General features: G+C 61.5%; 65 protein-coding genes and 2 tRNA genes (1 of these 67 running past the window's edge). 45 read left to right on the forward strand and 22 right to left on the reverse strand.

Going from position 1 to position 53,822, the window contains the following annotated elements; translation table 11 throughout:
• Positions 1–124: 124 nt before the first annotated feature.
• The 4 genes from G7Y52_RS06310 to G7Y52_RS06325 form a co-directional block, all read right to left on the reverse strand.
• Positions 125–883 carry an amino acid ABC transporter ATP-binding protein gene (locus G7Y52_RS06310; RefSeq protein WP_165068167.1) on the reverse strand — a complete coding sequence of 253 codons (759 nt, stop codon included), beginning with the start codon at positions 881–883 and terminating at the stop codon, positions 125–127.
• A 3-nt stretch (positions 884–886) separates the two neighbouring features.
• Entirely contained in the window at positions 887–1,579 is a 693-nt protein-coding gene (locus tag G7Y52_RS06315) for an amino acid ABC transporter permease (RefSeq protein WP_165068170.1), read from the reverse strand.
• Positions 1,580–1,822: 243 nt separating this feature from the next.
• Entirely contained in the window at positions 1,823–1,990 is a 168-nt protein-coding gene (locus G7Y52_RS06320; RefSeq protein WP_165068173.1) for a hypothetical protein, read from the reverse strand.
• 189 nt (positions 1,991–2,179) lie between these two features.
• Positions 2,180–2,923 carry an ABC transporter substrate-binding protein gene (locus tag G7Y52_RS06325; protein WP_165068176.1) on the reverse strand — a complete coding sequence of 248 codons (744 nt, stop codon included), beginning with the start codon at positions 2,921–2,923 and terminating at the stop codon, positions 2,180–2,182.
• 374 nt (positions 2,924–3,297) lie between these two features.
• Here G7Y52_RS06325 and wbaP point away from each other — a divergent pair, with 374 nt between their 5' ends.
• Positions 3,298–4,728 (forward strand): undecaprenyl-phosphate galactose phosphotransferase WbaP, encoded by a 1,431-nt coding sequence (wbaP, locus tag G7Y52_RS06330; protein ID WP_277424293.1) that lies wholly within the window; start codon positions 3,298–3,300, stop codon positions 4,726–4,728.
• Between the two features lie 56 nt (positions 4,729–4,784).
• Here the strand turns inward: wbaP and G7Y52_RS06335 are convergent, their stop codons facing one another.
• The 8 genes from G7Y52_RS06335 to lysS all read right to left on the reverse strand — a co-directional run bounded on the left by G7Y52_RS06335 (position 4,785) and on the right by lysS (position 16,527).
• Positions 4,785–5,888 (reverse strand): glycosyltransferase, encoded by a 1,104-nt coding sequence (locus G7Y52_RS06335; protein WP_165068182.1) that lies wholly within the window; start codon positions 5,886–5,888, stop codon positions 4,785–4,787.
• Between the two features lie 2 nt (positions 5,889–5,890).
• On the reverse strand, positions 5,891–6,361 hold the full coding sequence (gene fabZ, locus G7Y52_RS06340) for a 3-hydroxyacyl-ACP dehydratase FabZ (RefSeq protein WP_165068188.1): 471 nt from the start codon (positions 6,359–6,361) through the stop codon (positions 5,891–5,893).
• 113 nt (positions 6,362–6,474) lie between these two features.
• Positions 6,475–7,011 (reverse strand): OmpH family outer membrane protein, encoded by a 537-nt coding sequence (locus tag G7Y52_RS06345; RefSeq protein WP_165068192.1) that lies wholly within the window; start codon positions 7,009–7,011, stop codon positions 6,475–6,477.
• Positions 7,012–7,240: 229 nt separating this feature from the next.
• On the reverse strand, positions 7,241–9,640 hold the full coding sequence (locus G7Y52_RS06350; RefSeq protein WP_241159621.1) for an N-acetylmuramoyl-L-alanine amidase: 2,400 nt from the start codon (positions 9,638–9,640) through the stop codon (positions 7,241–7,243).
• Between the two features lie 412 nt (positions 9,641–10,052).
• Positions 10,053–12,812 (reverse strand): outer membrane protein assembly factor BamA, encoded by a 2,760-nt coding sequence (gene bamA / locus G7Y52_RS06355; RefSeq protein WP_165068199.1) that lies wholly within the window; start codon positions 12,810–12,812, stop codon positions 10,053–10,055.
• Positions 12,813–12,868: 56 nt separating this feature from the next.
• Positions 12,869–13,567, reverse strand: coding sequence for an ABC transporter ATP-binding protein (locus G7Y52_RS06360; protein ID WP_165068202.1), 699 nt, complete (start codon positions 13,565–13,567; stop codon positions 12,869–12,871).
• A 3-nt stretch (positions 13,568–13,570) separates the two neighbouring features.
• A complete protein-coding gene (locus G7Y52_RS06365) occupies positions 13,571–14,797 on the reverse strand; it encodes a lipoprotein-releasing ABC transporter permease subunit (RefSeq protein WP_165068205.1) in 1,227 nt (408 codons plus the stop codon).
• 224 nt (positions 14,798–15,021) lie between these two features.
• On the reverse strand, positions 15,022–16,527 hold the full coding sequence (lysS, locus tag G7Y52_RS06370; protein WP_165068462.1) for a lysine--tRNA ligase: 1,506 nt from the start codon (positions 16,525–16,527) through the stop codon (positions 15,022–15,024).
• Positions 16,528–16,924: 397 nt separating this feature from the next.
• Here lysS and G7Y52_RS06375 point away from each other — a divergent pair, with 397 nt between their 5' ends.
• The 3 genes from G7Y52_RS06375 to G7Y52_RS06385 all read left to right on the forward strand — a co-directional run bounded on the left by G7Y52_RS06375 (position 16,925) and on the right by G7Y52_RS06385 (position 19,942).
• Positions 16,925–17,488, forward strand: a complete 564-nt coding sequence (locus G7Y52_RS06375; protein ID WP_165068209.1) for an ACT domain-containing protein — start codon at positions 16,925–16,927, stop codon at positions 17,486–17,488.
• Positions 17,489–17,714: 226 nt separating this feature from the next.
• Positions 17,715–19,100 (forward strand): PFL family protein, encoded by a 1,386-nt coding sequence (locus tag G7Y52_RS06380; RefSeq protein WP_165068213.1) that lies wholly within the window; start codon positions 17,715–17,717, stop codon positions 19,098–19,100.
• Positions 19,101–19,300: 200 nt separating this feature from the next.
• Entirely contained in the window at positions 19,301–19,942 is a 642-nt protein-coding gene (locus G7Y52_RS06385; protein ID WP_165068216.1) for a DNA-3-methyladenine glycosylase 2 family protein, read from the forward strand.
• A 24-nt stretch (positions 19,943–19,966) separates the two neighbouring features.
• On the opposite strand, the gene G7Y52_RS06390 is transcribed toward G7Y52_RS06385, so the two are convergent.
• From G7Y52_RS06390 to G7Y52_RS06420, 7 genes are all read right to left on the reverse strand, one after another.
• Positions 19,967–20,749 carry a TSUP family transporter gene (locus G7Y52_RS06390; RefSeq protein ID WP_165068219.1) on the reverse strand — a complete coding sequence of 261 codons (783 nt, stop codon included), beginning with the start codon at positions 20,747–20,749 and terminating at the stop codon, positions 19,967–19,969.
• Between the two features lie 10 nt (positions 20,750–20,759).
• Entirely contained in the window at positions 20,760–21,107 is a 348-nt protein-coding gene (locus G7Y52_RS06395; RefSeq protein WP_165068223.1) for a DMT family protein, read from the reverse strand.
• Between the two features lie 66 nt (positions 21,108–21,173).
• Positions 21,174–21,249: transfer RNA gene (locus tag G7Y52_RS06400), tRNA-Thr, on the reverse strand.
• A 27-nt stretch (positions 21,250–21,276) separates the two neighbouring features.
• On the reverse strand, positions 21,277–21,606 hold the full coding sequence (locus G7Y52_RS06405; protein ID WP_165068227.1) for a hypothetical protein: 330 nt from the start codon (positions 21,604–21,606) through the stop codon (positions 21,277–21,279).
• Complete coding sequence (gene yjgA / locus G7Y52_RS06410) at positions 21,593–22,210, reverse strand: ribosome biogenesis factor YjgA (RefSeq protein WP_165068230.1); 618 nt, start codon at positions 22,208–22,210, stop codon at positions 21,593–21,595. Before yjgA ends, G7Y52_RS06405 begins: the two co-directional genes overlap by 14 nt.
• 165 nt (positions 22,211–22,375) lie before the next feature.
• Positions 22,376–23,245, reverse strand: a complete 870-nt coding sequence (locus G7Y52_RS06415; RefSeq protein WP_165068233.1) for a 4-hydroxybenzoate octaprenyltransferase — start codon at positions 23,243–23,245, stop codon at positions 22,376–22,378.
• 60 nt (positions 23,246–23,305) lie between these two features.
• Positions 23,306–24,142: a MogA/MoaB family molybdenum cofactor biosynthesis protein gene (locus tag G7Y52_RS06420; RefSeq protein ID WP_165068236.1), complete on the reverse strand. Its 837-nt coding sequence runs from the start codon at positions 24,140–24,142 to the stop codon at positions 23,306–23,308.
• A 384-nt stretch (positions 24,143–24,526) separates the two neighbouring features.
• Here G7Y52_RS06420 and queF point away from each other — a divergent pair, with 384 nt between their 5' ends.
• The 4 genes from queF to ftsY all read left to right on the forward strand — a co-directional run bounded on the left by queF (position 24,527) and on the right by ftsY (position 29,479).
• The gene (gene queF, locus G7Y52_RS06425) at positions 24,527–25,027 is read left to right on the forward strand and encodes a preQ(1) synthase (protein ID WP_165068240.1); all 501 of its coding nucleotides are present in this window, start codon (positions 24,527–24,529) and stop codon (positions 25,025–25,027) included.
• 162 nt (positions 25,028–25,189) lie between these two features.
• Complete coding sequence (locus tag G7Y52_RS06430; protein ID WP_165068243.1) at positions 25,190–27,031, forward strand: lipid II flippase MurJ; 1,842 nt, start codon at positions 25,190–25,192, stop codon at positions 27,029–27,031.
• Entirely contained in the window at positions 27,024–28,076 is a 1,053-nt protein-coding gene (locus tag G7Y52_RS06435) for a hypothetical protein (protein WP_241159622.1), read from the forward strand. Before G7Y52_RS06430 ends, G7Y52_RS06435 begins: the two co-directional genes overlap by 8 nt.
• 35 nt (positions 28,077–28,111) lie before the next feature.
• Entirely contained in the window at positions 28,112–29,479 is a 1,368-nt protein-coding gene (gene ftsY / locus G7Y52_RS06440; protein WP_165068247.1) for a signal recognition particle-docking protein FtsY, read from the forward strand.
• 100 nt (positions 29,480–29,579) lie between these two features.
• On the opposite strand, the gene G7Y52_RS06445 is transcribed toward ftsY, so the two are convergent.
• The gene (locus G7Y52_RS06445; RefSeq protein WP_165068255.1) at positions 29,580–30,941 is read right to left on the reverse strand and encodes a response regulator; all 1,362 of its coding nucleotides are present in this window, start codon (positions 30,939–30,941) and stop codon (positions 29,580–29,582) included.
• 298 nt (positions 30,942–31,239) lie between these two features.
• Between G7Y52_RS06445 and G7Y52_RS14915 the strand changes: the two genes are divergently transcribed.
• From G7Y52_RS14915 to rpsK, 27 genes are all read left to right on the forward strand, one after another.
• Complete coding sequence (locus G7Y52_RS14915) at positions 31,240–31,647, forward strand: hypothetical protein (RefSeq protein ID WP_206215219.1); 408 nt, start codon at positions 31,240–31,242, stop codon at positions 31,645–31,647.
• A 323-nt stretch (positions 31,648–31,970) separates the two neighbouring features.
• Positions 31,971–32,288, forward strand: a complete 318-nt coding sequence (gene rpsJ / locus G7Y52_RS06450) for a 30S ribosomal protein S10 (protein WP_022658146.1) — start codon at positions 31,971–31,973, stop codon at positions 32,286–32,288.
• A 12-nt stretch (positions 32,289–32,300) separates the two neighbouring features.
• Positions 32,301–32,930 carry a 50S ribosomal protein L3 gene (gene rplC, locus G7Y52_RS06455; RefSeq protein WP_165068262.1) on the forward strand — a complete coding sequence of 210 codons (630 nt, stop codon included), beginning with the start codon at positions 32,301–32,303 and terminating at the stop codon, positions 32,928–32,930.
• Positions 32,931–32,940: 10 nt separating this feature from the next.
• On the forward strand, positions 32,941–33,573 hold the full coding sequence (rplD, locus tag G7Y52_RS06460) for a 50S ribosomal protein L4 (RefSeq protein WP_165068267.1): 633 nt from the start codon (positions 32,941–32,943) through the stop codon (positions 33,571–33,573).
• A 1-nt stretch (position 33,574) separates the two neighbouring features.
• Positions 33,575–33,865: a 50S ribosomal protein L23 gene (gene rplW / locus G7Y52_RS06465; protein ID WP_165068270.1), complete on the forward strand. Its 291-nt coding sequence runs from the start codon at positions 33,575–33,577 to the stop codon at positions 33,863–33,865.
• Positions 33,866–33,867: 2 nt separating this feature from the next.
• Complete coding sequence (rplB, locus tag G7Y52_RS06470; protein ID WP_165068277.1) at positions 33,868–34,716, forward strand: 50S ribosomal protein L2; 849 nt, start codon at positions 33,868–33,870, stop codon at positions 34,714–34,716.
• Between the two features lie 9 nt (positions 34,717–34,725).
• Positions 34,726–35,010 (forward strand): 30S ribosomal protein S19, encoded by a 285-nt coding sequence (gene rpsS, locus G7Y52_RS06475; protein ID WP_165068282.1) that lies wholly within the window; start codon positions 34,726–34,728, stop codon positions 35,008–35,010.
• A 9-nt stretch (positions 35,011–35,019) separates the two neighbouring features.
• Entirely contained in the window at positions 35,020–35,358 is a 339-nt protein-coding gene (gene rplV / locus G7Y52_RS06480; protein WP_165068300.1) for a 50S ribosomal protein L22, read from the forward strand.
• Positions 35,359–35,361: 3 nt separating this feature from the next.
• A complete protein-coding gene (rpsC, locus tag G7Y52_RS06485) occupies positions 35,362–36,003 on the forward strand; it encodes a 30S ribosomal protein S3 (RefSeq protein WP_165068305.1) in 642 nt (213 codons plus the stop codon).
• Positions 36,003–36,416: a 50S ribosomal protein L16 gene (rplP, locus tag G7Y52_RS06490; RefSeq protein WP_165068309.1), complete on the forward strand. Its 414-nt coding sequence runs from the start codon at positions 36,003–36,005 to the stop codon at positions 36,414–36,416. The genes rpsC and rplP overlap by 1 nt, the downstream gene beginning before the upstream one ends.
• 1 nt (position 36,417) lies before the next feature.
• Positions 36,418–36,648, forward strand: a complete 231-nt coding sequence (gene rpmC / locus G7Y52_RS06495; protein WP_165068313.1) for a 50S ribosomal protein L29 — start codon at positions 36,418–36,420, stop codon at positions 36,646–36,648.
• A gap of 2 nt (positions 36,649–36,650) precedes the next feature.
• The gene (gene rpsQ / locus G7Y52_RS06500; RefSeq protein ID WP_165068317.1) at positions 36,651–36,914 is read left to right on the forward strand and encodes a 30S ribosomal protein S17; all 264 of its coding nucleotides are present in this window, start codon (positions 36,651–36,653) and stop codon (positions 36,912–36,914) included.
• Between the two features lie 9 nt (positions 36,915–36,923).
• On the forward strand, positions 36,924–37,292 hold the full coding sequence (gene rplN / locus G7Y52_RS06505) for a 50S ribosomal protein L14 (protein ID WP_022658157.1): 369 nt from the start codon (positions 36,924–36,926) through the stop codon (positions 37,290–37,292).
• Positions 37,293–37,301: 9 nt separating this feature from the next.
• Entirely contained in the window at positions 37,302–37,634 is a 333-nt protein-coding gene (gene rplX, locus G7Y52_RS06510) for a 50S ribosomal protein L24 (RefSeq protein ID WP_165068320.1), read from the forward strand.
• A 9-nt stretch (positions 37,635–37,643) separates the two neighbouring features.
• Positions 37,644–38,183 carry a 50S ribosomal protein L5 gene (gene rplE, locus G7Y52_RS06515; protein ID WP_165068323.1) on the forward strand — a complete coding sequence of 180 codons (540 nt, stop codon included), beginning with the start codon at positions 37,644–37,646 and terminating at the stop codon, positions 38,181–38,183.
• A 151-nt stretch (positions 38,184–38,334) separates the two neighbouring features.
• On the forward strand, positions 38,335–38,520 hold the full coding sequence (locus G7Y52_RS06520; RefSeq protein WP_165068326.1) for a type Z 30S ribosomal protein S14: 186 nt from the start codon (positions 38,335–38,337) through the stop codon (positions 38,518–38,520).
• Positions 38,521–38,624: 104 nt separating this feature from the next.
• Positions 38,625–39,005 carry a 30S ribosomal protein S8 gene (gene rpsH / locus G7Y52_RS06525; protein WP_165068329.1) on the forward strand — a complete coding sequence of 127 codons (381 nt, stop codon included), beginning with the start codon at positions 38,625–38,627 and terminating at the stop codon, positions 39,003–39,005.
• A 10-nt stretch (positions 39,006–39,015) separates the two neighbouring features.
• Positions 39,016–39,555, forward strand: a complete 540-nt coding sequence (gene rplF / locus G7Y52_RS06530) for a 50S ribosomal protein L6 (RefSeq protein WP_165068333.1) — start codon at positions 39,016–39,018, stop codon at positions 39,553–39,555.
• A gap of 10 nt (positions 39,556–39,565) precedes the next feature.
• A complete protein-coding gene (rplR, locus tag G7Y52_RS06535; RefSeq protein WP_165068337.1) occupies positions 39,566–39,925 on the forward strand; it encodes a 50S ribosomal protein L18 in 360 nt (119 codons plus the stop codon).
• A gap of 1 nt (position 39,926) precedes the next feature.
• Positions 39,927–40,439 carry a 30S ribosomal protein S5 gene (rpsE, locus tag G7Y52_RS06540; RefSeq protein WP_165068341.1) on the forward strand — a complete coding sequence of 171 codons (513 nt, stop codon included), beginning with the start codon at positions 39,927–39,929 and terminating at the stop codon, positions 40,437–40,439.
• Between the two features lie 2 nt (positions 40,440–40,441).
• Positions 40,442–40,618: a 50S ribosomal protein L30 gene (gene rpmD / locus G7Y52_RS06545; protein WP_165068345.1), complete on the forward strand. Its 177-nt coding sequence runs from the start codon at positions 40,442–40,444 to the stop codon at positions 40,616–40,618.
• A gap of 287 nt (positions 40,619–40,905) precedes the next feature.
• Positions 40,906–41,370 (forward strand): 50S ribosomal protein L15, encoded by a 465-nt coding sequence (gene rplO / locus G7Y52_RS06550; protein ID WP_165068349.1) that lies wholly within the window; start codon positions 40,906–40,908, stop codon positions 41,368–41,370.
• Between the two features lie 144 nt (positions 41,371–41,514).
• Positions 41,515–42,828, forward strand: coding sequence for a preprotein translocase subunit SecY (gene secY, locus G7Y52_RS06555; protein WP_165068353.1), 1,314 nt, complete (start codon positions 41,515–41,517; stop codon positions 42,826–42,828).
• 16 nt (positions 42,829–42,844) lie between these two features.
• On the forward strand, positions 42,845–43,639 hold the full coding sequence (gene map / locus G7Y52_RS06560) for a type I methionyl aminopeptidase (protein WP_165068361.1): 795 nt from the start codon (positions 42,845–42,847) through the stop codon (positions 43,637–43,639).
• A 194-nt stretch (positions 43,640–43,833) separates the two neighbouring features.
• Positions 43,834–43,947, forward strand: coding sequence for a 50S ribosomal protein L36 (gene rpmJ, locus G7Y52_RS06565; RefSeq protein WP_165068383.1), 114 nt, complete (start codon positions 43,834–43,836; stop codon positions 43,945–43,947).
• 15 nt (positions 43,948–43,962) lie between these two features.
• Entirely contained in the window at positions 43,963–44,331 is a 369-nt protein-coding gene (gene rpsM, locus G7Y52_RS06570) for a 30S ribosomal protein S13 (RefSeq protein ID WP_165068405.1), read from the forward strand.
• A 352-nt stretch (positions 44,332–44,683) separates the two neighbouring features.
• Complete coding sequence (gene rpsK / locus G7Y52_RS06575; protein ID WP_008685806.1) at positions 44,684–45,073, forward strand: 30S ribosomal protein S11; 390 nt, start codon at positions 44,684–44,686, stop codon at positions 45,071–45,073.
• A 43-nt stretch (positions 45,074–45,116) separates the two neighbouring features.
• On the opposite strand, the gene G7Y52_RS14920 is transcribed toward rpsK, so the two are convergent.
• A complete protein-coding gene (locus G7Y52_RS14920; RefSeq protein ID WP_206215220.1) occupies positions 45,117–45,269 on the reverse strand; it encodes a hypothetical protein in 153 nt (50 codons plus the stop codon).
• Here G7Y52_RS14920 and rpsD point away from each other — a divergent pair.
• From rpsD to rplQ, 3 genes are read left to right on the forward strand one after another with little or no spacing between them, the layout of a single operon-like run.
• On the forward strand, positions 45,268–45,894 hold the full coding sequence (gene rpsD, locus G7Y52_RS06580; protein WP_165068426.1) for a 30S ribosomal protein S4: 627 nt from the start codon (positions 45,268–45,270) through the stop codon (positions 45,892–45,894). The genes G7Y52_RS14920 and rpsD overlap by 2 nt on opposite strands.
• Positions 45,895–45,905: 11 nt before the next feature.
• Positions 45,906–46,949: a DNA-directed RNA polymerase subunit alpha gene (locus tag G7Y52_RS06585; RefSeq protein WP_165068429.1), complete on the forward strand. Its 1,044-nt coding sequence runs from the start codon at positions 45,906–45,908 to the stop codon at positions 46,947–46,949.
• Positions 46,939–47,490, forward strand: a complete 552-nt coding sequence (gene rplQ, locus G7Y52_RS06590) for a 50S ribosomal protein L17 (protein WP_165068432.1) — start codon at positions 46,939–46,941, stop codon at positions 47,488–47,490. Before G7Y52_RS06585 ends, rplQ begins: the two co-directional genes overlap by 11 nt.
• Positions 47,491–47,728: 238 nt before the next feature.
• On the opposite strand, the gene G7Y52_RS06595 is transcribed toward rplQ, so the two are convergent.
• Positions 47,729–47,887: a hypothetical protein gene (locus G7Y52_RS06595; protein ID WP_165068435.1), complete on the reverse strand. Its 159-nt coding sequence runs from the start codon at positions 47,885–47,887 to the stop codon at positions 47,729–47,731.
• A gap of 84 nt (positions 47,888–47,971) precedes the next feature.
• Between G7Y52_RS06595 and selD the strand changes: the two genes are divergently transcribed.
• The 7 genes from selD to lon form a co-directional block, all read left to right on the forward strand.
• Positions 47,972–49,030, forward strand: coding sequence for a selenide, water dikinase SelD (gene selD / locus G7Y52_RS06600; protein WP_165068438.1), 1,059 nt, complete (start codon positions 47,972–47,974; stop codon positions 49,028–49,030).
• Positions 49,031–49,479: 449 nt separating this feature from the next.
• Positions 49,480–49,563, forward strand: a tRNA-Leu gene (locus G7Y52_RS06605).
• A 27-nt stretch (positions 49,564–49,590) separates the two neighbouring features.
• Positions 49,591–50,961 (forward strand): trigger factor, encoded by a 1,371-nt coding sequence (gene tig, locus G7Y52_RS06610; protein WP_165068442.1) that lies wholly within the window; start codon positions 49,591–49,593, stop codon positions 50,959–50,961.
• Between the two features lie 399 nt (positions 50,962–51,360).
• A complete protein-coding gene (locus G7Y52_RS06615) occupies positions 51,361–52,020 on the forward strand; it encodes an ATP-dependent Clp protease proteolytic subunit (protein ID WP_241159623.1) in 660 nt (219 codons plus the stop codon).
• Positions 52,021–52,023: 3 nt separating this feature from the next.
• Entirely contained in the window at positions 52,024–53,316 is a 1,293-nt protein-coding gene (gene clpX / locus G7Y52_RS06620; protein WP_165068445.1) for an ATP-dependent Clp protease ATP-binding subunit ClpX, read from the forward strand.
• A gap of 6 nt (positions 53,317–53,322) precedes the next feature.
• On the forward strand, positions 53,323–53,724 hold the full coding sequence (locus G7Y52_RS06625; protein ID WP_165068449.1) for a hypothetical protein: 402 nt from the start codon (positions 53,323–53,325) through the stop codon (positions 53,722–53,724).
• Positions 53,717–53,822: the 5' end (the start) of an endopeptidase La gene (gene lon / locus G7Y52_RS06630; protein WP_165068452.1), read on the forward strand. It continues 2,330 nt past the right edge of the window; only the first 106 of its 2,436 coding nucleotides appear in the window; the start codon lies at positions 53,717–53,719; the stop codon falls past the right edge of the window. The genes G7Y52_RS06625 and lon overlap by 8 nt, the downstream gene beginning before the upstream one ends.

Below are 53,822 nucleotides of genomic sequence, written 5' to 3' on the forward strand. Positions count from 1 at the left end.
TTTGACTTTTTATGAAAGTCAAAGGTGGCATTCAGGCGAAAAACGCGGTTTTCGCCTGAATGTACGCCGCGTTGCGGCGGCTGCCGCTTTCGCGTCAGCAGAGCATTTTCAAAGTGAAAATGCTCTAAGCCCCCATCTCCAGAAGACGGGCGCAAAAATCGCGGGTGCGGGTGGCAGAGCCCTCGGCCAGCAGAACTTCCGGCGCGCCCTGCTCAATGAGCCTGCCGTGCTCCATGAACAGAATCTCCGTGGCCAGGGCACGCGCAAAATCCATCTGGTGCGTGGCCATGAGCATGGTCATGCCGCCGCTCGCCAGATCGCGGATCACGGCAAGCACCTCGCCCACCAGTTCGGGGTCAAGAGCCGAGGTGGGCTCATCCAGCAAAATCACCTTGGGGTCCATAGCCAGGGCCCTGGCAATGGCCACGCGCTGTTTCTGCCCGCCCGAGAGCTGCGCCGGGTAGAGCGGGGCGCGCCGCGCCAGGCCCACGCGGCCCAGTTCCTCCAGGGCGCGGGTTTTGGCTTCCCTGCGGGACATGCCGCGCACCTTGCGCAAGGCAATGGCCACGTTCTCTTCGGCGGTCAGATGATCGAAGAGATTGAAATCCTGGAAGATCATGCCTACATGGGCGCGAAACTCGCAGAGTTTTCTCCTGTCGCCGCTCTCCAGGAGTTCGCCGTCCAGCCAGATTTGCCCGCTGTCCGGGGGGATCAGGCAGTCGATGCACTGCAAAAGCGTGCTCTTGCCCGCGCCTGAGGGGCCGATCAGCACCTTGAGCTCGCCGCGCCGCACGCTGAGCGAGCAATTATCCAGGATGGGCTTGCCGCCCAGGGTCTTGGAAATGCCTTGGACCTGCAATACCACTTTGTCTTCCGCTCTCATGGCTTATCCCGCGCCCATGCCTTCCATGCCCATTCCCGTGGAATAGCCCGGCACATGCAGCTTTTTTTCCAGACGGCGCAGCAAATGGAGCACCGCCAGGGTCAGCACGAAATAGATCAGGCCCGCCGCGGCAAAGAACGCCAGATGCTCGTGCGTGCGCGCGGCCGCAAAATTGGCGCGGGCCATGATGTCCTGGGTGCCCAGCACATAGCAGATGGCCGAGTCCTTGAGCAAAATGGAAAATTCGTTGGCCCAGCCCGGAATCGAAAGGCGCAGGGCCTGCGGCAGAATAATGCAGCGGATGGCCGTAACGTCCCGCATGCCCAGGGCGCGCGCCGCCTTAAGCTGGCCCTGGGGCAGACTTTCAATGGCCCCCCGGAAAATCTGGGACTGGTACGCCGTGCTGGTTGCGCCCAGCACAAGGCAGCAGATCGCAAAGGGGTTCACGCTCAGGCCCAGGCTGATGCACAGGCCGTAACAGAGAAAGAGCAGCACCAGGATGGGCACGCCGCGGAAAAACCAGACGTAGGTCGCGGCCAGCCGCCGCAGCCAGGGGCCGCCATAGACCTGGCCCACGGCCAGGGGCACGCCCAGAACAAGCCCCATAGCCAATGAGATGCCCACATTCCCGATGGTCACAAAGCTCCCGGCCAGGATGGAGGGCAGAGCAAGAAGAACATCGTTCAGTGCGTGCATAGGCAGATACTTTGCAAAGGCTTATGCCGCGCGACCGGAAAGCGGGGCAGCGCCCGCCGGGCGTGCGGCACAAGGGACGCGCGGCTGCTCCCACGCCAGGGCCTGGGCCGGCCGTGCCGCCGGGATGTGAAAAAGCGCATACGGCATTTGCCGCTCCCGATCACAAGCGGCCTGTCGCCAGGCCGGTGAACCCGGCCCGGGCCGCTGCGCGTCTGATGCCGTCAGCTTCCGGGGCCGGGTTCATCAACGCGGCGGAACAGACTTAGAGCAGATTACCTTTGACTTTTTATGAAAGTCAAAGGTGGCATTCAGGCGAAAAACGCGGTTTTCGCCTGAATGTACGCCGCGTTGCGGCGGCTGCCGCTTTCGCGTCAGCAGAGCATTTTCAAAGTGAAAATGCTCTATTTGCAAGCCGCTCTGAGCACTGCGGGCGCATGTACCGCCTGTATCTGCGTCGCGCTCAGGCTGCGGCGCGCAAGGCGACCGCCCGTCGGTCAGGCGCGAGCGCAATATGCTTGCGCCTTGCCGCCTGAAAAGGCGCGGGCGTACTTCCCGCTGCGCTCTCCTGCGGTGCGGGCCAGCTGCGCCTGCGACGCCGGGCTACTTGTGCAGATACTTCTTTTGCAGCTCCTGCCAGTACGGATCGGCCATGAGCTTGCGATAGCCTTCATCCAGAATGGCGCGCAATTCCTTGTCGCCCTTGCGGATGGCCACCCCGAACTGATCCGGCGCGCCGTGAACGCCGGCCTTTTTCACGGCCGCGCCCTTGGAAATGGCGTCGTCAGCGGGCAGCTCATCCATCAGCGCGGCCTGGATGCGGCCATTGAGCAGGTCTTCCACGGCCAGCGGAGCCGACTCGTAGAAACGCAGCTCGAATCCGTAGCCTTTCTTCGCCTGTTCCTGCTTGATGGCATTGGCCTCCGAGGTGCCGCGCTGCACGCCCAGTTTGATTTTCTGGCTCAGAATGTCCCTGGGCGTCAGTTTGGAGTCGACCGGCACCAGGAAAACGCGCGAAACAGTCCAGTAAGGATTGGAAAAATCCACCATTTTGGCGCGCTCCGGCGTGATGCTCATGCCCGAGCATACCATGTCGATCTGTTTGCCCATCAGGGCCGGGATGATGCCGTCCCAGGCCATGGGCTTGTGGCTGATCTGCACGTTCATGGTTTTGGCGATCCAGTTCAGGGCGTCCACATCGAAGCCTGCGGGCTGGCCGGTTTTTTCGTCAACATAGGCAAAGGGCGGATAGTTGGGATCAATGCCGTTGACATAGCTCTTTTGGGCAAAGGCGGGCACGGCGGCCAGCAAACTGACCAGCAGAGCGCAGACAAAGACTTTTTTCATGTGAATTTCTCCCTCAAAAAAAGACGGAACTGACAGAGCCGGATGCCGGGGCAGGGCGCGGCTCGGCTTACAGGCCGCCAAACACTGAACGGCTTTGGCCGGCTCGCCTGCGGGCCGCTATTCCCGGCAAAACAGAATTATGTCTACCAGAAGCGCCGCGGCGACGCAAGAGCGCGTTGCCCAGGGCATGGCCCTTGCGCTTGGCGGCGTGAAAGCGTATCGTATTTTGCATAGATCTGAGTGTATCGGAGGCCATCCCGCAGCAACAGCAGGCGCTGCATTTATGCGCGCAGGCAGAGCGCGATCGCGCTCTGGCGCATCTGTAAACCTGTTTACAGATGTATGCTGTCTGCTGTAAGGCAAAAATTTATAACATGTCGACGCCCTGCGCGTCCAGGTTCAGCATGTCTCAGATGCCCCTGCTCATCAGTCTGCTCCGCCGGGTCGGGCTTTCGCCGCAAAAGACATTGCTTTGCTTTTTTGATCTGGTGGCGCTCCTGGGAACCGCGCTGCTGGTTTTTTTGCTGCGCGCGGCGTACGGCGGCCTTGATCCCGCCCTGTATAAATGGGTGTTGCCCCTGCTCCTGCTGGGGCCGGTGCTGGGGAGCAGCTTCGGCATTTATCAAAGCATCAGCCTCCCGCCGCAAAGAGAGCTGAAAGCTCTGTTTCTGCTCACAAGTCTGACCTACAGTTTGATTCTGGTCGTGCTTTTTCTGGCCCAGGCCGGAGAGGCCTATTCCCGCCTGGTGATTGCGGGCAGTTGGGCCGCCACCGTTCTTACCCTGCCGATTATGCGCGGGCTTTGCCGCCGTCGTTTCGCCAAAAGCCGCTGGTGGGGCAGGCCGCTGATCATCCTGGATCGCAGCGATACCGGGCGCGAACTCTGGCGCTATCTCAAACGTCACCCGGAGCGCGGGCTCATGCCGGTGGATATTTTCGCTCTGCCCCAGGATCTGCCCGGTCTGCGCCGTCTGCTGGCCACTGCCGCCCAACGGCATCCCGGGGCCATGATCCTGATTCATCATCACATGGGGCTGGCGCAGCCTCTGGATTATATCACGGAAGCCAATGCGTACTTCAGCGACATTCTGGTTGTGCCTGCCTTTGACGACGACTTCAAGGTTCGTTGGCTGACGCCGCGCGATCTCGGCAATGTCGTGGGGCTGCTGGTGCGTCAGAACCTGCACGACAAGCGACGCCTGCGCTTGAAGCGCTGCATTGATCTTGCGCTCTGCGCTCTGGCCGCCACAATTCTGCTGCCCGTGGGGCTGGTTCTGGCGCTGTGCATCCGGCTGGACAGCCCGGGCCCCGTTTTTTACAGGCAAAAGCGTATCGGCCAGGGGGGCTCCCTCCTCAATATTTATAAATTCAGGACCATGGTGGCTGATGCCGACGCTGCCCTGCAGGCCTGCCTTGCGGCTGACCCGGCCCTGCGCGAGGAATGGGAGCGGGATCATAAACTGAGAAATGACCCGCGGATCACCCGGATGGGAGCCTTTTTGCGCAAGAGCAGCCTGGATGAGCTGCCGCAATTGCTCAATGTGCTTGCAGGCGACATGAGCCTGGTGGGGCCGCGGCCCATCGTGGCCGAGGAAGTGGCCAAGTACGGGCAGGTCTATGACGAATATTGCCGCGTCAAGCCCGGCATCACCGGCCTGTGGCAGATTTCGGGCCGCAACGACACGAGCTATGCCGAGCGGGTGGCCTATGACCATTATTACATCAATAACTGGTCGGTCTGGATGGATTTGTGGATTCTGGGCAAGACCGTGCCCGTGGTTATCAGCGGCTACGGCGCATATTGAAGGGGCGGCCGGCGTCCCCCCGGGATCGCGCACTGTTGGCGCGGGCGGGAATCGGCTCAGCTCTGCAACAACGCCGTTTTTGCCGCCTCCACTTCTGCCGCGAATTCCTGCATAAAGCGGGCTTCATTGAAAGCCTCGGCATGGCGGCGCATCTCTGCCGGATCAAAATCGGCTTCCCGGCGTTCAAACGCTAGGATAGCCTCTTCAAGAGCTTCCACGCTCTGCTCGGCAAAAAAGAGCCCGGTGCTGTTTTCGCGTACCGTTTCCGTGGCGCCGCCGCGGCCGTAGGCAAGCACCGGCACGCCCGAGGCCGCCGCTTCCAGCGGCACAATGCCGAAGTCTTCCTCGCCCGGGAAAAGCAGGACGCGGCTGCGGGCAAGCAAGGCCGCCACGGCGGCGTCGTCCTGCCGCCCCAGAAAGCGGACGCAGGGCCCGGCGCAGGCTTGCAGCGCTTTGCGCGCCTTGCCTTCGCCTGCCACCAGCAGCGGCCGGTTCAGGCGGGAACAGGCTTTCACCGCCAGGTCTACTCTTTTATAGTCTGCCAGACGTCCGAGGCAGAGGTAAAACTCGCCTTTGCCGGAAGTACGCATGGTAAAAGCGTCAATATTTACAGGCGGATAAACGACCTTGGCAGCCCGTCGCCAGTGCTTGCGGATGCGCCGGGCCACTGTGCGGGAATTGGCCACAAAGTGATCCACGCGGGAGGCGCTCAAGAGATCCCAGCGCCGCAAACCCGGAAGCAGAAAGCGCATACCCAGGCGGGTCAGTGGACCGGCCGAGTCCAGATACTCGGGCCAGTTGTCCCACAGGTAACGCATGGGCGTGTGGCAGTAGCAGACATGCAGGCTGTCCGCGCGGGTGATCACGCCCTTGGCCGGGCCGGACTCGCTGGAAATGATCAGATCATAACCCGTGAGGTCGAGCTGCTCCAGCGCCAGAGGCATGAGGGGCAGATAGCTCTGGTACAGCGCGCGGCTGCCGGGCAGGCGGTTGATGAAGGTTGTGCGGATGTTATGCCGCGCAATGACTGGCGTAAGGGCTTTGCGATCCAGCACATGGGTGAAAATGTCGGCTTGCGGATACATGCGGCAAAGCGTTTCCAGCACCCGCTCGCCGCCGCCCATATTCACAAGCCAGTAGTGGACCAGCGCCACCCGCATGCTCAGGCTCCGGGCCTGGGGGCGATGGCGGCTGTGATCTGCGCTTCCGCGGCCAATTTCCCGTCGACAAAAGCGCGCGCGTCCATTTTGCAGAGCCTGAGCTTCATGCGCGGATTGGAGCACTCCAGATCCAGGCGATCGCCGGGCACAACCTGGCGGCGGAACTTGACGCCGTCCAGGCCGGTGAACAGAAAGAGCTTGTCGTCAAGGCTGTCGAGGCTCGCAGAGGCCAGCAAGCCCCCGGTCTGAGCCAGGGCTTCCAGAATCAGCACGCCGGGCATGATCGGCACGCCGGGAAAATGCCCCTGAAAAAAGGGCTCGTTGACGCTCACATTCTTGTATGCCTTGATGTGTGAGCCCGGCACGCATTCCGTCACCCTGTCCACCAGCAGGAAGGGATAGCGGTGGGGGAGAATCTGTAAAATGCGCTGTATATCCATGCTCAGGCATTGTTCAACGGTCGCGTCCCGCATTGTGCTCCCTTCGTTGCCAGTGTTCCTGCTCATGAAATTCACGGGTAATGCGTTGCAGTCCGGGCCTCTCGCCCCGCAGGGGCGAGAGGCCTGGACTGCAACGCAGGCTGCGCCTACTTTTTTTCGGTTTTTTTGGCTTTATAGAGCTTGTTTACCTCAGCCAGGACGTCCTTGGTCAGATCCATGGACTGATCGGCATACAGCACGCCGCCGGCAGTAACGTCCACCACAAAGTTGAAGCCCTTGGCACGGGCCACTTCATAGGTGGCGCTGAAGACGAGGGTGACCATGTCCTGGCGCAGCTTCACTTCGTCCTGTTCCACCTTGCGCAGGAAATTGCGGGTCTTTTGATCCAGTTCCTGCTTGGCGCGGATGAATGCAAGCTTTTTTTCTTCGCTGGCCTTGGGATTTTTCAGGGCCTCAGCTTTTTTCTTCAGAGCTTCGCCCTGCTTTTCAAGATCCTGGCGTTCCTTGCCGTATTTGGATTCCATCTGTTTTTTGGCGGCCTGGGCAGGCTCGCTCTGGGTGGCCACGGTCTGCATGTCCACCACACCGATCCTGGCCGCAGGCACAGCATTGTCATCGGCGGCAAACGCCGCTCCTGCCAGCAGCAGGCACGCCGCAAGGGTCATCACCACTACAGTACGCATGAATAATCTCCTTCCCCGATTGCTGAAATTTATGTTTTTCTTGCGGAAGAAAGGCGACCCGCACGCCGTTACAACTCCATTGCGCACCTGCATTCAGGGGAGGGATCGCAAAACCGCGAACCGTTTGCCTGCAAAAGCCAGGCTTCCGGCCCGCTGGTCCGTTGCAACGCCGAAGCCGCCTGCCACAGCGTTTTCCGGCTGATCCTGTCACCGAACTGAAATACGGACTTCACATAGCATCAGGGCTTTCGGGCGTCAAGGAATTCTGCGCTGTGCGGCGTTTGAGAAGGCGATCTTTATACGCCAGGATACCCTCGGCAAGTCCTTCGGCCAGCGCGTGCCGGTATGTGGGGGCGGCCAGATTCCGGGCTTCTGCCGGATTGGTGCAATAGCCGAGTTCCACGAGCACCGCGGGCATGCCCGCGCCGATCAGCACATGAAAAGGCGCGGACTTGACGCCGTTATTCCTGACCGTGAAGTTGCGCCGCTTCAGGCGGAACATGGAGAGCCGCTGGATGTCCGCGGCCAGTCGGCGGGATTCCTCCACCCGGGCATTGAGCATCACCTCGGCCAGCACTTTCTGCATGCTCCCGAGCCGGCGATCGCTGCGCGCGTTTTCCAGGGCGGCCACGCGCGCGGCCTGCGGATCGCCGGCCAGATCCAGATAGTAGGCCTCAAAGCCGTGGACCGAGGCGTCCTTATTGGCGTTGACATGAACGGAAACAAAGAGATCCGCGCCCGCAGCGTTGGCCTTGCGCGTGCGCTCGCTCAAGGAAAGGCTTACGTCCCTGGTGCGGCTGTAGACCACTTCCAGGCCGTTGGCTTCCAGAAGGCGACCCAGCATCATGGCCACGTCCAGGGTGATGGCGCGTTCCAGCACATTGTGATGGCTGGTTCCGGGATCATGGCCGCCGTGCCCCGCGTCGATGAATACCGTGCGCACGGTGAGGCCGAGCTGGTCGGCCAGATTGCCGACCTGCCGCGTGCGGGAAGCGCGCGCTTTGGCTTTGGGGCTTGCGGGCCGCTCCTCGTCAAGCGCGAAGCCGGTTTTGGCTCCTGGTTTTGCGGGCAGGGGCGTTTTGCCCGCGGCCACGCTGAGCACGATGCGGCAGGGGTCGCTTTCCATGCGGGTGTCAAAGCGTCGGACATCGCGAAAGTCAAATTGCAGGCTGGCGCCGCCCTGCTTGCGATCCCGCACGCGCACCGCCTGCAGAAGGCTGCCGCGCACCGTGACGCCCTTGCGCACATCGCTGACCACGGCTGTATTTTCCAAATCCAGATAGAGCCGGGCCGGACTGCCTTTGCGCGCATTGACCAGACGGGTGGAGTAACGGGCGGGGCCGCTCAGCTCCAGCACGATTTCCACGCTGTTCTTGTTCGGGGAATCCCAGGAGAGTACCTGCAGCTCGGGCGACGCTTCGCGCGGCGCGGCCCTGGGGGGCGAATCCGCCCGGCGGGCGGTCGCGGCAGTCGGCTTCTTGCCCGCATCCGCCTTCCTGGCGCTCCATTGCGCCCGCAGCGCGCGGGCTTCGGCAGCCATGTCGCCGCGGGGATATTGGGCGCTGATTTCATCCAGCAAGGCCAGGCCCTGGCTTGTGCTGTCCAGTTTGGCGCTCTGAATCCGGGCCGCGCGCAGCAGCGCGTCATCGGCCAGCGCGCTTTGGGGAAATTCGCGGGGCAGCGTCAGGTAGAGGGCAACAGCCTGGCGGTAATCGCCAGCCAGATGGGAGCAGTCGGCCAGGGCCTCCTGACTTGCTGCCGCGCGAAACAGCGCGCCCGGAGCCACGGCCCAGTTCTTGCGGCTGGCATAAATGCGCAGAAATTCTGCCCGCAACTCCTCCCAGGGCTGCCGCCAGCAGGATTTGACCTTATCCGCCCTGAGCGCGTCCATGCGGTTTTTTGCCGCCCGGTACCGGGGCAGCAGGAGGGCTTCCGGCAGGAGCTCGGAAGACATGCCCGGCGCGGCGGGCGTCTTTGCGACGGTCGCGGGCTGATCCTCCACGGCATCCTTGCGGCGCGCCGCGGCCAACTGACGGGCTTCCGGCGCGGTGCGTCCCGCGGCGGACGCCTGGAGCGTCTTTTCCAGGGCCAGGGCCTGCGGCAGCATGTCGCCCCTGGGGTATTGGCTTTTGAGCCTTTTGAGCAGAGCCAGGGCGTTCTTCTCGTCTTTCAGCCAGGCGGCGCGCAGGGTTGCCGCGCGCAAAAGCGCGTCGTCGGCCAGGCGGCTGTCGGCATGGCGCAGCGCCAGGGACTCGTAGCAGGCAACGGCTTTGCGGGCATCGGCTTTGGCAAAGGAGCGCCGGGCCAGTTCTTCCAGGCTTTCAGCCGCGCGAAACAGCGCCGCCGGGCGATTGGGCCAGCCCGGGTCCGCGTCGTAAATGGCGCGGAACTCGGCGGCCAGCTTTTCCCAGGGTTCGCGCTGGCCTGCGCGCTTGTCGTCCAGGCGCAGGCTTTCAATGGCCGCCTTGGCCACGGAGTAGCGCTTCCCGGTGGGCGGCAGCGAGGTGTAGCCGGAATCATAAAAACAGACGACCAGCAGACAGAGCGCCAGCATGAACACCAGCGGAGGCATGAGACGCCTGGTTGTCGCCCTGTCGCGAGCCGTGGTGTTCCTGGTTTTTGCGGCCACTGTCCGTCCCCTTGCCGTCTGGAAGCGCATAGAATTGGAGACAGGCGTTGCCTGAATCCTGCACACTTTATCGGTTGCGCTGCGATCCGCTTAAGGGGCGTTCCCCGCGCCGCGTCATATTTCCGATGGCCGGGAGAAAGTATGCAGGTTTTGTGCCGCGTGCCGTAAAAAAGGCCACGGCGCTTTTGGCAGTCTTGGGCAGGACAGTCGATTTTTTTGGGGGCGCTGCGCTCCTTTGACGTTTTAGAGCGTTTAGCTAATGAAATTAGCTAAACGCTCTGGTTTCATGAGCAAAATGCTCTGCTGACGCGAAAGCGGCAGCCGCCGCAACGCGGCGTACATTCAGGCGAAAACCACGTTTTTCGCCTGAATGCCACCTTTGACTTTTATAAAAAGTCAAAGGTAATCTGCTCTAAAAGAACTGGCCCATGCTGAATTCCAGCCTGCCCGGCTCCATTTCCTTGTCGTAATCCTGCACCAGCGGCACGCCGTAGGCGATGCGCAGATCCCCCATGGGCGAGCGCCAGCGCAGTTCAAGACCCGCGGAATAGACGATGTAGTCAGAAAGATCCGCGCCCATGGTCTTTTGATCGATGTTGAAACCGGCATCAAAGAAGGGAACCAGGGCCAGGCCCATATCTTTCTGGAAGGTCCAGACATATTCCACGTTCAGCACGCCCATGCGGTCGCCGCCGACCTGTTCGCCGCCGTATTTGTAGTCGCGGGGCGAAATGTCGGAATAGGCGTAGCCGCGGATGGTGTCCATGCCGCCGAGCCAGAAGCGCTCGAAGACCGGCACCGGGTCGTCGGAATTCTGGAACACGCCGCCCACGCGCCCGCGCACATGGAAGGTATTTTCCGGATTGAACGACCAGAAGCCCTGCCAGTCGGCCACGGCCTTGACAAAATTGTCCGTGCCGCCCAGGCCGCCGCCGCCGTATTCGGCCCAGAGGCGGGTGATGGTGCCCTTGGTGGGCCGATCCCTGGCGTCGGTGGTGTCGCGCAGGATGCGCCCGGAAATGGCGCTGGTCCAGTTGATGCCCTTGTAATCGGTGATATAGGGCGAGGACCAGGGCTCCACGTCATAGAGCTCATAGCGTTCCAGGCGGTAGGCCGCGCCCACGGTAGTGTATTCCCCGATGGGATAGGAAGCGCGGATGGTGTCGCCGACGGTGTCCTTGGTAAAGTCGTCCCAGTAATCGTGCGTGTAATAGAGATCGTTGCCCAGGGAAAGATCCGTGTCGTAGACGCGCGGATTGGTAAAGGAGAGAATGCCCGAGGTCCGCCGCCAGGAGAAGAAGCCCTGCAACTGCAGCCAGTAGCCCCGGCCGAAGAGATTGCGCTCCATGATCGAGGCGGTGACGCCCACGTCGTAATAGGTGGAGTAGCCGATGCCGCCCATGAGCGCGCCGGTGTTGGTCTCTTTGACCTTGACCTTGAGATCCACTTCGTCGTCCTTGCCCGTGGGGATCAGTTCCGTATCCACGGCCGAGAAGTAGCGCAGGCGGTTCAGGCGTTCGGATGAGCGGCGCAGTTTGGCGCCTTCGTACATATCGCCGTCGCCCAGACGCATTTCGCGCAAAATCACGTTGTCGCGGGTTTTGGTGTTGCCCTCCACCGTGAGGCGGCGGATGAAGACCCTTTGTTTCTTATTGATCAGATAGCCTACGTCCACTTGCGGGCTGCCGTCGTCGGCCTTCATCAGCTTGGTGTCCACTTCCGCGAAAGCGTAGCCGTAATCGGAGTAAAAGTCGGTGAGGCGCTTGCTGTCTTCCTGCATGACGGTCAGGGAGAAGTATTTGTTGGACTTTTCCCAGTCGTCCATCTGCACCACATTGAGCATGTTCTCTTCGCTGTCGATCACGTCCCCGGCGAATTTCACGTTGCGCACGCTGTAGCGCGGGCCTTCGTGCACGGTAAAGGTGATGTAGATGCCGTCGGATTTGTACTCCACCTCGGGCGCGGAAACCTGCATGTCCACAAAGCCTTCGTTCAGGCCGAAGGCGGCAATGGCGTTGGTGTCGCGCTCCAGGTATTCGTCCTTGAGCACGCCGGTGCCCGTGAACCAGGAGAAAATATTGCGCGGCTTGAGCGCCATGTATTTTTCCATGTCGCCCTGGTCAAGCTCCTTGAGGCCCGCGACTTTCACCTCTTTGATGTAGAGCTTGTTGCCCTCGTTCACGGTAATGATCAGCACTGCGCCGCGGCCGCCCTGGCGGTCTTCCAGGCGGTAGTCGGCCTTTGCCAGATAATAGCCTTCCTTGCGGTAGAGCTCGGTGATTTTCTGCAAATCGTCGGAGAGCATCTGCTCGTTGAGCACATTGCCGGCTTTGGTGCCCATGGCGGCCAGCACGTCTTCCTGATCGATATCCCTGGAGCCTTCAACCTGAATGCTGTCGATGCGGGGTTTTTCCACCACCGTGAAGACCAGCACATTGCCTTCCAGAGAGGCCTGCACGTCGCTGAAATAGCCCATGTCCCAGATGCGCTTGACTTCTTCGTTGATGGCATTGGCGTCGGGCTTGTCGCCCTTGCGGATGGTCAGACGCATAAGCACGGTATCCGGGTCCATGACCTTCATGCCGCGCACCCGCACGTCGGCAATGCCGTCTCCGGCGGCGGCAGGGGCGTGCATGGGCACAAAGCCGGGCCCGCTGTCCGCCTGCTGCGGCGCGGCCTGGGCCACCGGGCCGATGATGCCCGCCGCGCGATTGGCAATGGCCGCAGCGCATTCGGTCAGGGCCAGCAAAGAACCGCGCTCAAAGCCCGCGGGCACGGCCTGGCCCTCGCCCACCGGCACCAGGCGGCTGTCCAGGGTGAAGCCGTCGCCCAACTGGTTGAAGCTGCCGTAAATGACCAGACTGGCCCCTGCCTGGCGGCCCAGACGGCGCGCCGCGGACAGATTAATGGTGTCGCTGCCCCTGAGCAGATCCCGGGCCCGGCTCATGGGCACGGCCTTGAGCCCGTTTTGTTCAAGCTGGCTGACGATAAGCTGCGGCACGTCCCGGGAGGCATCGGGCATTTCCGGCCCGGCGTTGACCTCAAAAGGCAAAACCAGCACCAGAGGCGGCTGCGACTCCCTGGCGGCCGCAACGGGCTGCGCCTGCGCGGCGCAGAGCAGGGCTGCGAGACAAAGAGCCTTGACCAGCACGCTACACAGATATTTTCTCATACCGAGTCCCCACTCCAGAGCATTTTTTGATTGAAAATATTCATTTTCAAACCGCTCTAACCGGCGTTTTGGGCCGCCGCGTGAGCCAGCAGCCGACCGGCCTTTAATTCCAATGTGCGATGCATCCGGGCGGCCAGTTCAGGATTGTGCGTCACAACCACCAGGGTCATGCCCAGTTCACGGTTGAGCTCCATCATGAGATCGCTCACCTGCCGGCCTGTGACTTCATCCAGGTTGCCGGTGGGCTCATCGGCCAGGAGGACGCGCGGCCGCAAGAGCACCGCGCGGGCAATGGCCACCCGTTGCCGTTCGCCGCCGGAAAGCGTGGCGATTTTGCTTGTGGCGCGCTGCGCAAGGCCCACCCGCTCCAGCATGGCGCGGGCCTCGGGCATAACCCGGGCGCGGCGCGCGCCGCTGATCAGCGCGGGCATGGCCACATTTTCCAGTGCGGAAAACTCCGGCAGCAGATGATGGAACTGAAAAACAAAGCCCAACGTCCGATTGCGGAAGGCAGCCTGCTGATCCGGGCGCATCAGCGCCATATCGCGGCCGTCAAAAGATACAGTGCCCGTGCTTGGAGTATCAAGAGCCCCCATAAGATGCAAGAGGGTGGACTTGCCGGAACCGGAAGCCCCTACAATGGCCAGGGACTCTCCCTCTTCCACAATCAGATTGATATGCTTGAAAATTTCAAGATTTTCTCCAGGGCCGGAAAATTTTTTGCCCACGTCGGAAAATTTATAGAGCTCGGGCATGGCTTACTCGTAGCGCAGGGCTTCGGCGGGTTTCAGACGGGCGGCCTGGCGTGCCGGGTAAAGAGTGGCCAGAAAGCAGAGCAGCATGGCGCTCGCGCCCACGATCAGCACGTCGGAAAGCGTGATGATGATCGGCAGATGATCCAGGGTGTAGACATGTTCGGGCAGCTTGATGAACTGATAGCGTTTGAGCAGCCAGCCCAGGGAAAGGCCGAAGCCATAGCCGAGCAAGGTGCCGATCACGCCGATGATGGTGCCCTGGAGCATGAAAATGCGCCGGATCATGCCGCGCGTGGCGCCCATGGACATCATGATCGCAATATCGCGGGTTTTTTCCATGACCAGCATGACCAGGGTGGTGACAATGGAGAAGGAGCCGATCAGCACCACCATGGCCAGCAGGATGAACATGCCCACCTTTTCCAGCTTGAGGGCCGCGAAAAGGTTGGCGTTCATTTCCATCCAGGTGCGCACATAAAAGGGCGAGCCGAGCTCCCGGGCCAGCCGCTCGGCAGTCTGATCAGCCTTGAACACGTCGGCCACCGTGATTTCCACGCCCGAGAGATAGCCGGGCGGCAGGCCCAGCACGTCCCGCGCCGCGGCCAGGCTCACAAAGGCCAGGGAGGAATCGTATTCAAACATGCCGGTCTTGAAGATGCCCGCCACCTCAAAGGGCCGGATGCGCGGGGAATAGCCGGAGGCGCTTTTCTGCCCGGAGGGCGAAAGCACATTGACCCTGCTGCCCGGCACAAGGCCCAGGCGGCGGGCCAGCTCGTCGCCGATGATGATGCCCGGCGTGCCGCTTTTTTGCAGATCCGCCGCCGAGCCGGAGCGCATTTGCCGCAGCAGGGAGAGCACCTGGGGCGCGGATTCGGGATCAATGCCCCGCAGCACCACGCCTTTGACGCCGTTGCCTGCGGAAAGCATGACTTCTGTATAGATGAAGGGCGTTGCGCCGGTGACGCCTTGCACGGAGCGGATGCGCTCGGGAAGATCGCTGTTCTGCTCAAAGGCCGAGGGCAGGTAGGACATGACGATGCCGTGCGCATTGGCCCCCAGAATTTTTTCGCGCATGTCCGTGGTCAGGCCGTTGTACACGCCGAGCACCACCACCAGCGCGCCCACGCCAATGGCCACCCCCAGAATGGACATCAGGGAGATGATATAGATAAAAGTCTGCTTGCGCCGCGAAAAGAGATAGCGCAAGGCCACAAAGAGTTCAAAGGACATTTGCGGCATTCTGGCCCAGCTTGGCCGGATATTCAAGACTTTTTTTAGAGGCCGGGCGCGGCGGGCTTTGCGGGCCGCGAACCGGCCCTGATCCGGCCCTGATCCGCGCCGGGGGCGGCCGATTGTTCAAGCTCCCGGCTTCCCTGGAGGGCAGGCGCATCTGAAAAAAACAGGGGTGTATAACTCCTGCATATGTTGCCTGAGTACTGCTTATCCTGTCCGCGCTAAACTTCCGGCCGCAGCAAGGGGAAGAGAATAACCTCGCGGATGGAGGCCGAATCCGTGAGCAGCATGACCAGCCGGTCAATGCCCACGCCCTGCCCGGCTGCCGGGGGCATGCCGTATTCCAGGGCGCGCAGGTAATCCTCGTCCATGCTGTGCGCCTCATCGTCGCCGGCTTCCTTTTCGCGCACCTGTTCCTCGAAGCGCAGGCGCTGATCAACCGGATCGTTGAGCTCTGAAAATGCGTTGGCCATTTCGCGGCCGGTCATGAACAGCTCAAAGCGATCCGTCAGTTCCGGATGCCGGTCGTTGCGGCGCGAGAGCGGCGAAATTTCCGTGGGGTAGTGGTAAATGAAGTGCGGCTGGACAAGCTTGGCTTCCACATCCAGGTCAAAGAGCTTGGCGTGGAGCTTTTGCAGGCTTTCGTTGTCAGCCGTTTTTTCGCCGCGTTCGCGGATATAGGCGCGCACTTTGTTGTAATCATTGTAAAACTCAGGCGAGTGACCGCCAATCCGGGTGAGCGCGTCATAAAAGCTGAGCCGCTTCCAGCTGCCGGGCGTGAGATCTATTTCCTGCCCCTGGTACGGCACCACGGTCGAGCCGCACACAGCGGCGGCCAGGTGCGCGAAAAGCTTTTCCGTGAAGTCCATGAGATCTTCAAACGTGGCGTAGGCCCAGTAAAACTCACACATGGTGAATTCCGGATTGTGGCGAGTGTCGATGCCCTCGTTGCGGAAGTTGCGGTTCAGCTCGAAAACCTTTTCAAAACCGCCCACCAGCAGGCGCTTGAGATAGAGCTCCGGCGCGATGCGCATATAGAGCTGGAGGTCCAAAGCGTTATGGTGGGTGGTGAACGGCCGGGCCGTGGCCCCGCCGGGCAGGGGCTGCATCATGGGGGTTTCCATTTCCATGAAGCCGTGATCTTCCATAAAGCGGCGGAACTCGCGCACAATCAGGCTGCGTTTGACGAAAATCTCCCGCGCGCGCGGCGTGACGATCAGATCCACATAGCGTTGGCGGTAACGGGTCTCCATGTCTTTGAGCCCGTGGTATTTTTCGGGCAGGGGGCGCATGGAGCGGGTGATCAGCTTGAGGCTGCGACAGGCAATGGTCAGCTCGCCGGTCCTGGTGCGGAAAAGATGCCCTGAGATGCCCACAATGTCGCCCACATCCAGCTTTTTGACCACCATGTAAGCGGCTTCGTCCAGATGTTCCCTGGAGGCATAGCACTGGATGCGGCCGCTCTGGTCCATAAGGTGAAAAAAGGCGACTTTGCCGAAGGAGCGCAGGGAAACAATGCGCCCGGCCACGGCAAAAACATCCCCCTGGCTGTCCAGGGCCGCGTCGTCCAGGCCGCCGAATGTTTCGAGCACCCAGGAAATGTCGTGTTTTTTCCTGAAATCGTTGGGGAAAAGCGGCACGCCCGCGTCCAGCAGGTCACAGGCTTTGCTGACCCGGTTTTTGATCACTTCGTTGAGGCCGTCGCGCGCGGCGAAGCTCTCGAGCATGGGCATGAAATACGCCGCATGCGGCGATTTTGTGCTCAGCTTGACACTGTTTTTTTTGCTTTTTTCCCGCTTTTCCACTGAATTCTCCTGCCGGACGAATAACAGGCCCCGTAAATCCGCACGCCGTGCCGCGGCCTGGGGCCGTTCGGCGTGCGGGTATGCGCAGCAAGGCTTTTCCGGCAGAGCCCCGCTGCCGGAAAGGTGGATCACGGTATGCCATTCGTATGGCTCCGTCAAGATTGGCTGTTTTGTTCGTCAGGGCTGACGCATCGTATGCGTCTGCCCTGGGGCCGGGCGTATCCGTGCTTGAACTGCATGGGCTTTTGCGTTTATGCTGCCTTTTTCCATCAGCCGCGCGATCCGGCGGGTCGCCGACGTTTTCCGCAAGGACTGCGCCATGCAAAAATACACTGCTTCCTTTCTGGGGCGCGACTGCCCCGGCGTTGTGGCCACTGTGAGCCGACTTCTGGGCGAAACCGGCTGCAATATCGTGGAGGTGACCCAGACCATCCTTTCGGGCGAGTTTGCGGCCATTTTCGTGGTGCAGACCCCGGAGGGCCGCACAGGCGACGCGCTGCGCGAGCAATTGATCGCCGGGCTGGCCGCCGCGGAAGTGGATCTGTCCGTGCTGGTGCGCCCGGCCATTGAGGGGCAGTGGGGCCAGGGCCTCAACTGCGATCCTTTTGTGATCACTGCGGACGGGCCGGACAAGCCGGGCCTGATCGCGGCCATGAGCCGGGTATTTGCCCGGCACGGGGTGAATATCGAAAGCCTCAAGGCCATATTGGGCGAGGGCGGCGAGGATCACGCTCTGTTCGTGTTTGAAGTCATGGTGCCGGAGAGCGTGGATCTCGGCCGCCTGCGCCGCGAGCTGGCCTGCGAGGGCCAGACGCGACATTTGCGCGTGAGCGTGCAGCACCGTGATATTTTTGAAGCCGTGCATCGGGTGAGTTCCTTTTAGAGCGTTTTGCTAAGTTCATTAGCAAAATGCTCTAACGATCCGCGCTTGCAGCGCCTTTTGTCCCCTGGGCTGATCCAAAAGCCGGGAACGGCCCAGGTCTGAACAGCACGATCCTTTTCTCCGGCCGGATACGGCTTTGGCCTGCCGGGAACAAAAGGCAGTGTTGCAGCGGCCGCCCGCCCCCGCGTGGGCCACGGCGGCCTGCGCAGGCCGCACAGGATACGCCATGCTTTCGGAACGCGAAGTCATCAGCACCCTGAACATGCTCCGCAACGAGCACCTGGACGTGCGCACCGTCACCCTGGGCGTGAGCCTTTTTGACTGCGTGAGCCACGATCTTGAGCTCTTCACCGCCAACGTGCAGGCCAAACTGCGCCGCTACGCCTCCCAGCTTGTGGCCGTCTGCGACGAGGTGGGCGACAAGTACGGCATCCCGGTGGTCAACAAACGCATCAGCGTCAGCCCCATTGCCGTGGTGGGCGCGCCCTTTGGTCCGGAAGGCATGGTGCGCGTCTGCCGGGCTCTTGACGAGGCGGCCAAAGATGCCAGGGTGGATTTTCTGGGCGGATTTTCGGCGCTGGTGGAAAAAGGCTTCGCCAAAGGCGACCGCGCGCTCATTGAAGCCCTGCCCGATGCCCTGGCCCAGACGGATCGGATCTGTTCCTCCATCAATGTGGCTTCCTCGCGCAGCGGCATCAATATGGACGCCGTGGCCCTGATGGGCGAGCAGGTTCTCAATGTGGCCCGGGCCACGGCCGAGCGCGGCGGCATCGGCTGCGCCAAGCTGGTGGTCTTTGCCAACATTCCGCAGGACGTGCCCTTCATGGCCGGGGCGTATTTGGGCGTGGGCGAGCCGGACGTGGTGATCAACGTGGGCGTTTCCGGCCCCGGCGTGGTCAAAAAAGCCATTGATCGCGCCCTGGCCGCGGGGCGCAACGAGCAGGGGGGCCGCCTGACCTTGCTGGACATGGCGGAAGTGATCAAGCGCACGGCCTATAAAGTGACCAGAGTGGGCGAGATGATCGGCACGGAAGTGGCCCGCCGCCTGGGCATTCCTTTCGGGGTGGCCGACCTTTCCCTGGCTCCCACTCCGGCCGTGGGCGACTCGGTGGGCGAGATTTTTCAGAGCCTGGGCCTTTCCAGCATCGGCGCGCCCGGCAGCACGGCCGTGCTGGCCATGCTCAACGATGCGGTCAAAAAAGGCGGGGCTTTTGCTTCCTCCTCGGTGGGCGGTCTGTCCGGGGCATTCATCCCGGTGTCCGAGGATTCCAGCATTGAAGCCGCGGCCATGTCCGGCCGTCTGAGCCTTGAAAAGCTGGAAGCCATGACCAGCGTCTGCTCCGTGGGCCTGGACATGATCGCCATCCCCGGCGATACGCCCGCGTCAACCATTTCGGGTCTCATGGCCGATGAAATGGCCATCGGGGTCATCAACCACAAGACAACCGCGGTGCGCGTGATCCCCGTGCCCGGCAAAGGCGTGGGCGACGAGGTTTCTTTCGGCGGGTTGCTGGGCAAGGCCGCGATCATTCCGGTGCCTCAGGGCGACGCTTCCGGCTTTATCGGCCTCGGCGGCCGGATACCCGCGCCTATCCACAGTTTGAAGAATTAGAGCATTTTCTTTTTGAAAATGCTCTGCTGACGCGTAAGCGGCAGCCGCCGCAACGCGGCGTGCATTCAGGCGAAAACCGCGTTTTTCGCCTGAATGCCACCTTTGACTTTCATAAAAAGTCAAAGGTAATCTGCTCTAAAGAACGGTCTTTTTCAGTGTGCGTCTGAGGCCTGGCTTCGGCGCGCGGGAGCAGATGCGCAATGGCCTGCTATTTTCAGTACGGCGAAAAAGAAATCGCCCATCTCACGGCGCGGGACAAACGTCTGGCAGCCGTCATCAAGGCTCTTGGCCCGGTGCGGCGCGAAGTGATGCCGGATCTTTTCGAAGCCCTGATCCACGCCATTGTGGGCCAGCAGATCGCCACCAGGGCCCAGCAGACCATCTGGGCGAGGATGCGCGCCGGGCTCGGCGCAATGACGCCGCAGGCGATCCATGCGGCGCGGGAGGCGGATTTGCGGGCTTTCGGCCTCTCCTCCCGCAAAGTGGCGTATATGAAGGCGGCGGCCGCCAGAGCGCTGAGCGGAGAGCTGGATATGGAAGCTCTGCGGGCCCTGCCCGACGACGCGCTTTGCGCTGAGCTCTCCCGGCTGCCCGGCGTGGGCGTCTGGACCGCGGAGATGCTGATGACCTTTTCCCTGCAACGGCCCAATGTCATAAGTTATGGGGATTTGGCCATCCGGCGCGGCCTGCGCATGCTCTACCGCCACCGCGTCATAGATCGCGCGCGCTTTGAGAAGTACCGGCGGCGCTATGCCCCCTATGCCACGGTGGCCAGCCTGTATCTCTGGGCCGTGGCCGGCGGGGCCGTGGCCGGGCTGAGCGATCCGGCGTCAGGCAAATAACCCCGGCCGCCGACGCAAAACGCGCTAACGGGCCGGGGCCAGAAAGTATTCCCAGAACAGGGTAAGCAGCAGAAGAGTCAGGGAGACGCTCAGGAAACGGCGCACGGCTTTGGCGCCTACCCGGATGGCCGTGCGGCTGCCGAGCCAGTTGCCGGTCACCGAGCCCACGCTCATGGCCAGGGCCAGAGGCCAGATCACCTTGCCGTGCCAGATGAAGGCCGCCGCCGCGCCGAGGTTGGAAGCCAGGTTCAGCACTTTGGCGGTGGCCGAGGCCTCAATCAGCCCCACGCGCAGAATCCAGTGAAAGGCCAGAATCAGAAAGCTGCCTGTGCCCGGCCCGAAAAAACCGTCATACGCGCCGATCAGCAGGCAGACCAGGGGCACAAGGCTCCAAAAGAGCGGCCCTTGCAGGGGGCGGGGCGACTGCTCGCGCTGTTTCTTGGGCAGCAGGGTGGCGCACATGCCCACGGGCAAGAGGCCCACCAGAATTTTGCCCAGAATTTCGCTGCTCACATAGAGCGTCAGGATTGAGCCCGCGTAGGCCCCCAGCAGGGCAAAGGGCAGACCGGCCAGAGCCGGCCGCCAGAGCACCAGATGGCTGCGGGCAAAGTTGCCCAGCGCCGCGCCGGTGCCCAGGCTGGAGCTGAGCTTATTGGTGCCCAGGGCCAGATGCGGCGGCACGCCTGCAAGCAGCAGGGCGGGCATGGTGATCAGCCCGCCGCCGCCGGCCACGGCGTCGATAAAGCCGCCCGTGAGGGCCGCTCCGGCACAGAGCAGCAGCGTGCTCAGACTGAGCTCAAAAAGCATGGCGCGCGCCTTACCACTCTTTGAAGATCACCCAGGCTGCCAGCACGATCAGCGCAAAGCCCAGGATATAATTCCAGCGTAGCGGCTCGTGCAGCCAGAGCACGGAAAACAGCATGAAAACGCTGAGGGAAATGACCTCCTGAATGGTTTTCAACTGCGCCACGGAAAAATAGCCGTAGCCCATGCGGTTGGCCGGCACCTGGAGCAGATACTCAAAAAAGGCGATGCCCCAGCTTGTGACGATGACCAGCGGCAGGGCCAGGCCCTTGTAACGCAGGTGTCCGTACCAGGCAAACGTCATGAAGATATTGGCCAGCGTGAGCATGCCCACGGCAAGCACGGGAACGGGGATATGCATCTTTTTCTCGCTTTGCCCGCGTGCGCGAAAAAAAACGCCTATGCGGGCATAGGCGTGGAATTTTTCTGGAGCCCTTGTCCGGGATTGAACCGGAGACCTCATCCTTACCAAGGATGCACTCTACCGACTGAGCTACAAGGGCGCGCAGGTAACGCAGACGGCTTTTATCCTATCGGCCCGTGGACGTCAAGCGGCCTTGCCGGATTTTTTTTCGAGCGGGACCGGAGCCGGAAAAAGACGCGGGGCAGAATCCGGGTTTTTGCCGGCGCGGTGAGCGCAAGCAGCCGCGAGGCTGTTGACCGGCCTGACCGGGCCGGGCATGCTGACGGTCGGTCCTAGAGCAGATTACCTTTGACTTTTTATGAAAGTCAAAGGTGGCATTCAGGCGAAAAACGCGGTTTTCGCCTGAATGTACGCCGCATTGCGGCGGCTGCCGCTTTCGCGTCAGCAGAGCATTTTCAAAGAGAAAATGCTCTAAACGAGGATCAACGCGCGGCACACAAACGGGACAAGGCCCGGAACAAAGCGCGGGAAGCGTGCGGGGCAAGGTGCCCGGCCTGCTCGCGGCGCGCTTCCAGCGCCAGGCGGCGCAGTTCTTCGGGCGTGGGGATTGTGTCCGCCTTGGCCGTTGCGCGCTCTCCTTCGCGCGCCTCTTCCTGCGCCTGCCCGCGCGTTTCAATGCGCGTCAGGGCTGCCAGCAACTGGTCCAGCTCCGTATCCGGGGCGGTCAGCAGCCGGTCGCGCCATTGCTCGATTTGGTGAAAGCGGGCCGTGGCGGCAGCCGGGATTTGCGCGCGGGCTGCCAGGGCGGCGCGCAGGGCTTCGGCGTCCGTCTCGCGCATCAGGCGGCCAATGTACTGCATCTGGCGGCGGCGTCCTTCGCGATCGCCAATATCCGCATAGAGCGCCAAAGCCTCGCTGAGCTCCGCCGGCAGCTCAAGTTGCCTGCGCGCGGCCGGGGAGAGGCGGGTCAGCTCTTCGCCCAGCTCCTGCAAGGCCAGGCTGCGGCGTTTGTTGGCCGAGCGGCTGGGGGGCCGGTTCTCCTGCCGCTCAGCGCCGGTTTCGTCCCCGGCGCGCCACTGATAGCTTTTTTTACGCGGCATCTCTGGTATCCGATTGCAAACAGTTCATGTCGTGCTCTTCTTGAAATTTTTGCAGGATCATTCGCGAAAGAACGTGGCCTTTCGCTCACGCGCGGCGGCTGCGCCGCCGCAAAACCCTGCGGGTTTTGTAGCGTCAGCTTTTGTAAGCCGCCGCTAACTCTTTGCTTACAGATAAATGCCCAGAAGCACGCCCACCAGCACTACCGGAGAGATGATCCCGTTGAGCGTGAAAAAGGCCGTGTTCACATAGCGCAGATCCTGCGGCCGCATCAGCCGGTGCTCCAGGAGCAGAAGCAGGGAAATGCCCAGCCACAGCGCGTACCACGGCCAGGAAAGCCCGGCCGCAAAGCCTGTGAGCAGAAGAAAGATGGAGGTCATCACATGTGAAAAGGCGGCCAGGGCCAGGGAGGTCTCCGGGCCGTACACCGAAGGCGCGGAATACAGGCCGAAGGCCAGGTCAAAGTCCAGATCCTGAAAGGCGTAGTAAATGTCGAAGGCCGCCACCCAGAAGGTTACGGCCAGGAACAGCAGAACGGGCGTCAGGGGCATGCTCGCCGGGTTCACGCTGATCCAGCCCGCCAGGGGCGCCAGACCCAGCGTGGCCCCGAGCCAGAAATGGCAGAGCGCCGTAAAGCGTTTGAGCAGGCTGTAGGCGGCCGCGAAGACCAGGGCCGGAATGGAAAGCCAGAGGCAAAGGCTGTTCAGACAGGCGCAGGCCGCAACGAAAATCAGGGCCATGAGCCCGCAGAAGGCCCAGGTCTGCCCCTTGCTGATGGCGCCGGTGACCAGAGGGCGGTTTTGCGTGCGTGGATTGTCGCGGTCAAAGGGCAGATCCGCCAGACGATTGAAGGCCATGGCAAAAGAGCGCGCCGCGATCATGCCGATGGTCAGAAAGATCAGGCTGCGCGCCGACGGCAGCCCGCCCGCGGCCAGAAAGGCCCCAGCCCAGGCATAGGGCAGGGCGAAAACGGAATGCTCGATCTTGATCATCCGGCAAATATCGGCAAATTGGCCCAAAGGCGTGCTGAACGACATAACCTTCTCCACAACGTAAAGGTTCAGGAGGAAAATCCCGGCGCCCGGGATCTTTTTCGCCTAGCCGCCGCAGTCCGCGGGATCATTGTGCAGCTTGTCCAGAGCGTGCGGCAGCGCGGGCAGCACGGCGGCCAGATTCTCCAGCACGGCCTTGCGGCTGCCCGGCAGATTGATCACCAGGCTTTGGCCGAGCACTCCGGCCACGGCGCGGGAGATGGCTGCCCGCGGCGTCCTGGCCAGGCTCGCGGCCAGCATGGCCTGGCTGAAGCCGGGAAGGGGCAGATCCAGCAGCGCGGCAGTGACTTGCGGCGCAATGTCGCGCGGGGAAAGGCCCGTGCCGCCGGTGGTGCAAATCAGATCGTATTCCTGACCCAGGGCCAGCTCCGTCAGCAGGGCGCGTAACGGACCGGGCTCGTCGGGCAGCAGAAAGCCCTGACTGTGGCAAAGCGGCAGGCTTGCGCCCACCAGTTCCGCAATGGCCGGACCGCTCAAATCCTCGCGCAACCCTTGCGAACCCTTGTCTGACAGGGTGATCCAGGCCAGACTGCGGCCCTGTTTGCGCACTTCCAGGCTGATCAGGCTGCCGGGCGTATCCGGCGTTGCGGCAGCACCCGGAAAATCCGCGAGATCCGTCAGGGCCGTGAGCAGGGCGCAGCACAGGGCGTGCGGATCGGCTTGTCCGGCCACGGCAGGCAGCCATACGCGGCCCGTGACCTTGAGCAGCGCGACGCCGTCCGCAGTGTGCAGGCTCGCGCCCACAGGCAGCGGGGGCAGGGCCGGCGACGGCCGGTCCATACTCCGATGGGCGGGCCAAAGCGGCGGATACGGCGCAGTGCCGGGGATCAGGGGCAGCAATTGCCCGGCGGCGCAGGCATGCAGGCGCAGGCTGAGACGCATGGTGAGCTCCGAAGAAGATCCATCGTCGGGCCAGAGCCTGACGCAACGGCGAAACTGCCGCAAAGAAACCGACGCGAGGGCTGCGCCCCATGCGCGTGAGGCGGCATGGAGGCACGGGCCAGGAGCCTAATGAGATATTGTAGCCGCAAGCGCAATGGGTTACAAGTCCGTAGCGCCTATGGCCCCAGGGCTGGCGCATCTAAATTGAGAGCGTTGAGCTGATGTCATGAGCAAAACGCTCTCAGGACAAGGAAAGCCGCGCAGTGGGCACTGGCAGCGTCGTTAGTGTCATGATTTGCCAACGCCGAAGCAAACCGGCCTTCCAGGGCTGAATGCGCTTGCGCGCCCTGCGACCGGTCCCCGAATATTTCAAGGAGTATGAGCATGCCCAGCCGCAGCCAGGATCAGACCCAAAACCTGCGCGTCCTTGGCACGGGCCGCATGGACGCCCCCAAAGACGGCCCCAGCGTGGCCCTGCTGGAAGCTTTTCCCAATTGCTACCCGCAGCGCCCTTATGTGATCAGCATAACCTTTCCCGAGTTCACTTCCCTTTGCCCTGTGACCGGCCAGCCGGACAGCGGGGTGATCAGCGTGGAATACATCCCGGACGAACTCTGCGTGGAATCCAAAAGCTTCAAGTTGTATATGTTTGCTTTTCGCAACCACCAATCTTTTATGGAAACCATTACCAATACAGTCCTGGAGGATTGCAACGCGCTGCTTGCGCCCTGCTGGTGCCGGGTCAAGGGGCTGTTCGCGCCGCGCGGCGGCACGCGCATCCATGTTTTTGCCGAAACGTTCAAGGAGTTGCCCGCGGAACGGAGCGCGCGCGTGCAAGAGGCCGTGCGGGCCTGGAAGGCGGAATGTGATCCGCACCGGCCTTAGGTATTTTGCTAATGAAATGAGCTAAACGCTCTGACATGCCGCCCGCGGCCCTTGTTTGGAAAGACGCATGGCTCTATCCTGTAAACTGCCTCTGAGCTTCGGCTGACCTGACAGGGCCTGCCGGGCGCGGGAAAATCGGCAACAAGGACGTGACGCACGGACATGCCGGACCATGAGGACAAGCACGGCGCGCTCTCTCCCGGCCGGGAGCGGGTGCTGCGCGCAGCCGCGTTGATCGGGGGCTTTACTCTCTTGTCGCGCCTGCTGGGCCTGGCCCGGGACATGAGCATGGCCTGGCTTCTGGGCGGCGGCGCGGCGGCGGACGCCCTGGTGGCGGCCATGCGCCTGCCGCATGTGCTGCGTCGTCTTTTGGGCGAGGGTTCTTTGTCCATGACCCTCACCGCCGGGCTGGTGCGGCACTCCCGGCACAAGAACTGCTCCGCGGGACGGGATCGCGAGGCCAGCCCCGTGGCCGCCGGGGAGCAGGAGCGGCGGCAACGCCAGATTCTGGCCGGACTGGCCGCGGCCCTGGCCCCGCGCCTGGCGTGCGCGCTGACGCTGCTGACCGTGCTCGGGCTTGTGGCCGCGCCCTGGCTGATCGCCGTTCTGGCCCCGGGCTTTTCCGTGCCGGAAGCGGCGCGAGCGGTGGACTTGCTGCGTATCTGCCTGCCGTATCTGCTGGCCGCGGGCATGGCCGCTCTGGGCATGGCTCTGCTGCACAGCATGGAGGTTTTCTGGCTGCCCGCGCTTTCACCGGCGCTCTTCAACCTGACCATGCTGCTTTTCGCCGCAGCGGCCGCCCTGGGGATCGGGCCGCCCGCAACGGCCCTGGCCCTGGGCATGCTTTGCGGCGGCATGACGCAATGGCTGGCGCAATGGCTGGCCTTGCAGCGCCTCTTGCCCGGGTCCGCGGGTCCAGGCCCGGATGATCGCGCAGGCGCGCCCGACGCGGAGCCGCAATCTTTGCCCGCCGCCCCGCATCCGGCTACAAAAGCTGCCGCGCAGGATTGCGGGCGCATGGCCTGGCGCTGTCTGGCGCGCCTGCCCGCGGGCCTGCTGGGGGCCGCCGCGCCCCAACTGGCCATGCTGGCGGCCATGAGCCTGGCCTCGGGCCTTGGGCGGGGGCAGGTGGCGGCCCTGTATTACGCCGAGCGTCTGCTGGAACTGCCGCTCGGGCTGGTGGGCGTCTGTCTCGGCATGGCCAGCCTGCCTGCCCTGAGCCGCTCTGCGGAGGAAAAAAATTTCGCGGACTTTGCCGGGCATCTCGGTCTGGCCCTGCGCTATACGTTGCTCTTCAGCCTGCCCGCAGCCGCGGGGCTCTGGGCCGTGGGCCCGGCGCTGGTGGACGCCCTTTTGCGGCACGGGGCTTTTAACGCCCAGGCCGCGCGCGAGACCGGCCTGGCTCTCTGGGCCTATTTGCCGGGCCTGCCCGCCTTCGCGCTCAACCGGAGTTTGCTGTCGGCCTGCAATGCTCTGGGCAGGACGCATCGCACGGCCGCCAGCGCGGCCTGGGCCGTGGCGGCCACACTTGCGGCCGGAGCCGCGCTGATCCATAGTCTCCCTGCGGCATGGCTCACGCTTGCTCCTGCCCTGGCAGTGAGCCTCGGGCTCTGGCTGCAAAGCGGCCTGCTGTGGCGGGATGTGCGGCAAAGCCTGAGGCGGTCGGGCCAAAATTCGCCGCTTTTGCCCGCGCGCATAGTGACGCAGCAGGCGGCGGCAGCCGCAGCGGCCGGTCTGGCGGCCTGGGCGGTTTTACAGGCAATGGAGGGTCTGGGCGTCTGGCCGGGGCTGGCAACGGCCATTGCGACCGGTCTGGCGGCCTGGGCGTCTTGCCTTGCCCTGCTGGGCAATGCGGATCTGGCGATTCTGGCAGGCCGCCTGCGCGCCGCCCGCTTCGCCGGAAGATCCGATAGAATCGCCGCTGCCGCGTCGTTTTGCGGGCGTCGGCGGCAGAGGTCCCACAGGCCGTCCGTTTGCGGGAAGGGAGAGCATTCCCATGACTGAGAAGTGCTGCAAGGTTTTTGCGCGCAAGCAGGATATGCCCTGTATCGCGCATTGTACACGCCGTTGGCTGGCGCTGGCCGTATGGGCCGGCGGCATGCTGCTTTTTCTGCTCCTCGGTCTCTGGAGTCTGCACAGCAGCCGCCAGGATGTTGAAAACCGGCTGAGCAGCGAAGCGGGGCGCATGGCCGCGCAACTGGCCGCTCTCCTTTCGCTGCCCGCCTGGGAGCTGGACGAGCTCACGGCCCGGACCATTGTCATGGCCGCCCTGGAAGACGACAGCATCTACGCGGTCAAGGTGCAGACCCAACAGGGCATGCTGGAAGGCCAGCGCCGCAATTACCAGTGGGAACCCGTGCCCTGGGACGACGAGATCCCGGAAAACACAGTGCAGGGCATGAATCCGCTCAAAATGGAGGGCAGGAGTGTCGGCTCGGTGGAAGTCTATCTTTCGCCCCGTTTGAGCGAGGAGGAGCTGGCGCTCGCCGCGCGCCGGGAAGTCTGGCGTTTCGGTCTGGCAGCTCTTTTCCTCACCGGGATCTTGTGGCTGCTGCTCTGGCAGTGGGGCGATCTGGCGCGCGCGCGGCGACTGCTCGCCCGCCGTCTTGAGGGCCGGGATACGGACCCCGCGCGCGGCAGCGGCGAGAAGCTGACGCTCGGGCTGGGTACCCCGACGGGAGACGGTCCCCCGGCAGCGGGGTCTGCCGAGGCTGCGATCCGCGCTCCCGTGGCGGTCAACCCTTCCCTGGGCAGGAACTTTCAATGCAAACATCGCGAAGCCTGGCAGGTGACCGCGGGTTTGTTTCGCCAGACCTTCGCGTCCGCGCCGGCAGTGCTCAGCCGCCTGTACGACGAGGGCGAGACGGCGGCCCTGTGCCGTCTGGGGCAGATGCTGGAAAAGGCCGCGCCTTGTCTGGGCGCGGTGCGGCTGACCGGGGCTGCCCGCCACATGCAGGCGGCGCTCAATGATCCGCAGTGCGAAACCACGGCTCTGGCTGTGGAGGAATGCCTGACCGCCCTGGAAGAGGTGCTGGCCGCCCTGGGCTGAGCCGCGGCCTGCGGCCACAAGAACAAGGAGCAGCTATGGGATTTTTTTCAGCCGTTAAAAGGATATTCGGGGGCACGCATTCGGCAGGCGCGAAATCTGAAAAAGCGCCGCGAGCCGAAGACGCGCGGCAGACGCCTGCCGCGGCCGCGCCTGACAGGGCTGTAGCCGCTGCTTCCCCTGCGGTCGCCAACGACGAAGCGTTGACGCTACGCCTGCGCGAGGCCGAGCCCCGGCTTTCGGTCTGGCTCGGGATCATTCTCGAGGGCGTGGATCAGGCCGGAGATCTGCTCTGGCAGCGGCTGGAGTTTTTGCTGCGCGCTCTGGACGCGCCCGAGGGCGAGGCAGCCGCCTTTGTGGCTGATTTTCAGGGCTGGCTCGCGCGCATGGAATACAGGCAGGTGGAGGAGTTCCGCTCGGAATTGCAGTACCGTCTGGCTTTGGCCCTGGATCTGGAAGACGAGGAGGATGAGCGCAACCGTTTGTTCCTGAAGATCAGCGAAGGGCTTTCACGCACGCGAGAGCAGTTTGCGCGCGGTCTGGACAAATTGTTTGCCGGTCACGGCGAGCTGGACGAGGCCTTTTGGGAGGAGCTTGAAGAACTCTTCATCATGGCCGACCTGGGCTACGAGGCCTCTCTGGAACTGGTACAGCGCCTCAGGGAGCGGGCCCGCAGGGAAAAAGTCAGCCAGGCCGCGCAGGCGCGCGAGCTGCTCATGGCCGAGCTGGAAGAGATTTTCCGCGCGCCGCGCCGCATCATGGCCGTAAACCCGCCGGAAGTGGTGCTGCTGATCGGGGTCAACGGCGTGGGCAAGACCACAACCATCGCCAAGTTGGCCCATCGGGCCAGGATGCAGGGCAAAACGGTGATGATTGCCGCTGCGGACACGTTTCGGGCCGCGGCCATTGAGCAGCTTCAGGTCTGGGCGGAACGGGTGGGCGCGCTTTTTCATGCCCGTCCCGCGGGCTCGGACCCGGCCGCCGTGGCCTATGAGGCCGTGGATCGCGCGGTGAAAGAAGGCGTGGACGTGCTCTTTGTGGATACAGCCGGTCGTTTGCAGACCAAGGTCAACCTCATGGAGGAACTGACCAAGATCCGCCAGGTGCTTGGAAAGAAGCATCCCGGCGCGCCGCACCGCAGCATTTTGGTCATTGACGCCACCACGGGGCAAAATGCCCTTTCACAGACCAAACTCTTCAAGGAAGCCGCGGGCGTGGACGAGCTGATCCTGACCAAGCTGGACGGCACGGCCAAGGGCGGGGTGGCCATTGCCGTGGCCATGCAGCATCATCTGCCGATCACCTTCGTGGGCCTGGGCGAAAAGCTGGAGGATCTGCGCCCCTTCAACGGCGCGGATTACGCCCGCGCCTTGCTGGGGCAGCCGGGCGGCGGGGGGCGCGCCTGACGCGCCTGCGCGCCCTGAAACAGCCTCGCGGTGGACCTCCCGCGACAATGCGTTCAGCCCGGCAGGCGTGACGGGGGCGGCAGACAGGGCGCGACTCCGCTCAGCCCCTGGCTCGCTTGAGCCCGTCCCGGGCGGCCTGGAAATCGGGGCGCAACTCCAGAGCCAGCTGAAAATACTGCGCCGCCCGCGCGCGCTCCTTGGATTGCAGGAAGACCGCGCCGAAATTATAGGCAATGGTCGGGCTTGCGCGCGGCACATCCGGGTTGAGCTCAAGGGCCTTGAGCAGATTGGCTTTGGCCTGCAAAAAGTCCGCGCCCTCGGCAAAGGCCATGCCCACATTGTAATACAGATTCTCGTCCTCGGGCGCAATTTTGATGGCCCGCTTGTATTCGATGATCGCGTCTTTCCAGCGGCCCTGCTTGCGCAGGCTGATGCCCAACTGGTTGAAAAGCGCGATGTCGCTTTTGGAAAGAAACTTGCCCTTGACCTGCAGGCTGTTGCGCAGAAATTTTTCGGCCTTGGCCGGATCGTGATCCGCATAGATGGCGGCAATGCGTCCGGACAGCGAGCTGATGCCGGCCATGGCGTCCTTGGTCACCTGGGCCACGGCTTTGTCAAACAGCTCTTCGGCTTTTTCCGGCTCGCCCATGGACAGATGGATTTCACCGAGACTCACTTTGCGGTTGACGTTAAGCGGCGAGATGCTGTCCAGTTTTTGCAGGTAGCGCAACTGCATGGCTTTGTCGCCCAGCTCGCCGTACATCTCCGCCAGGCGTTGCAAAGGTGCAAGGTAGAGCTCCGCGGAACTGGCGGCCGTTTCATAGGCGACGCGCGCTTTGTCATACTCCCGCAAAGCGCGCTGCGTGTCGCCGATGACCAGGTAGGCCGCCGAGCTGTCGGGCTTGAACTCAAGGATTTTCTGGCAGGCGGCCAGGGCTTCGGGATAGTGCTTTTGCGCCAGCAGCTCCTTGGCCTTGTCAATGGCCTGGCCAAGCTTGCTTTGGGGCTTGAGCGTAAAAGCCATTTTTTCGATCAGCGTATTGGCTGAAACGGGCTTGGCAATAAAGTTGTCCGCGCCCACCTCGTGCAGGAGCATGAGCCTGTCCCGCTGCACGTCTGTGGTCAGAACAATGATCCGCAGCTTGGTGTAGGCCTGCTTGATCTGATTGACCAGAAAACTGAGATCCTGGCCGCCCATTTTTCGTTCCAGAAAAAGGATCGGGGTCGGATGCCTGGGCGTCACCTCCCTGAGAACGCGCAGCAATTGGTGAGGGTCCAAAAGAGCGGTGAGCATGTTCGGGGAGGAGAGGCCCAGTTCCTTGGCCAGAGTCAGGCGCAACTGGGTGGAAAAAGCCTGATCGTCGCTCAGAACAATGACATGCCCGTTTTCTTTGGACATATAGTTGATGACCGTATCCTCATACGAATTCTGCTTTGCCTTTTGGGCGTGATCGAGAGGCATGACGACTCCTGCTGTCGCGGACAGAACAATCGCCGGCTGATAGACGTTACGAAAATTTCGGCGGGCAGGCCTGCGGCCGCCAGGGACGCTGCGCCTGCCTCCAGAACGACGGAAACGCGGCGCTGCGGTCAGCACGCGTCACGATGCCCGGCGGCAGGCTGCGCGGATTACCGGCCTGCCTGGCAAAATGCGCGTTGAAAGCGTCCGGAGCCTGTTTACGACAACTGCTGCGCCAAGGAGAAAAAGTGCGGACAATTTGGCCAAAATAATTAAATTTTTATAGGCCCGGGTGTTGAGCATGTCAAGAAATCCCGCGTCTGCCCTGCGCCTTTTTCAGGCGCGTCGTCATGTGCCGGGCGGACACGGCAGGGCAGAACAAGACTGTCTGCAAGTCTTGTCCGGCAAGCTGGTGATGGAAAGCAAATTTTTTTGGCAAAAGCTTGACGGTCGCGCTGCTTTTGGCTACAAAAACCCTCGCCCCAATGTATTTCTCTTTAAAAAGGGCATTCCCTGGACGGCAGGGAAGGACAGGTCGAGCCTGTCCTGCTGCGCCCCGAAGCGGTTTGGATGCCTCTGGCTCCATACGCCGCTCACGGGTTTTGACATTCGCAGGCGTTGCCAAATGCCGGAAAATGTCGAGCCGTTCCAGCCCGAAGACGGACCCCACCGCGCGACCGCAAGGCCGGCGAGTGACCCGGGGCTGTAAGGTAGGGGGGTAAACCCCATTTGGTGACCCTGCGGGACCGCCTCGCCGCCGTATTCTTGCGGCGGCATGGCCTGGGCTGCGCCGGGGAGCGTCACACGGATGATGCGGGAGCGCTCGGGCCTCCACTATCTTCCGAATTTCCCGCCAGCCGGGTGTGATGCGCGCGTTTTCGCGCAGCCCCTTATGCAGTCCTTGCTGCGTCTTTCCGTCAGGGTGAGGTCGGCCTTCGGGGCATGTCTTATGGCCCGCGTATGCTGTGAAGGAACCCGCGCCAATCCGGCCATGTGGCCCCGCGGGATGTTTTTGCAAACGGAGTAGGCACAATGACGACAGTTAGCAGCGATCGCATTCGGATCAAGCTCAAAGCCTACGATTACCGCATCCTGGACAAAGCCGTTGCGGAAATCGTGGATACGGCGCGCAATACCGGCGCCGGCGTGGCGGGGCCCATTCCCCTGCCCACCAACATTCACAAGTACACCGTGCAGCGTTCCGTGCATGTGGACAAAAAGTCTCGTGAGCAGTTTGAAATGCGCATCCACAAGCGGCTCATGGATATCCTGGAACCCACGCAGCAGACCGTCGACGCGCTGGGCAAGCTCTCCTTGCCCGCCGGTGTGGACGTGGAAATCAAGCTCTAGCGAGAGGCAGTCATGGCTGAGAAAATGGGAATTTTGGGTCGCAAGCTTGGTATGACCCGCGTCTTTGCCGGCGACGGCGCCGCAGTGGCCGTCACGGTGATTGAGGCCGGGCCCTGCCCCGTCACCCAGGTGAAAACCGTGCAAACGGACGGCTACAACGCTTTGCAGATCGCGCTGACCGCGGCCAGGGAAAAGCATGTCACCAAGCCTCTGCAGGGGCATTTTGCCAAGGCCGGCAAAGGGCTTTTTCGTCATCTGCATGAAATCCGCCTCAACGGCGAGCCCGAGCAGCAGCTTGGCCAGGAGCTCACGGTGGACATGTTTGCCGCGGGCGAAGTGGTCAAGGTGACCGGCAAAAGCGTGGGCAAAGGCTACCAGGGGCGCATGCGCCGCTGGAATTTTGCCGGCTCCAAGGATACGCACGGCTGCGAAAAGGTGCACCGCAACAATGGCTCGGTGGGCAACAACACCTTCCCCGGCCACGTCTTCAAGGGACGCAAGATGGCGGGCCATTGGGGCAATGAAACCGTGACGGAAACGGGCCTTCTGATTGTCGACGTGCGTCCCGAGGACAACGTCATTCTGGTCAAAGGTTCCGTGCCCGGCCCCAAGAACGGGCTGGTGCTGATCCGCAAGCAGTAGGGGAAGCGACATGGCTACCGTGAAAGTATATGACCAGAACAAACAGGAAAGCGGCGAGTTGACGCTGGCTCCCGACGTGTTCGAGATCGAGGTGAGGCCGGAAATCCTCAACCTCGTGGTGCGGGCTCAGATGGCGGCCAGGCGCGCCGGCACGCACAACGCCAAAACCCGGGCCTTTGTCTCCGGCGGCGGCGTGAAGCCCTGGAAGCAGAAGGGCACCGGCCGCGCGCGCTCGGGCTCCAACCGCTCGCCCGTCTGGCGCGGCGGCGCGATCATCTTTGGACCCAGCCCCCGTGACTACGCCTTCAAGGTGAACAGCAAAGTGCGTTCCCTGGCCCTTAAGATGGCTCTCTCAAGCCGCCTGGCCGGCGATAGCCTGCTGGTGGTCAAGGCCATTGAGCTGCCTGAAGCCAAGACCAGGCACTTTGCCAGGGTGGCCGGCGCTCTGGGGCTGGACAAGGCGCTGATCGTGGCGCCCGAGGAAAACAGTGCGCTGATCCGTTCGGCCCGCAATATTCCGGGGCTGACGCTGACCACGCCCGAGCGCCTGAGTGTGCTGGAAATCCTCAAGCACAAGCAGCTTGTGCTTCTGGAAGAGGCTGTGGCGCCGGTGCAGGCGCGTTTCGCCAAAAAGGGGGCTTAAGATGGAAATCACCTCTGTTTTGCTCAAGCCTCTGCTGACGGAAAAAACGACCCTGCTCAAGGACACGGTGCAGCAGGTGGCTTTTTATGTCCACCCCGGGGCCAACAAGCTTGAGATCAAGCAAGCCGTGGAACAGGCTTTTGACGTGAAAGTGGAAGCGGTCAACGTAGTGCGCCGGGCGCCCTCGGATCGGGAGCGCCAGGGCCGCGTCGTCGGTCGCAAGCCCGGCTGGAAAAAAGCGTATGTGACGCTGCGCCAGGGCGATAAAATCGAGTTCTTCGAGGGAGTGTAATCATGGCTGTCCGCAAGCTGAAACCGACCTCCGCCGGGCGTCGCTTCCAGACGGTTTCCGACTTTGAGGAAATCACCCGGACGCGCCCTGAGAAGTCGCTCACCGAAGGCCTGTCCAAAAAGGCCGGGCGCAACAATCTGGGCCGCGTCACCAGCCGCCGTCGCGGCGGCGGCGTGAAGCGTCTGTACCGCATCATTGATTTCAAGCGTGACAAGACCGGCGTCGAAGCCAGGGTGGCGGAAATCGAGTATGATCCCAACCGCACGGCCCGTATCGCGCTTCTGCACTATGCCGACGGCGAAAAACGCTATATCCTCGCGCCTGTGGGCCTGAAACAGGGCGATGTGGTGATGAGCGGCGTCAACGCGCGCAACGGCGCCACGGCCGACATCAAACCCGGCAATGCCCTGGAAATGTCGCGTATTCCCGTAGGCACTGTGATTCACAACGTGGAGCTCTATCCCGGCAAGGGCGGGCAACTCTGCCGCGCCGCCGGAGCCTACGCGCAACTGGTGGCCAAAGAGGGCAAATACGCTCTCTTGCGCCTGCCCTCGGGCGAAGTGCGCAAGGTGCTGGCCGCCTGCACGGCCACCGTGGGCCAGGTGGGCAATATCCACCACGAAAACATCTCGCTGGGCAAGGCCGGGCGCAACCGCTGGCTGGGCCGTCGGCCCCAGGTGCGCGGCGTGGCCATGAACCCCATCGATCACCCCCTGGGCGGCGGCGAGGGCAGAAGTTCCGGCGGCCGTCATCCTGTGTCGCCGTGGGGCATGCCCGCCAAGGGGTACAAGACCCGCGACAGGAAGAAGGCCTCTTCCCGGCTGATTATCAAACGCCGCGGCCAGAAGTAGGAGTAGCTCATGCCGAGATCATTGAAAAAAGGGCCGTTCGTGGACGGCCATTTGATGAAAAAGGTCGATAACGCGGTGGCCAACAACGATCGCCGCGTGCTCAAGACCTGGTCGCGCCGCTCGACCATCCTGCCGGAAATGGTGGGGCTGACCTTTGCGGTGCACAATGGCAAAAAGTTCGTGCCGGTGTTCGTCACCGAAAACATGGTTGGCCACAAGATGGGCGAATTTTCGCCCACCCGGACCTTCCACGGGCATGCCGCCGACAAAAAGGCCAAGGCCGGCAAGAAGTAGGGTAACACTATGGAATCGAAAGCTATTGCGAAGTTCCAGCGCGTCTCGCCGCGCAAGACCCGGCTTGTGGCCAGGAACGTGCAGGGCCTTGGGGTGGAGGATGCCATGAACATCCTGCGCTTCACCCCCAACAAGTCCGCGGGCGTGATTTACGGCGTGCTCAAGAGCGCTCTGGCCAACGCCTCGCAACTGGGCGGCGTGGATGTGGACGCCATGGTGGTGAAGGAAGTTGTGGTCAACGAAGGCCCTTCCTGGAAGCGCTTCATGCCCCGCGCACAGGGGCGGGCCAGCAAGATTCACAAGCGCACCAGCCACGTCACCGTCATACTCGCAGAAGGGCAGGAATAGGCTATGGGTCAGAAAGTACATCCGTTCGGCTTCCGGCTTGGGTACAACAAGAACTGGCAGTCCCGCTGGTTCAGCAAGAAGGACTACCCTGCCTTTGTCTACGAAGACAGCAAAATCCGCGCGTTCGTCAAAAAGCTCCTCTATCATGCGGGGCTGGCCAAAATCGAGATCGAGCGCGCAGGCGGCAAGGTGCGCCTGATCCTTTCCACGGCCCGTCCCGGCATCGTGATCGGGCGCAAGGGCGCGGAAATCGAAAAATTGCGCGGGGATCTGCGCCAGAAGTTCGGGCGCGAGTTCTCCCTGGAAGTGAATGAAATCCGCCGTCCCGAAGTGGACGCCCAGCTCGTGGCCGAGAATATCGCCCAGCAGCTGGAGCGCCGCGTGGCCTTCCGGCGCGCCATGAAGCGCACCGTGTCCATGGCCCGCAAGTTCGGCGGCGAAGGCATCAAGGTGACCTGCGCCGGCCGCCTGGCCGGGGCCGAAATTGCCCGCACTGAATGGTACCGCGACGGCCGCGTGCCCTTGCAGACCCTGCGCGCCGACATTGACTTCGGTTTTGCCGAAGCGCGCACCACCTATGGCATTATCGGCGTCAAGGTGTGGATCTACAAGGGTGAAATCCTTGACAAAGAGGTTGAACAATAATGCTTGCGCCCAAAAAAGTTAAATTCCGCAAGTGGCAGAAAGGCCGCTTGCGCGGGCTGGCTTCGCGCGGGTCCACCATCGCCTTCGGCGATATCGGTCTGAAGGCTGTGCAGCATGGGCATTTGTCCAGCCAGCAGATTGAGGCTGCGCGTATCGCCATGATGCGCCACATCAAGCGCGGCGGCAAAGTCTGGATACGCGTCTTTCCGGATCGCCCGGTCACGGCCAAGCCTTTGGAAACCCGGCAGGGTTCGGGCAAGGGCGCGCCCGTGGGCTGGTGCGCCCCGGTCAAGCCCGGTCGCGTGCTCTATGAAATCAAGGGCGTCAGCCTGGATCTGGCCCGCGAGGCGCTGACCCGCGCTGCGCACAAGCTGCCCGTGAAGACCATTATTGTGGTGAGGGAGGGCCTCTGAGATGGCTGCCAAGAAAAAGAATGAAAAGGCCACCCGGGCCACGATTGCGGAGCTGCGTTCCTTGAGCGTGGATGATTTGCGCGGCAAGCTCGCCGAGCAGCGCCGGGATCTGATGAACGCCCGCTTCAAGCATGCCGCGGCGCAGCTTGAAAAGACTTCCGAGCTCAAAGCCATGCGGAAGCAGGTGGCGCGCATTGAGACCGTATTGAACGAAAAGGAACAGAGGGCCTGAAGATGCAAGCTCTGGAAGATCGCAAGGGCAGAATGTTGACCGGCGTTGTCGTGAGCGACAAGAACGACAAAACCATTGTCGTGCGCGTTGAGACCCTGGTCAAGCACCCTCTGCTGAAAAAGTATGTGAGGCGCCGCAAGAAGTTCACGGCACATGATCCCATGAACGAATGCGGTATGGGCGACAAGGTCAAAATTGTGGAGTTCCGCCCCATGTCGCGCAACAAGCGCTGGCATCTGGTCTCCATCATTGAAAAAGCCGTGTAGGGTAGTGCCATGATCCAGGTAGAATCAACGCTTCAGGTGGCCGATAATTCCGGCGCCAAAAAGGTGGCCTGCATCAAGGTGCTGGGCGGTTCGCACCGTCGTTACGCCTCGGTAGGCGACATCATTGTGGTTTCCGTCAAGGAGGCCATGCCCCACAGCAAGGTGAAGAAGGGCGACGTGATGAAGGCCGTGATCGTGCGCACCGCCAAGGAAGTGCGGCGCATGGACGGCAGTTACATCAAGTTTGACGGCAATGCCGCCGTGCTGCTCTCCAACCAGGGCGAGCCCGTGGGCACGCGCATCTTCGGCCCTGTGGCCCGTGAGCTGCGCGCTCAGAACTTCATGAAGATCATTTCCCTTGCCCCGGAAGTGCTGTAGGAGACCGTCATGAAAATGTATCGCATCCGCAAGGACGACAAGGTGATGGTGATCACCGGCAAGGACGCGGGCAAAATCGGCAAGGTGCTCAAGATCCTGCGCAAAAAGGATCGCGTGCTGGTGGAAAAGACCAACATGGCCAAGCGTCACATGCGGCCCAACCCCTATGCCCAGCAACCCGGCGGCATCGTGGAGAAGGAAATGCCCCTCCACATTTCCAATGTCATGGTGGTTTGCTCTGCCTGCGGCAAGGCTACGCGCGTCGGCTACAAGACCATCGAGTCCGAGGGCAAGCAAAAGAAAGTGCGCTTCTGTAAAAAGTGCAACGAAGTCATGGAATAAGGTGATACGATGACACGCCTTGAAAAGATATATAGGGAGAAAGTGGTTCCGGTACTGCAGAAGGAGTTCAGCTATACCTCTCCCATGCAATTGCCCGGAATTGAAAAAATCTCTCTGAACATCGGCCTTGGCGCCGCCAGCCAGAACAACAAGCTGATGGAAGAAGCCGTGGCGGAATTGACTGCCATTGCCGGCCAGAAGGCTGTCGTGACTCGCGCCAAAAAGTCCATTGCGGCCTTTAAGCTGCGTGAGGGCATGCCCATCGGCGCCCGCGTCACGCTGCGCAAGGATCGGATGTGGGATTTCCTGGATAAGCTCGTGAATTTTGCCTTGCCCCGGGTGCGCGACTTTCGCGGCATCCCGGATCGCGGCTTTGACGGGCGCGGCAACTTCACTCTGGGCATCAAGGAGCATACGATCTTTCCCGAGTTGGAAATTGATCGTGTGGAAAATCCCAAGGGCATGAACATCACTATCGTCACCTCGGCGGCCACGGACAAAGAAGGCAAGTTCCTTCTGGATCAGTTGGGTATGCCGTTTCGCAAATAGGGCGTTTTTCATTGCCCGGCGGTCGTTTTCGCGGCCGGCAGACGGCCCGCAGGCGCGGGCATCGACAGCAGAGAGTGAACGCCCACCCGTCAACGGCAGCAGAATCCGTGCGGCTGAGTGAAGCGTTTTAAACTTAGTCAGGAGTAATCGTATGTCGCGTACTTCGCTGGAAGTGAAGGCCAAACGCAAGCCCAAATTCAGTTCGCGCGCCTATAACCGCTGCCCGGTGTGCGGGCGGTCCAGGGCATATCTTCGCCATTTCGGCCTCTGCCGTATTTGCTTCCGCAATATGGCCCTGCGCGGCGAATTGCCCGGCGTTCGCAAGTCGAGCTGGTAATTTTTCGGGCGCACGCGCGTCCGATGCGGCGCGGGCCACCGCGCCTGCGGGAAGTGGCGGCATGGGGCCGTCAACCCCGCTCCCCAAACGTTCAGGAGCTTTCGATGTTGACAGATCCTATTGCGGATATGTTGACCCGTATCCGCAACGCACATTTGGCCCTGCACAAGGAAGTGAATGTGCCGCGCTCGAAGATGAAGGAAGCGTTAGCCGCCATCCTCAAGCAGGAAGGTTACGTCGAAGACGTGGCCGTGGCCGACAAAGACATTACCATCACCCTCAAATACCAGAAGGGCAAGCCCGTCATTTCGGGCCTGAAGCGCATCAGTACGCCCGGTCGCCGGGTCTATGTGAATTCGCGCCAGATCCCCAAGGTGCAGAACGGCCTCGGCATTTGCATTCTGTCCACGTCCAGCGGCGTGCTGGACGGCATGTCCGCCCATGAGAAGAAGGTGGGCGGCGAACTTCTGTGTGAAATCTGGTAGGCGGTGCGTTATGTCTCGCATAGGTAAACTGCCCATTCCCGTTCCCAATGGCGTTGAAGTCAGGATCGGAACGGACGTTGTGGAAGTGAAAGGCCCCAAGGGTTCGTTGAGCACGCCTGTCTGCTCCCTGCTCAAATATGAACTGGCCGACGGCCATGTGACTGTGAGCCGTTTGGAAGAAAGCCGCGAGAGCCGTTCGCAGCACGGGCTGCGCCGCACATTGCTGGCCAATTGCATAGAAGGCGTGACCAAGGGCTTTTCCAAGGCCCTGGAAGTCATCGGCGTGGGCTACCGCGTCGCCGTCAAGGGCAATATCATTGAGCTGGCCGTTGGCTATTCCCACCCCGTGCTGGTGGAGTTGCCCGACGGGATCAAGGCCGGCGTTGAAGGCCAGGTGCTGACCATCAGCGGCACGGACAAGGAACTGGTCGGCGAACTGGCTGCCAGGATCCGCCGGATCCGCAAGCCTGAACCCTACAAGGGCAAGGGCATCAAGTATGCGACCGAGACCATCCGCCGCAAGGTGGGCAAGTCCGGCGGCAAGAAGTAGGGGTTGCGTCATGAAATATACCAAAAATGAATCCCGGCAGCGCCGCAAGGTCCGCATCCGCAAAAAGGTCAACGGTTCAGCGGCACGCCCGCGTCTTGTGGTTTACAGGTCGAACATGCATATTTACGCCCAGATCGTCGATGATCTGGAAGGCGCGACCCTGGTTGCCGCCTCCACCCTTACGCTTTCCAAAACCGAACCCGACATGCGCTGCAACAAGAGCGGCGCGGAACGGGTCGGCAAGGAAATTGCCCGTCTGGCCAAGGAAAAGAATATCGATCAGGTGGTATTTGATCGCAACGGCTATCTTTATCACGGTCGCGTCAAAGCCGTAGCTGACGGCGCGCGCGAAGGCGGCCTGGAGTTCTAATATGCGTCAGGAAAATACAGAGACTCAGCAGAACGAATTGGGCGAAATCGAAAAGATCGTCTCCCTGAACCGTGTGGCCAAAGTGGTCAAAGGCGGACGCCGTTTCAGCTTCAGCGCCCTGGTGGTGGTGGGCGACGGCAAGGGCGGCGTGGGCTTTGGCCTGGGCAAAGCCCAGGAAGTGCCCGAGGCTCTGCGCAAGGCCACCGAGCGCGCGCGCAAGAACCGCGTGCGGATTCCCCTGCTGGAAGGCACCCTGCCCTATGAAGTGCTGGGCCGTTTCGGCGCGGGCCGGGTCATGCTCAAGCCCGCCTCCAAAGGCACGGGCATTATTGCCGGGGGCGCAGTGCGCGCCGTGATGGAAGCAGTGGGCGTGCACGACGTGCTGGCCAAGGCCATCGGCACCAACAATCCGCATAACGTGCTTCGCGCCACCATACAGGGCCTTGTTTCCCTGCGCAGCGCCGATGACGTGTCGGCTTTGCGCGGCAAGAAACTGGAAGCTCCGAGGAAGTAGCCATGACGGAAATCAAGGTCAAACTCGTGCGCTCGCGCATCGGCGCCACGCCTGCGCAGCGCAGACTGCTGGACGCCCTTGGCCTCAAGCGCCGCGAAAGGGTCAAGACGTTCAAGGACACCCCGGCCATCCGGGGGATCATCGCCAAAGTTCCGCATCTGGTGGCCGTTGTCGAGTAGAGCGGCTCACACAGGAAATGCGTCAACCGCTTTGCAATGATTTGCCTGCAAGTCATTGCCGCGAAATGCAGGCAGGCGGGCTTTGCCCGCCGTCAGTGACATTTCAGGCGTGAAATGCCGCAGGCCCTGTGCGCACAGTGACGTTTTTGCTTCTCACCGGGAAAGAGTATTTTTACGCCGGAGGGCCGGCCCAGGGCCGCGCGTTCTCCAGAACTGCTTCTTTTTCCGGGTGTAGACAAAAACTGCTCAGAGTGAGCCGGGCCTGACGGCCGCAAGAGGAGTATACCATGCAACTGCACGATCTCTTTCCCTTTCCGGAAGAGCGCAAAACCCGCCGCCGCGTCGGGCGCGGGTCGGGTTCCGGCCTGGGCTGCACGGCGGGCAAAGGCCACAAAGGCCAGAATGCCCGCGCGGGCGGCGGCGTACGCCCCGGTTTCGAGGGCGGCCAGATGCCCCTGCAACGCCGCCTGCCCAAGCACGGTTTCAAGAATGCCCTTTTTAAGGTGACCTATGCTGTCATCAACCTGGATATGCTGACTCAGGCCTTTGACGGCAAGAGCAGCATCACGCTGGATGATATCTACGCCCGCGGCCTGGCCCGCATGGGCTCGCCGGTGAAGATACTTTCCCGCGGCGAGGTGAAGTCCGCCCTCACGGTGGAGGCTCACAAGTTCAGCCGCGCCGCGGCGGAAAAGATTCGCCAGGCCGGCGGTCAGGTCAGCGAGCTGGAAGCGGCAGTCGCAGCCCAATAGCCTGGGCCGGGCCGCAGAGCAATTTTGCTTGCAAAATGCTCTGCGGCTGCGGGAGCATCTCCAGCCTGCGCGTGAAAGCAAGCACAGGCTGTGACGTAACGCCGAAAAGAGCGCCTGCGGGCGCATAAACGCAACGAGTCATTCATGGCATCAGGATCGGCAAATACGATGGCGGGCCAACCCGCTCTGGCCAGGCGCCTGGGTTGGACCCTCCTCATTTTGTGCTGCTACCGGATCGGCGTGCATGTGCCGGTGCCCGGCGTGGACGCCGCGGCGCTTGCTTCTTTTTTCGAGAGCATGTCCGGCACGCTCTTCGGCCTTTTCGACATGTTTTCCGGGGGCGGCCTGAGCAATGTTTCCGTCTTCGCCCTGGGCGTCATGCCATATATCTCCGCCTCGATCATTATGCAGCTTTTGCAGGTGGTCAGCCCGGACATCAAGCGCATGGCCAAGGAAGAAGGGCAGGCGGGCCGCCGCAAAATCACTCAGTACACGCGCTACCTCACAGTGCTGATCACGCTGGTGCAGGGCCTGGGCATTGCGGTTGGCCTGGAGAATATGACCAGCCCGGCAGGCACGCCGGTGGTGCTCAGCCCCGGCTGGCATTTCCGCCTGGTGACCATGATCACCTTTACTGCGGGTTCGGTGCTGGTCATGTGGCTTGGCGAGCAGATCACCGAGCGCGGCATCGGCAACGGCATTTCACTGATTATCTTTTGCGGCATTGCCGTGGGCATCCCGCGGGCGATCATCCAGTCCGTGGCCCTGATTGAAGCGGGAGACATGAGCATCTTCATGGCTGCCGTCATTCTGGTCTTCATGGCCGCGGTGACGGTCTGCATCGTCTTTGTGGAGCGGGCCCAGCGGCGCATCCCCATCAGCTACGCCAAGCGACAGGTGGGGCGAAAGATGTTCGGGGGCCAGAATTCCCATTTGCCCTTGCGTCTGAACACCGCCGGAGTTATCCCGCCCATTTTCGCATCCTCGCTCCTGCTTTTTCCGGCCACCATCGGTCAGTTTTCCGCCAACGAGTATGTAAAGCGGGCGGCCGAGTTCTTCTCTCCCCAGGGTCTTGCCTATAATGTGCTGTATGTGGGCCTGATCTTCTTTTTCTGCTATTTCTACACGGCCATTATTTTTGACCCCAAGGACATGGCCGAAAACCTGAAGAAGAACGGCGGCTTCATCCCCGGCATCCGGCCCGGTGAAAAGACGCAGAACTACATCGACACCGTTCTCAACCGGCTGACTCTTTCGGGGGCGGTGTATATTTCCATCGTCTGCCTGCTGCCCATGCTTCTGATCAGCAACTTCAACGTGCCGTTTTACTTCGGGGGCACCAGTCTGCTGATTCTGGTGGGCGTGGCCATGGACTTCATGAATCAGGTTGAATCACATATGATTTCAAGCCAATACCAGGGTCTGATACATAAAGCGCGCAAAAGCGGCAAAGCTTGAGTAGAAGGCGTGAAGCATGAAAAAATATCACGGCGCATTCATCAAGAATGAGCGGGAAATAGCCTGCCTGCGCGAAGCCAATCGCATGGTGGCCAATATCCTTGATGCCGTGGGCGATATGGTGGCGCCGGGCCTGCCCACCATGCGCCTTGAAGAACTGGCGCAGGACATGTGCGCCGATTACAGGGTCAAACCGGCGTTTCAGGGCTATTGCGGCTATCCCTATGCCGTCTGCTGCTCGGTGAACGAGCAGGTTGTGCATGGTTTTCCCTCCGCGCGGCTGCTTCAGGAGGGGGATATCGTGAGCATCGACATGGGCGTGGTTTATGAAGGCTTTGTGGGCGACGCGGCCCGCACCTATCCGGTAGGAAGGGTGAGCGAAGAGGCCCGCAGGCTGATGCAGGTCACTGAGGAAAGCCTCTATGTGGGCATTGACAAGGCCCGGGCCGGCAATGACGTCTATGACATCGGCGCGGCCGTGCAAGCCTATGTGGAAGCTGCGGGATTCGGCGTGGTGCGGCGTTTTGTGGGTCACGGCGTGGGCGCAAAGATGCACGAAAAGCCGGAAGTTCCCAACTTCAAACCCGGCATGCGCGGCTTGATCCTCCAAAGCGGCATGGTTATTGCCATCGAGCCTATGGTCACGGTCGGAACCTATGAAGTGGACATTCTGGGCGACAAGTGGACAGCCGTGACGCGCGACGGTCAATGGGCAGCGCATTTTGAGCACAGCGTGGCGATCACGCCGGCAGGGCCGCAAATCCTGAGCATTTCGGATCGTGGGCTGAACCGGCATACGATTTATAGTTGACAGAACCGGCAAAGACGGATAAGAATCCCTGTTCCTGCCCCGGATTCAATTTCGGACAGAAGCGTCCGCAGCCTGGGTTTTGACAGGTACGGTTTCAAGTGGCGGCCCTTTGGTCCTTGACGGGCTGGATGCGGCGTCGGAGATTTTGGCATGGAGCTCTTGCGCGGCAAGCGGGCTCTAATTGGAGATGTGGTATGAAAGTAAGACCTTCCGTCAAGAGAATATGCCCCAAGTGTAAGCTGATCCGGCGCAAGGGAGTGCTTCGAGTTATCTGCGAAAACCCCCGGCACAAGCAGCGCCAGGGCTAGGGCAGGAGACATACTGTGGCGAGAATTGCAGGTGTTGATTTGCCTCGCGGCAAACGGGTGGACGTTGCTCTCACCTATATTTACGGCATCGGCCGCACAACGGCCCTGAAAATCCTGGACACCACCGGCGTCAACTGGGAGCGGAACATCGACGACCTCTCGGCTGACGAAGTGAACGAGATCCGCAAGGAGCTTGAGCAGCATTATAAGGTGGAAGGCGATCTGCGTCGCGATGTGTCGAGCAATATCAAGCGGCTTATGGACATCGGCTGCTATCGTGGCCTGCGTCACCGGCGCGGTCTGCCTGTGCACGGTCAGCGCACCCATACCAACGCGCGCACCCGCAAGGGTCCTCGCCGCGGAGCCGTGGGCAAGAAGAAGTAGCAGGCCTTTTGCGAGATGTCTGGGCGTTTTTTCGTCGCAAGCGGGAACAAGGCGCCCTGTTTCGCACGGGCGCTCCTTCCGTGAGGTTGCCGGCAGATTTCCCGGCACGGTTGTTCGGAGCGCTCACTTACTGTTTTGGAGCGATTTCACAGTAAAATTGCCTTGGCGTCTGCGGGAGCATCTACAGTCTGTCGGCAAAGCAATGACAGGCTGTGACGCATGAAGTGAACGCCCGCCGCAAAGACATGCGCGCAATGTGGTTGCGCTGTCGCATGCCGAAGCGAGCGTCTTCAAAATGTTGAGGTTGTCACATTCAAACGGCACAATGCTCTAGTCTGTTCGAGGGATAATCATGGCCAGACCCAAGAAAGCGGTCAAGAAAAAGGAAAAGAAGAACGTGCCTGTGGGCATTGCCCATATTCAGGCTTCGTTCAATAATACCATCATCACCTTTACGGACACGCGCGGCAATGCCGTTTCCTGGGCCTCCTCGGGTCAGAGCGGCTTCAAGGGTTCACGCAAGTCCACGCCTTTTGCCGCCCAGGTGGCTGCCGAAACGGCTGCCCGCAAGGCGCAGGACAACGGCATGCGCACCGTGGGCGTCTATGTGAAGGGCCCCGGTTCGGGGCGCGAGGCGGCCATGCGCGCCATTGCCGCCGTGGGCTTCCGGGTGGCCTTCATCCGTGATGTGACGCCTATTCCGCACAACGGCTGCCGGCCGCCCAAGCGCCGCCGCGTTTAGAGCGTTTTGCTCATGAAATGAGCTAAACGCTCTGGCGGCAGCGTTAGCTGACGCCCGCGCCGAATGAGCGTCCAGACCGCGTTCTGGACGCGAAATGATGGCGGCGAAGTGATTGAAAATGGATATTTTCAATCAAAAAATGCTCTAGTTCTGCGCTGCCCGGCAGCGTCGTATAAACCGAGAGGATTTTACTCATGGCCAGATATACTGAAGCCAAGTGCCGCATTTGTCGCCGTGAAGGCTGCAAGCTCTTCCTGAAGGGCGATCGCTGCTTTACGGACAAGTGCTCCTACGATCGCCGCCCCTACGCTCCCGGCCAGCACGGTCGCGCGCGCAAGAAGGTCAGCGAATACGCGGTGCAGTTGCGGGAGAAGCAGAAGACCCGCCGCGCTTACGGCATACTCGAACGCCAGTTCCACGGCTACTTTGAAAAGGCGGAAATGCAGAAAGGCGTCACCGGCACCAATCTGCTGGTCATCCTGGAGCGCCGCCTGGACAATGTAATCTACCGCCTGGGTTTTGCCAATTCGCGCAATCAGGCCCGCCAGCTCGTGCGCCACGGCACCTTTACCCTCAACGGCCGCAAGGTGACCATCCCTTCCTTGCAGGTGCGCGTGGGAGACACTCTGGAAGTTCCTGAAAAAAATCGCAAAATACCTGTTCTGGCCGAAGCCCAGGAAGTGATTGCCCGCCGCGGTTGCCCGGCCTGGCTGGAAGCTGACGGAGCCGCCTTCAAGGGTACGGTCAAAGCCCTGCCGCAACGCGACGATATCCAGTTCCCCGTCAATGAGCAGTTGATCGTCGAACTTTACTCGAAATAAGCGGGGGGCGCATGCTTATCAAACAGGGCGAACGCCTTATCAATGCGCGCAACTGGTCGGAGCTGGTCAAGCCCGACCAGATTTTGCGTGACGAAGAAACAGCCAGCGGCACGCACGGCAAGTTTATCTGCGAGCCTTTGGAACGGGGCTATGGCACCACTATCGGCAATGCCATGCGGCGCGTTCTTCTGGCCTCCCTGCAGGGAGCGGCCTTTGTGGCCGTGAAAATTTCCGGCGTGCAGCATGAATTTGCCACCATTCACGGCGTGCTTGAAGATGTTACCGATGTGGTGCTGAATCTGAAGCAGGTGCGCCTGCGCATGGATACGGACGAACCGCAGCGGCTGACCTTGCGCATAGACAGCAAAGGGCCGGTTACAGCCGGCCAGATCCAGACCAACCAGCATGTGGACGTGCTTAATCCGGAGCAGCACATTGCCACGCTCACTGAGGACATTGTGCTGGAAATGGAGTTGGAAGCGCGCATGGGCAAGGGCTATGTGCCCGCGGACATGCATGAAGGGCTTTCGGAAGAGATCGGTTTGATCAAGCTGGATTCCAGCTTCTCGCCGGTGCGCAAGGTCGCCTACACTGTGGAGCAGGCCCGTGTGGGCCAGATGACGAACTATGATCGCCTGCTGCTCGAAGTCTGGACCGACGGTTCGCTCACGCCTGAAGACGCCATTGCCTACAGCGCCAAGATTATCAAGGATCAGATTTCCGTCTTTATTAACTTTGATGAGCGCGTTTCCGGCGACATGCGTCTGGGCAGCAGCGACGGCGGCGAAGTGAACGAGCATCTTTTCAAAAGCATTGATGATCTTGAGCTTTCAGTGCGCGCCACCAATTGCCTGCGGAGCGCCAGTATCGCGTTAGTGGGCGAATTGGTGCAGCGTTCCGAGGCCGAAATGCTCAAAACCAAGAATTTCGGTCGCAAGTCGCTGGATGAGATTAAGAGCGTGCTTTTGGATATGGGGCTGGACTTCGGCATGAAGGTCGACAGCTTCGACAAGAAATATCAGGAATGGAAAAGGAAGCAGCAAAATGAGGCATAGCAATTCCGGCAGGAAACTCTCGCGCACGCCTGCGCACCGTAAGGCCCTGTTGCACAATCTCGCCAAGGCGCTGCTGATCCACGGCAAAATCCGCACCACGGAAATGAAGGCCAAGGAATTGCGCCGTGTGGTGGAGCCGTTGATTACGCTGGCCAAGCGCAACGATTTGCACGCGCGCCGTCAGGCGTATCGGGTGCTCAACGATCACGCTCTGGTCAAACGCCTGTTTGACGAAATTGGTCCCGTATTCGCCGGGGTGCCCGGCGGTTACACCCGTGTGCTCAAGCTGGCCATGCCGCGTAAGGGCGACAACGCGCCGATGGCGATTATTGAACTTTCCCGCGTGGCTGCGCCTGCTGCTGACGACAAGCCCGCCAGGGGCAAGCAGACTGCCGCGGCTCAGGTCGCCCCTGCCGGGGAAAAGAAAGACAAAGCCGCAGACGAATCTGCGCCGGCGGACGCTCTGGAAGCCAAGCCTGCGAGCTCCGGCACGCCGAAAGCTGAAAAAGAGTCCGGCCAGGACGAAAGCTCCGCTGCATAACGGTTGCGCTGCAATTGACTGTAGAGATGGGGGGGCGATGGTCCCCCCTTTTTTGTTTGCAGCATTGCAGTGGCTCTACGCCTGAAAAGCCCTCTTGCCGTTGGAGTGCCGCGCCTTTTGCCTCTCCGCCTGCGCCGGGACTGCGGCAGAGAGCCGGGGAAAGTATTTCTTTGCAGAATATGGTCGAGGAATGCAACATCCGACATGACGATGCCGGCTTGAGAGCAGATGAGAGCGTTTAGCTACTTTCATTAGAGCAGATTACCTTTGACTTTTTATGAAAGTCAAAGGTGGCATTCAGGCGAAAAACGCGGTTTTCGCCTGAATGCACGCTGCGTTGCGGCGGCTGCCGCTTTCGCGTCAGCAGAGCATTTTCAAAGAGAAAATGCTCTAGCAAAAAACTCCAAGCCCTGCCGCGCAGGGAGAATCTCTGCCGGGCAAGGCATTGGCCTGTCATTGCCTTGAGACGCAGGAGCGCCTTATGAAATTACTGGAAAAAGCCCGGGCCGCCGGTTGAGCGGCAAAGTTGGCTCCAGGGGCCCTGGAGCGGATTTTGCGCGGCACTGCATCGGCTACGCCGCCTGAGCTGGAAGCCAGAGTGCTGGCGGGCCGGGCCCGCAATGAGGATGCCGTGGTGCTTTCCGTGCCCCCGGGTCGCGCTTTGGTGCAGACCGTGGACATTCTGGCGCCCATTGTCAATGATGCCTTTGCCTTCGGCCGCATTGCCGCCGCCAATGCCCTTTCCGACGTCTACGCCCTGGGCGGCGAGCCGTGGTGCGCCATGAATGTGGCGTGCTTTCCGCAGGCTCTGGCCGAAGACGATCCCGAGCAGATCCTGGCGGGCATTCTGCGCGGCGGCCAGGAGGCGATCACCGAGGCAGGGGCCGTGCTGGCCGGCGGCCATACCGTGCAGGATGACGAGCTCAAATACGGCCTGGCTGTTACCGGCATTATCGATCCGGCCCATATTGCGGTCAATGACGGTCTTGTGCCGGGCCAAAGCCTTGTGCTGACCAAGCCTCTGGGCACGGGCATTCTGGCCACGGCGGTCAAGGCCGGCTGGGATGGCGCGGCCGAAAGCGAGGCGGAACTTGTCCGCTGGTGCGGCCGTCTGAACAAGGTCGGCGGCGCTGTGATCCGCGAGCTCAAACTGCCGGCGGCCACGGACGTGACCGGCTTCGGCCTGGGAGGCCATGCCCTGGAGATGGCCCTGGCCTCAAAGGTCTGCGTGCGATTGCACACCGCTGCTTTGCCGTTGTTGCCGCGCGTGCTGGACTATGCGCGAAACGGCCTCATCCCCGCGGGCAGTCACTTGAATCGCAAGCATTGGTCCTGCTTCACCAGTGTGGGCAGGGGAGTGCCGGAGGCTTTGGAAAGCGTGGTTTTCGACGCGCAGACCTCCGGCGGGCTTTTGCTGGCTCTGCCGCCGGCACTCGCGGCCCAGGCCTGTCACGCACTGGAAAAGGGAGGGGATCTGGCCTGCGTGGTCGGCGAAGTGCTGCCCCGCCGCGCTGACGGCAAGGCTCTGGTATTGGAGTAAAAGCGGTTCCTGAGGCTGAAATTTTGCGACGCAGCAGGTAAGGCGTCCGGAGCCTTCTCTCCCGTCTCTGATTCTCTCTGCCGCGCTGCACGGCGGCAAATCGAGCGCCGCAACCTTCTTGCCATGACTTGCAGCGATCATGTCCTGATCCGTGCGCAGGCCGCCGCCAACGGCTTGAGCAAGCGGCTCTGCCCCCAACGGCTGGAGCGAAGAGTGCAGCGCCGTGCCGCAAGCGTGGCAGGGCCGCCAGGCTGCTGCGCCCGAGGGCGGCGCGGGCCTGTGCGCGCTCCCTTCCCTTGCGCTTTCGGCAATGCGCCTTACCTCTGAAATTGCGCCGGGCGTCATTGACCGCGCAGGCCGATGCGGCCTCCCCGCCGGCTGCGGTCCGGGGCGCTCCAAAACCGTCCCGGCTTGCGGGCGGCCCGCAAGTATGCTATGGAACTCGCTTCGCGAGAGTGGCGGAACTGGCAGACGCACTGGACTTAGAATCCAGCACCCAAGGTATGAGGGTTCAAGTCCCTCCTCTCGCACCAACACCCCACCAGAGAAAGGAGCCCCCCGTGGAATATAGCGCCGAAGAGCTTTCGCCGGTCAAAAAAAAGGTCGTGATCACCACCGAGCCGCAGGAAGTGGAGGCCGCCATCATGGGCGCCGTGGCTCTGTACAAGACTTCCGTGCAACTGGACGGTTTTCGCAAGGGCAAGGTTCCGGCGAAGGTGATTGAACAGCGCTTCCGCGACAAGATTTATGAGGAAGCCCGCCAGGATCTCGTAAACGTGCATATCAATGAGGTGATGCAGGCGCTGGACGTCGCGCCCGTGTCCGGCATCACCATGGGCGGCGATGATACATTCCAGCGCGGCAAGGGGTATACATACAGCATTGAGTTTGAAGTGCTCCCGGTCTTTGATCTGCCCCCCTACGAGGGCATGGAGGTGGAGCAGGAAAAGGTCGAGATCAAAGACGCTGAAGTGGCGGCAGTCATTGAGCGCATCCGGCGCGACCGGGCGCAGTTGGTTCCTGTGGACGGCAAAGGGCCGGGCGTGGACGGCCAGGTGGTCACCCTGGATTTTGCCGCCTATGAAAACGGTCAGCCCCTGGAAGGCATCAAGGCCGAAAATTTCGATCTGGCGCTGGGCGAGCGGCAGGCTCTGGAAGATTTTGAAAAGCTCGTCAAAACCATACCGTATGGTGAAGAAGGCGAGGGCGAAATCCATTTTCCCGAAGACTTCATTGCCAAGGATCTGGCCGGCAAAACCGTGACCATGAAGGTCAAGGTCCATGCCGTCAAGGAGCGCAAACTGCCCGAGCTCAATGACGAGCTGGCCAAGAGCCTGGGCCTGGGCCTGGAAAACGTGGACAAGCTGAAGGAAACCATTACCCGCAGCTATGCTCAGAGCCGCGAAAACCTGAACAGGAGCGCGGCGCAGAAAACCATGCTGGACCGCCTTTTGAAAATGGTGGATTTCGTCCTGCCCGAAAGCGTCGTGCAAACCCAGATGAACACCTTGCTGGCCGATCTTGCCGCGCGCCTGGAGCGCCAGGGCAAGGCGCTGGATTCCCTTGGCAAGAGCCCTGAGGAATTGCACAAGGAAATGCTGCCCCAGGCCGAAGAGCTGGCCCGCATTCAGGTCCTGTTGCTGTCCATTGCCAAAAAAGAAGGTCTGGATATCAGCGAACAGGAAATCAATACCCAGATTTATCAGCAAAGCCAGCACAGCGGTGAAGATTTCAAAACCCTGCGTGAAAGCTACGAGCGCTCGGGCATGATTTTCATCCTGCGGGATCGCCTGCTGGCCGACAAGGCCATGGATACGATTTACGCCAAGGCCAAGGTCACCGAAGTGGAGCCCAAGGAAGCTCCGACGGATGCCGGGAAAGCCGAAGACCCTGCCGAGGCCCCGGTTGAAGCCGAAAAAGACGGCAAATAAGCCTGGCATCGGATGCCGCGCCGCCCTGTCGTCAGGCCGGCCAGAACCCGGCAGGGCTGTTGACCATGATGCGGCAAAAGGCGGGAAATATATTTTTGTGACCGCGGGCCCGCACGGTCGTCTTGCGCCAATCAAGCCTTGTCTTTGCCGCAGGTTTGCCGCCGCGCCCCTGCCCACGGAGGGCGTCGCGGCCCGGCCTTCCTGCGGGCGGGCGGCGCGCTCCCGGCTTTTTGCGGCAGCTTTGCGGCGCAGTATCTTTGCAAGGTGAAAAAGCTCCCTTGCGGGCGCTGCAACCGTCCGCGCCGGGCTTGCGGACTTCGTCAACTGCCCGGATACGGCCTGGACGGCCCTTCCGGTTTTTCCCGGTTCGCCGCGGCGGCCGACATTTGCGAGGCAGATATGTCTTTAGTTCCCATGGTCATTGAAACCACAGGCCGTTCCGAACGGGCCTACGATATTTATTCCAGGCTGCTCAAGGATCGCATCGTGCTTCTGGGCTCCGAGGTCAACGACACGGTGGCCTCGCTGATCTGCGCGCAGTTGCTCTTTCTTGAATCCCAGGACCCGGAAAAGGAAATCAACCTGTACATCAATTCGCCGGGCGGCTCGGTCACCGCGGGTCTGGCCATTTACGACACCATGCGTTTCATCTCCTCGCCGGTTTCCACGGTGTGCATGGGCCGGGCGGCCAGCATGGGCGCTTTTCTGCTGGCTGCTGGCGAGCCTGGCATGCGTTTTGCATTGCCTAACAGTCAGATTATGATCCATCAGCCCTCGGGCGGTTTTCAGGGGCAGGCCACGGATATTGAAATCCACGCCCGCGAGGTGCTGCGCCTCAAGGAGCGGCTTAACCGCATGCTGGCGGAAAACACCAAACGGCCTTATGAGGACGTGGTCAAGGCCACGGAGCGCGACAACTTCTTGACTCCTGAGGAGGCCAGGGAACTCGGCATCATCGACCGGGTGCTGGTTTCCCGCCGGGACGCGGCAGCCGCCGGCACGCGCGACGAGCTCATGGAGAGCGATCGCCGCCCCGCGGCGCAGGAAAAGAGCGAATAAGTTATGGGCGATACCCAAAATCCCGTGGTCAATGAGCCGTTGCGCTGCTCCTTCTGCGGCCGCAGCGAGCTTGAGGTGCGCAATCTCATTGTCCAGGACAATGCGAGCATTTGCGACAATTGCGTCAAGGCCTGCAACGAGATAATTGCCCGCGATCAGCTGAAAAGCCCTGAAAGTGAGGAACGCCTGCTTTCGCCGCAGGAGATCAAGGAACGCCTGGACGAGTACGTCATCGGGCAGCACGAGGCCAAGAAGATTCTCTCCGTGGCCGTGCACAACCACTATAAGCGCGTCTTTTACGCCGCCTCCCTGGGCGACGAGGTGGAGCTGGAAAAGAGCAATATCCTCCTGGTGGGTCCTTCGGGCAGCGGCAAGACCCTGCTGGCCAAGACCCTGGCCAGGGTGCTGCGCGTGCCCTTTGCCATTGCCGACGCCACCACCCTTACCGAGGCCGGTTATGTGGGCGAGGATGTGGAAAACATCCTGGTGCAGCTTCTGCAGAATGCGGACTATGATCTGGAGGCCGCCAGCAAGGGCATCATCTATATTGATGAAATCGACAAGATCTCGCGCAAGGGCGACGGCCCTTCCATTACCCGGGACGTGTCCGGCGAGGGCGTGCAGCAGGCGCTGCTGAAGATCATTGAGGGCACCGAGGCCAGCATCCCGCCCAAGGGCGGGCGCAAGCATCCGCAGCAGGAATTTATCCGCATGAACACGGGCAATATTCTGTTCATTGTGGGCGGCGCGTTTGTGGGCCTGGATAAAATTGTGGGAGCGCGCATGAGCGGCGGTTCCATGGGCTTCGGGGCCAAGGTGCGCGCCAGCAGGGATTTGCCGCTCGCCGAGCTGCTGGAAAAGATCCATCCGCAGGACCTGGTCAAGTTCGGCCTGATCCCGGAATTTGTGGGCCGCATCCCGATCATCACCCATGTGGACGAGCTGGACGAGCCGGATCTGGTGCGTATCCTCACGGAGCCAAAAAACGCTTTGGTGCGCCAGTATCAGAAGCTTTTTGCGCTGGACAACGTGAATCTGCGCTTCACGCCCAACGCGCTCAAAGCCATTGCCGCCAGCGCCATTGAGCGCAAGACCGGCGCGCGCGGCCTGCGCAACGTCATGGAAAAGATCATGCTTGACATCATGTTCAGGCTGCCCTCCATGCCCAATGTGAAGGAATGTCTGATCAACCGCGCAGTGATCGAAAAAGGCAAGGAGCCGGTGCTGCTCTATGGGGACGGCGGCGAGGCTGTGAGCGGCGAGCCGTTCCTGGACATCAGGGACAAGGCTTCGTAGAGCGTTTTGCTAGAGCATTTTCTCTTTGAAAATGCTCTGCTGACGCGAAAGCGGCAGCCGCCGCAACGCGGCGTACATTCAGGCGAAAACCGCGTTTTTCGCCTGAATGCCACCTTTGACTTTCATAAAAAGTCAAAGGTAATCTGCTCCAGAGAAAAGACGCTTTGCAGCACTGGCGCGCTCAGGGCTGTGCGTAGAGGTCGGGCCGCCTTCGGCCCGGATTGGATTCGAGCCGCGCAAAGGCCGGATTTGCAGGCGGCCCTTTTCGGTATTCCTCTTTTTCCGGCAGAGAACGAAATCCAGATGGAGAAACAGCCCTCAGGGGCAGATGACGCTGAGACGGGTTTTCGCGGGGCACAGCCGGTCGCTGCACCCCGCCGATGCCTTTCGGGGAGAAAATATGTCTGATGCAGTGCGCGGGGAAGCCTTTCAGGAACTGCCGATCATGCCCCTGCGGGAAGTGGTCATGTTCCCCCGCTCGATCATGCCGCTTTTTGTGGGGCGTG

Origin of the sequence: Desulfovibrio sp. ZJ200 (assembly GCF_011039095.1) — a bacterium.
Classification (GTDB): domain Bacteria; phylum Desulfobacterota; class Desulfovibrionia; order Desulfovibrionales; family Desulfovibrionaceae; genus Desulfovibrio.

Bases quoted from the DNA above. Each gene is read 5' to 3' on its own strand.
- G7Y52_RS06310 (WP_165068167.1), bottom strand. From the start codon at position 883: ATGAGAGCGGAAGACAAAGTGGTATTGCAGGTCCAAGGCATTTCCAAG.
- G7Y52_RS06315 (WP_165068170.1), bottom strand. From the start codon at position 1,579: ATGCACGCACTGAACGATGTTCTTCTTGCTCTGCCCTCCATCCTGGCC.
- G7Y52_RS06325 (WP_165068176.1), bottom strand. From the start codon at position 2,923: ATGAAAAAAGTCTTTGTCTGCGCTCTGCTGGTCAGTTTGCTGGCCGCC.
- wbaP (WP_277424293.1), top strand. From the start codon at position 3,298: ATGTCGACGCCCTGCGCGTCCAGGTTCAGCATGTCTCAGATGCCCCTG.
- G7Y52_RS06335 (WP_165068182.1), bottom strand. From the start codon at position 5,888: ATGCGGGTGGCGCTGGTCCACTACTGGCTTGTGAATATGGGCGGCGGC.
- fabZ (WP_165068188.1), bottom strand. From the start codon at position 6,361: ATGCGGGACGCGACCGTTGAACAATGCCTGAGCATGGATATACAGCGC.
- G7Y52_RS06345 (WP_165068192.1), bottom strand. From the start codon at position 7,011: ATGCGTACTGTAGTGGTGATGACCCTTGCGGCGTGCCTGCTGCTGGCA.
- bamA (WP_165068199.1), bottom strand. From the start codon at position 12,812: ATGAGAAAATATCTGTGTAGCGTGCTGGTCAAGGCTCTTTGTCTCGCA.
- G7Y52_RS06360 (WP_165068202.1), bottom strand. From the start codon at position 13,567: ATGCCCGAGCTCTATAAATTTTCCGACGTGGGCAAAAAATTTTCCGGC.
- G7Y52_RS06365 (WP_165068205.1), bottom strand. From the start codon at position 14,797: ATGTCCTTTGAACTCTTTGTGGCCTTGCGCTATCTCTTTTCGCGGCGC.
- lysS (WP_165068462.1), bottom strand. From the start codon at position 16,527: ATGCTCGAGAGCTTCGCCGCGCGCGACGGCCTCAACGAAGTGATCAAA.
- G7Y52_RS06375 (WP_165068209.1), top strand. From the start codon at position 16,925: ATGCAAAAATACACTGCTTCCTTTCTGGGGCGCGACTGCCCCGGCGTT.
- G7Y52_RS06380 (WP_165068213.1), top strand. From the start codon at position 17,715: ATGCTTTCGGAACGCGAAGTCATCAGCACCCTGAACATGCTCCGCAAC.
- G7Y52_RS06385 (WP_165068216.1), top strand. From the start codon at position 19,301: ATGGCCTGCTATTTTCAGTACGGCGAAAAAGAAATCGCCCATCTCACG.
- G7Y52_RS06390 (WP_165068219.1), bottom strand. From the start codon at position 20,749: ATGCTTTTTGAGCTCAGTCTGAGCACGCTGCTGCTCTGTGCCGGAGCG.
- G7Y52_RS06395 (WP_165068223.1), bottom strand. From the start codon at position 21,107: ATGCATATCCCCGTTCCCGTGCTTGCCGTGGGCATGCTCACGCTGGCC.
- yjgA (WP_165068230.1), bottom strand. From the start codon at position 22,210: ATGCCGCGTAAAAAAAGCTATCAGTGGCGCGCCGGGGACGAAACCGGC.
- G7Y52_RS06415 (WP_165068233.1), bottom strand. From the start codon at position 23,245: ATGTCGTTCAGCACGCCTTTGGGCCAATTTGCCGATATTTGCCGGATG.
- G7Y52_RS06420 (WP_165068236.1), bottom strand. From the start codon at position 24,142: ATGCGTCTCAGCCTGCGCCTGCATGCCTGCGCCGCCGGGCAATTGCTG.
- queF (WP_165068240.1), top strand. From the start codon at position 24,527: ATGCCCAGCCGCAGCCAGGATCAGACCCAAAACCTGCGCGTCCTTGGC.
- G7Y52_RS06430 (WP_165068243.1), top strand. From the start codon at position 25,190: ATGCCGGACCATGAGGACAAGCACGGCGCGCTCTCTCCCGGCCGGGAG.
- G7Y52_RS06435 (WP_241159622.1), top strand. From the start codon at position 27,024: ATGACTGAGAAGTGCTGCAAGGTTTTTGCGCGCAAGCAGGATATGCCC.
- ftsY (WP_165068247.1), top strand. From the start codon at position 28,112: ATGGGATTTTTTTCAGCCGTTAAAAGGATATTCGGGGGCACGCATTCG.
- G7Y52_RS06445 (WP_165068255.1), bottom strand. From the start codon at position 30,941: ATGCCTCTCGATCACGCCCAAAAGGCAAAGCAGAATTCGTATGAGGAT.
- G7Y52_RS14915 (WP_206215219.1), top strand. From the start codon at position 31,240: ATGTCAAGAAATCCCGCGTCTGCCCTGCGCCTTTTTCAGGCGCGTCGT.
- rpsJ (WP_022658146.1), top strand. From the start codon at position 31,971: ATGACGACAGTTAGCAGCGATCGCATTCGGATCAAGCTCAAAGCCTAC.
- rplC (WP_165068262.1), top strand. From the start codon at position 32,301: ATGGCTGAGAAAATGGGAATTTTGGGTCGCAAGCTTGGTATGACCCGC.
- rplD (WP_165068267.1), top strand. From the start codon at position 32,941: ATGGCTACCGTGAAAGTATATGACCAGAACAAACAGGAAAGCGGCGAG.
- rplW (WP_165068270.1), top strand. From the start codon at position 33,575: ATGGAAATCACCTCTGTTTTGCTCAAGCCTCTGCTGACGGAAAAAACG.
- rplB (WP_165068277.1), top strand. From the start codon at position 33,868: ATGGCTGTCCGCAAGCTGAAACCGACCTCCGCCGGGCGTCGCTTCCAG.
- rpsS (WP_165068282.1), top strand. From the start codon at position 34,726: ATGCCGAGATCATTGAAAAAAGGGCCGTTCGTGGACGGCCATTTGATG.
- rplV (WP_165068300.1), top strand. From the start codon at position 35,020: ATGGAATCGAAAGCTATTGCGAAGTTCCAGCGCGTCTCGCCGCGCAAG.
- rpsC (WP_165068305.1), top strand. From the start codon at position 35,362: ATGGGTCAGAAAGTACATCCGTTCGGCTTCCGGCTTGGGTACAACAAG.
- rplP (WP_165068309.1), top strand. From the start codon at position 36,003: ATGCTTGCGCCCAAAAAAGTTAAATTCCGCAAGTGGCAGAAAGGCCGC.
- rpmC (WP_165068313.1), top strand. From the start codon at position 36,418: ATGGCTGCCAAGAAAAAGAATGAAAAGGCCACCCGGGCCACGATTGCG.
- rpsQ (WP_165068317.1), top strand. From the start codon at position 36,651: ATGCAAGCTCTGGAAGATCGCAAGGGCAGAATGTTGACCGGCGTTGTC.
- rplN (WP_022658157.1), top strand. From the start codon at position 36,924: ATGATCCAGGTAGAATCAACGCTTCAGGTGGCCGATAATTCCGGCGCC.
- rplX (WP_165068320.1), top strand. From the start codon at position 37,302: ATGAAAATGTATCGCATCCGCAAGGACGACAAGGTGATGGTGATCACC.
- rplE (WP_165068323.1), top strand. From the start codon at position 37,644: ATGACACGCCTTGAAAAGATATATAGGGAGAAAGTGGTTCCGGTACTG.
- G7Y52_RS06520 (WP_165068326.1), top strand. From the start codon at position 38,335: ATGTCGCGTACTTCGCTGGAAGTGAAGGCCAAACGCAAGCCCAAATTC.
- rpsH (WP_165068329.1), top strand. From the start codon at position 38,625: ATGTTGACAGATCCTATTGCGGATATGTTGACCCGTATCCGCAACGCA.
- rplF (WP_165068333.1), top strand. From the start codon at position 39,016: ATGTCTCGCATAGGTAAACTGCCCATTCCCGTTCCCAATGGCGTTGAA.
- rplR (WP_165068337.1), top strand. From the start codon at position 39,566: ATGAAATATACCAAAAATGAATCCCGGCAGCGCCGCAAGGTCCGCATC.
- rpsE (WP_165068341.1), top strand. From the start codon at position 39,927: ATGCGTCAGGAAAATACAGAGACTCAGCAGAACGAATTGGGCGAAATC.
- rpmD (WP_165068345.1), top strand. From the start codon at position 40,442: ATGACGGAAATCAAGGTCAAACTCGTGCGCTCGCGCATCGGCGCCACG.
- rplO (WP_165068349.1), top strand. From the start codon at position 40,906: ATGCAACTGCACGATCTCTTTCCCTTTCCGGAAGAGCGCAAAACCCGC.
- secY (WP_165068353.1), top strand. From the start codon at position 41,515: ATGGCATCAGGATCGGCAAATACGATGGCGGGCCAACCCGCTCTGGCC.
- map (WP_165068361.1), top strand. From the start codon at position 42,845: ATGAAAAAATATCACGGCGCATTCATCAAGAATGAGCGGGAAATAGCC.
- rpmJ (WP_165068383.1), top strand. From the start codon at position 43,834: ATGAAAGTAAGACCTTCCGTCAAGAGAATATGCCCCAAGTGTAAGCTG.
- rpsK (WP_008685806.1), top strand. From the start codon at position 44,684: ATGGCCAGACCCAAGAAAGCGGTCAAGAAAAAGGAAAAGAAGAACGTG.
- rpsD (WP_165068426.1), top strand. From the start codon at position 45,268: ATGGCCAGATATACTGAAGCCAAGTGCCGCATTTGTCGCCGTGAAGGC.
- G7Y52_RS14920 (WP_206215220.1), bottom strand. From the start codon at position 45,269: ATGAGTAAAATCCTCTCGGTTTATACGACGCTGCCGGGCAGCGCAGAA.
- G7Y52_RS06585 (WP_165068429.1), top strand. From the start codon at position 45,906: ATGCTTATCAAACAGGGCGAACGCCTTATCAATGCGCGCAACTGGTCG.
- rplQ (WP_165068432.1), top strand. From the start codon at position 46,939: ATGAGGCATAGCAATTCCGGCAGGAAACTCTCGCGCACGCCTGCGCAC.
- G7Y52_RS06615 (WP_241159623.1), top strand. From the start codon at position 51,361: ATGTCTTTAGTTCCCATGGTCATTGAAACCACAGGCCGTTCCGAACGG.
- clpX (WP_165068445.1), top strand. From the start codon at position 52,024: ATGGGCGATACCCAAAATCCCGTGGTCAATGAGCCGTTGCGCTGCTCC.